The 57,671-nt window shown below is 44.5% G+C and carries 55 protein-coding genes and 1 pseudogene (1 of these 56 running past the window's edge); 43 read left to right on the top strand and 13 right to left on the bottom strand.

Annotated features, from left to right (window positions below):
* Nucleotides 1-163: the beginning of a signal peptidase I gene (gene lepB / locus CHX35_RS00280; RefSeq protein WP_281252040.1), read on the bottom strand. Its footprint begins 179 nt before the window's first position; 163 of the gene's 342 nt are visible here — the first part of the coding sequence; the start codon lies at nt 161-163; its stop codon lies beyond the left edge, outside the window.
* A 252-nt stretch (nt 164-415) separates the two neighbouring features.
* On the opposite strand from lepB (CHX35_RS00280), the gene CHX35_RS00270 reads away from it, so the two are divergent.
* On the top strand, nt 416-1,636 hold the full coding sequence (locus tag CHX35_RS00270) for an SMI1/KNR4 family protein (protein ID WP_091832108.1): 1,221 nt from the start codon (nt 416-418) through the stop codon (nt 1,634-1,636).
* A 451-nt stretch (nt 1,637-2,087) separates the two neighbouring features.
* Here CHX35_RS00270 and CHX35_RS00265 read toward each other — a convergent pair whose 3' ends face one another.
* On the bottom strand, nt 2,088-2,585 hold the full coding sequence (locus CHX35_RS00265; RefSeq protein WP_091832105.1) for a hypothetical protein: 498 nt from the start codon (nt 2,583-2,585) through the stop codon (nt 2,088-2,090).
* A gap of 98 nt (nt 2,586-2,683) precedes the next feature.
* Here CHX35_RS00265 and CHX35_RS00260 point away from each other — a divergent pair, with 98 nt between their 5' ends.
* The 10 genes from CHX35_RS00260 (at nt 2,684) to CHX35_RS00215 (ending at nt 14,520) form a co-directional block, all read left to right on the top strand.
* The gene (locus CHX35_RS00260; protein WP_091832102.1) at nt 2,684-3,613 is read left to right on the top strand and encodes a diacylglycerol kinase; all 930 of its coding nucleotides are present in this window, start codon (nt 2,684-2,686) and stop codon (nt 3,611-3,613) included.
* Between the two features lie 133 nt (nt 3,614-3,746).
* Nucleotides 3,747-5,135 carry a 23S rRNA (uracil(1939)-C(5))-methyltransferase RlmD gene (gene rlmD / locus CHX35_RS00255; RefSeq protein WP_091832099.1) on the top strand — a complete coding sequence of 463 codons (1,389 nt, stop codon included), beginning with the start codon at nt 3,747-3,749 and terminating at the stop codon, nt 5,133-5,135.
* Nucleotides 5,136-5,360: 225 nt separating this feature from the next.
* Nucleotides 5,361-6,842 carry an NAD-dependent succinate-semialdehyde dehydrogenase gene (locus CHX35_RS00250; protein ID WP_245838567.1) on the top strand — a complete coding sequence of 494 codons (1,482 nt, stop codon included), beginning with the start codon at nt 5,361-5,363 and terminating at the stop codon, nt 6,840-6,842.
* Nucleotides 6,843-6,848: 6 nt separating this feature from the next.
* The gene (locus tag CHX35_RS00245; RefSeq protein ID WP_091832096.1) at nt 6,849-8,252 is read left to right on the top strand and encodes a glutamine synthetase family protein; all 1,404 of its coding nucleotides are present in this window, start codon (nt 6,849-6,851) and stop codon (nt 8,250-8,252) included.
* Between the two features lie 27 nt (nt 8,253-8,279).
* On the top strand, nt 8,280-9,047 hold the full coding sequence (locus tag CHX35_RS00240; protein ID WP_091832094.1) for an SDR family NAD(P)-dependent oxidoreductase: 768 nt from the start codon (nt 8,280-8,282) through the stop codon (nt 9,045-9,047).
* 237 nt (nt 9,048-9,284) lie between these two features.
* On the top strand, nt 9,285-9,938 hold the full coding sequence (locus CHX35_RS00235; RefSeq protein WP_091832091.1) for a potassium channel family protein: 654 nt from the start codon (nt 9,285-9,287) through the stop codon (nt 9,936-9,938).
* A 30-nt stretch (nt 9,939-9,968) separates the two neighbouring features.
* Nucleotides 9,969-11,321, top strand: coding sequence for a TrkH family potassium uptake protein (locus CHX35_RS00230; protein ID WP_091832088.1), 1,353 nt, complete (start codon nt 9,969-9,971; stop codon nt 11,319-11,321).
* A 159-nt stretch (nt 11,322-11,480) separates the two neighbouring features.
* Nucleotides 11,481-13,100, top strand: coding sequence for an ABC-F family ATP-binding cassette domain-containing protein (locus tag CHX35_RS00225; protein WP_091832086.1), 1,620 nt, complete (start codon nt 11,481-11,483; stop codon nt 13,098-13,100).
* Nucleotides 13,101-13,167: 67 nt separating this feature from the next.
* Nucleotides 13,168-13,362: a YwbE family protein gene (locus tag CHX35_RS00220; RefSeq protein ID WP_091832083.1), complete on the top strand. Its 195-nt coding sequence runs from the start codon at nt 13,168-13,170 to the stop codon at nt 13,360-13,362.
* A 93-nt stretch (nt 13,363-13,455) separates the two neighbouring features.
* Entirely contained in the window at nt 13,456-14,520 is a 1,065-nt protein-coding gene (locus CHX35_RS00215; protein WP_091832081.1) for an acyltransferase family protein, read from the top strand.
* Between the two features lie 16 nt (nt 14,521-14,536).
* Here CHX35_RS00215 and CHX35_RS00210 read toward each other — a convergent pair whose 3' ends face one another.
* The 3 genes from CHX35_RS00210 to CHX35_RS00200 form a co-directional block, all read right to left on the bottom strand.
* Nucleotides 14,537-14,974, bottom strand: a complete 438-nt coding sequence (locus CHX35_RS00210) for an RrF2 family transcriptional regulator (protein ID WP_091832078.1) — start codon at nt 14,972-14,974, stop codon at nt 14,537-14,539.
* 81 nt (nt 14,975-15,055) lie between these two features.
* A complete protein-coding gene (locus CHX35_RS00205) occupies nt 15,056-15,397 on the bottom strand; it encodes an IDEAL domain-containing protein (protein WP_176391795.1) in 342 nt (113 codons plus the stop codon).
* Between the two features lie 247 nt (nt 15,398-15,644).
* Entirely contained in the window at nt 15,645-16,844 is a 1,200-nt protein-coding gene (locus CHX35_RS00200) for a helix-turn-helix transcriptional regulator (RefSeq protein ID WP_176391794.1), read from the bottom strand.
* Nucleotides 16,845-17,079: 235 nt separating this feature from the next.
* Between CHX35_RS00200 and CHX35_RS00195 the strand changes: the two genes are divergently transcribed.
* The 3 genes from CHX35_RS00195 to CHX35_RS17715 are packed head-to-tail and all read left to right on the top strand — an operon-like array spanning nt 17,080 to nt 19,188.
* Nucleotides 17,080-17,622 carry a DUF6230 family protein gene (locus CHX35_RS00195; protein WP_091832069.1) on the top strand — a complete coding sequence of 181 codons (543 nt, stop codon included), beginning with the start codon at nt 17,080-17,082 and terminating at the stop codon, nt 17,620-17,622.
* Between the two features lie 17 nt (nt 17,623-17,639).
* Nucleotides 17,640-18,053: a DUF6114 domain-containing protein gene (locus tag CHX35_RS00190; protein ID WP_091832066.1), complete on the top strand. Its 414-nt coding sequence runs from the start codon at nt 17,640-17,642 to the stop codon at nt 18,051-18,053.
* Between the two features lie 58 nt (nt 18,054-18,111).
* Complete coding sequence (locus CHX35_RS17715; protein ID WP_091832063.1) at nt 18,112-19,188, top strand: HPr family phosphocarrier protein; 1,077 nt, start codon at nt 18,112-18,114, stop codon at nt 19,186-19,188.
* Between the two features lie 88 nt (nt 19,189-19,276).
* Here CHX35_RS17715 and CHX35_RS00180 read toward each other — a convergent pair whose 3' ends face one another.
* The 4 genes from CHX35_RS00180 to CHX35_RS00165 form a co-directional block, all read right to left on the bottom strand.
* Nucleotides 19,277-20,062 (bottom strand): IucA/IucC family C-terminal-domain containing protein, encoded by a 786-nt coding sequence (locus CHX35_RS00180; RefSeq protein ID WP_091832060.1) that lies wholly within the window; start codon nt 20,060-20,062, stop codon nt 19,277-19,279.
* Nucleotides 20,063-20,066: 4 nt separating this feature from the next.
* Nucleotides 20,067-20,891, bottom strand: coding sequence for an ABC transporter ATP-binding protein (locus CHX35_RS00175; protein ID WP_281252036.1), 825 nt, complete (start codon nt 20,889-20,891; stop codon nt 20,067-20,069).
* Nucleotides 20,892-20,936: 45 nt separating this feature from the next.
* Complete coding sequence (locus CHX35_RS00170) at nt 20,937-21,869, bottom strand: FecCD family ABC transporter permease (protein ID WP_425435287.1); 933 nt, start codon at nt 21,867-21,869, stop codon at nt 20,937-20,939.
* Nucleotides 21,870-21,976: 107 nt separating this feature from the next.
* Nucleotides 21,977-23,026, bottom strand: a complete 1,050-nt coding sequence (locus tag CHX35_RS00165) for a FecCD family ABC transporter permease (protein ID WP_091832055.1) — start codon at nt 23,024-23,026, stop codon at nt 21,977-21,979.
* Between the two features lie 269 nt (nt 23,027-23,295).
* Between CHX35_RS00165 and CHX35_RS00160 the strand changes: the two genes are divergently transcribed.
* The 5 genes from CHX35_RS00160 to CHX35_RS17360 all read left to right on the top strand — a co-directional run bounded on the left by CHX35_RS00160 (nt 23,296) and on the right by CHX35_RS17360 (nt 27,865).
* Nucleotides 23,296-24,468: an MGDG synthase family glycosyltransferase gene (locus tag CHX35_RS00160; protein WP_176391790.1), complete on the top strand. Its 1,173-nt coding sequence runs from the start codon at nt 23,296-23,298 to the stop codon at nt 24,466-24,468.
* Nucleotides 24,469-24,584: 116 nt separating this feature from the next.
* On the top strand, nt 24,585-25,787 hold the full coding sequence (locus CHX35_RS00155; RefSeq protein WP_091832049.1) for an O-antigen ligase family protein: 1,203 nt from the start codon (nt 24,585-24,587) through the stop codon (nt 25,785-25,787).
* A 200-nt stretch (nt 25,788-25,987) separates the two neighbouring features.
* The gene (locus tag CHX35_RS00150; protein WP_091832046.1) at nt 25,988-26,623 is read left to right on the top strand and encodes a 3D domain-containing protein; all 636 of its coding nucleotides are present in this window, start codon (nt 25,988-25,990) and stop codon (nt 26,621-26,623) included.
* 134 nt (nt 26,624-26,757) lie between these two features.
* Complete coding sequence (locus CHX35_RS00145) at nt 26,758-27,642, top strand: DNA-3-methyladenine glycosylase family protein (protein ID WP_245838578.1); 885 nt, start codon at nt 26,758-26,760, stop codon at nt 27,640-27,642.
* Nucleotides 27,643-27,712: 70 nt separating this feature from the next.
* Nucleotides 27,713-27,865: a hypothetical protein gene (locus CHX35_RS17360; RefSeq protein WP_176391789.1), complete on the top strand. Its 153-nt coding sequence runs from the start codon at nt 27,713-27,715 to the stop codon at nt 27,863-27,865.
* Between the two features lie 64 nt (nt 27,866-27,929).
* On the opposite strand, the gene CHX35_RS00140 is transcribed toward CHX35_RS17360, so the two are convergent.
* Nucleotides 27,930-28,988: a mechanosensitive ion channel family protein gene (locus tag CHX35_RS00140; protein WP_091832040.1), complete on the bottom strand. Its 1,059-nt coding sequence runs from the start codon at nt 28,986-28,988 to the stop codon at nt 27,930-27,932.
* A 364-nt stretch (nt 28,989-29,352) separates the two neighbouring features.
* Here CHX35_RS00140 and CHX35_RS00135 point away from each other — a divergent pair, with 364 nt between their 5' ends.
* The 3 genes from CHX35_RS00135 to CHX35_RS00125 all read left to right on the top strand — a co-directional run bounded on the left by CHX35_RS00135 (nt 29,353) and on the right by CHX35_RS00125 (nt 33,181).
* Nucleotides 29,353-30,702, top strand: coding sequence for a TolB-like translocation protein (locus CHX35_RS00135; protein ID WP_091832037.1), 1,350 nt, complete (start codon nt 29,353-29,355; stop codon nt 30,700-30,702).
* A gap of 35 nt (nt 30,703-30,737) precedes the next feature.
* Nucleotides 30,738-31,874, top strand: a complete 1,137-nt coding sequence (gene mutY, locus CHX35_RS00130; RefSeq protein ID WP_091832034.1) for an A/G-specific adenine glycosylase — start codon at nt 30,738-30,740, stop codon at nt 31,872-31,874.
* A gap of 116 nt (nt 31,875-31,990) precedes the next feature.
* The gene (locus CHX35_RS00125) at nt 31,991-33,181 is read left to right on the top strand and encodes a VanW family protein (RefSeq protein WP_091832031.1); all 1,191 of its coding nucleotides are present in this window, start codon (nt 31,991-31,993) and stop codon (nt 33,179-33,181) included.
* A 98-nt stretch (nt 33,182-33,279) separates the two neighbouring features.
* Here CHX35_RS00125 and CHX35_RS00120 read toward each other — a convergent pair whose 3' ends face one another.
* Complete coding sequence (locus tag CHX35_RS00120) at nt 33,280-34,191, bottom strand: sporulation protein (protein WP_091832027.1); 912 nt, start codon at nt 34,189-34,191, stop codon at nt 33,280-33,282.
* A 21-nt stretch (nt 34,192-34,212) separates the two neighbouring features.
* Complete coding sequence (locus tag CHX35_RS00115) at nt 34,213-35,436, bottom strand: transporter associated domain-containing protein (RefSeq protein ID WP_245838577.1); 1,224 nt, start codon at nt 35,434-35,436, stop codon at nt 34,213-34,215.
* A gap of 317 nt (nt 35,437-35,753) precedes the next feature.
* Here CHX35_RS00115 and CHX35_RS00110 point away from each other — a divergent pair, with 317 nt between their 5' ends.
* The 3 genes from CHX35_RS00110 (at nt 35,754) to CHX35_RS00100 (ending at nt 38,495) form a co-directional block, all read left to right on the top strand.
* Complete coding sequence (locus CHX35_RS00110; RefSeq protein ID WP_140413503.1) at nt 35,754-36,431, top strand: hypothetical protein; 678 nt, start codon at nt 35,754-35,756, stop codon at nt 36,429-36,431.
* Between the two features lie 154 nt (nt 36,432-36,585).
* Nucleotides 36,586-37,035: a GNAT family N-acetyltransferase gene (locus CHX35_RS00105; protein WP_091832018.1), complete on the top strand. Its 450-nt coding sequence runs from the start codon at nt 36,586-36,588 to the stop codon at nt 37,033-37,035.
* Between the two features lie 161 nt (nt 37,036-37,196).
* On the top strand, nt 37,197-38,495 hold the full coding sequence (locus CHX35_RS00100) for a S8 family peptidase (RefSeq protein ID WP_091832015.1): 1,299 nt from the start codon (nt 37,197-37,199) through the stop codon (nt 38,493-38,495).
* A gap of 59 nt (nt 38,496-38,554) precedes the next feature.
* On the opposite strand, the gene proC is transcribed toward CHX35_RS00100, so the two are convergent.
* The gene (gene proC, locus CHX35_RS00095; protein ID WP_091832012.1) at nt 38,555-39,394 is read right to left on the bottom strand and encodes a pyrroline-5-carboxylate reductase; all 840 of its coding nucleotides are present in this window, start codon (nt 39,392-39,394) and stop codon (nt 38,555-38,557) included.
* 527 nt (nt 39,395-39,921) lie between these two features.
* Between proC and CHX35_RS00090 the strand changes: the two genes are divergently transcribed.
* The 18 genes and pseudogenes from CHX35_RS00090 to CHX35_RS17155 form a co-directional block, all read left to right on the top strand.
* A complete protein-coding gene (locus CHX35_RS00090; protein WP_176391787.1) occupies nt 39,922-40,458 on the top strand; it encodes a DUF402 domain-containing protein in 537 nt (178 codons plus the stop codon).
* 11 nt (nt 40,459-40,469) lie between these two features.
* Nucleotides 40,470-40,997, top strand: coding sequence for a signal peptidase I (gene lepB / locus CHX35_RS00085; protein ID WP_091832006.1), 528 nt, complete (start codon nt 40,470-40,472; stop codon nt 40,995-40,997).
* A 217-nt stretch (nt 40,998-41,214) separates the two neighbouring features.
* The gene (gene codY, locus CHX35_RS00080; protein ID WP_091832003.1) at nt 41,215-41,994 is read left to right on the top strand and encodes a GTP-sensing pleiotropic transcriptional regulator CodY; all 780 of its coding nucleotides are present in this window, start codon (nt 41,215-41,217) and stop codon (nt 41,992-41,994) included.
* Between the two features lie 228 nt (nt 41,995-42,222).
* The gene (locus tag CHX35_RS00075; RefSeq protein ID WP_091832000.1) at nt 42,223-42,555 is read left to right on the top strand and encodes an NIPSNAP family protein; all 333 of its coding nucleotides are present in this window, start codon (nt 42,223-42,225) and stop codon (nt 42,553-42,555) included.
* 176 nt (nt 42,556-42,731) lie between these two features.
* Complete coding sequence (locus CHX35_RS00070; protein ID WP_281252034.1) at nt 42,732-44,507, top strand: ABC transporter ATP-binding protein; 1,776 nt, start codon at nt 42,732-42,734, stop codon at nt 44,505-44,507.
* Nucleotides 44,508-44,531: 24 nt separating this feature from the next.
* Entirely contained in the window at nt 44,532-44,951 is a 420-nt protein-coding gene (locus CHX35_RS00065; protein WP_176391786.1) for an anti-sigma regulatory factor, read from the top strand.
* 368 nt (nt 44,952-45,319) lie between these two features.
* Nucleotides 45,320-46,255, top strand: a complete 936-nt coding sequence (cyoE, locus tag CHX35_RS00060; protein WP_245838566.1) for a heme o synthase — start codon at nt 45,320-45,322, stop codon at nt 46,253-46,255.
* Nucleotides 46,256-46,380: 125 nt separating this feature from the next.
* Nucleotides 46,381-47,406: a cytochrome c oxidase subunit II gene (gene coxB / locus CHX35_RS00055; protein WP_091831993.1), complete on the top strand. Its 1,026-nt coding sequence runs from the start codon at nt 46,381-46,383 to the stop codon at nt 47,404-47,406.
* Nucleotides 47,407-47,547: 141 nt separating this feature from the next.
* Nucleotides 47,548-49,389 (top strand): cytochrome c oxidase subunit I, encoded by a 1,842-nt coding sequence (gene ctaD / locus CHX35_RS00050; protein ID WP_091833368.1) that lies wholly within the window; start codon nt 47,548-47,550, stop codon nt 49,387-49,389.
* 6 nt (nt 49,390-49,395) lie between these two features.
* Nucleotides 49,396-50,028 (top strand): cytochrome (ubi)quinol oxidase subunit III, encoded by a 633-nt coding sequence (locus CHX35_RS00045; RefSeq protein ID WP_091831990.1) that lies wholly within the window; start codon nt 49,396-49,398, stop codon nt 50,026-50,028.
* Nucleotides 50,029-50,031: 3 nt separating this feature from the next.
* The gene (locus CHX35_RS00040) at nt 50,032-50,337 is read left to right on the top strand and encodes a cytochrome C oxidase subunit IV family protein (protein WP_091831988.1); all 306 of its coding nucleotides are present in this window, start codon (nt 50,032-50,034) and stop codon (nt 50,335-50,337) included.
* 78 nt (nt 50,338-50,415) lie between these two features.
* Nucleotides 50,416-51,330: a cytochrome c oxidase assembly protein gene (locus CHX35_RS00035; RefSeq protein WP_091831985.1), complete on the top strand. Its 915-nt coding sequence runs from the start codon at nt 50,416-50,418 to the stop codon at nt 51,328-51,330.
* Nucleotides 51,331-51,688: 358 nt separating this feature from the next.
* Complete coding sequence (cyoE, locus tag CHX35_RS00030) at nt 51,689-52,627, top strand: heme o synthase (protein ID WP_140413502.1); 939 nt, start codon at nt 51,689-51,691, stop codon at nt 52,625-52,627.
* A 32-nt stretch (nt 52,628-52,659) separates the two neighbouring features.
* Entirely contained in the window at nt 52,660-53,685 is a 1,026-nt protein-coding gene (gene coxB / locus CHX35_RS00025; protein WP_091831979.1) for a cytochrome c oxidase subunit II, read from the top strand.
* A 105-nt stretch (nt 53,686-53,790) separates the two neighbouring features.
* Nucleotides 53,791-55,614 (top strand): cytochrome c oxidase subunit I, encoded by a 1,824-nt coding sequence (ctaD, locus tag CHX35_RS00020; protein WP_245838576.1) that lies wholly within the window; start codon nt 53,791-53,793, stop codon nt 55,612-55,614.
* Nucleotides 55,614-56,237 carry a cytochrome (ubi)quinol oxidase subunit III gene (locus CHX35_RS00015; RefSeq protein WP_091831972.1) on the top strand — a complete coding sequence of 208 codons (624 nt, stop codon included), beginning with the start codon at nt 55,614-55,616 and terminating at the stop codon, nt 56,235-56,237. Before ctaD (CHX35_RS00020) ends, CHX35_RS00015 begins: the two co-directional genes overlap by 1 nt.
* A gap of 24 nt (nt 56,238-56,261) precedes the next feature.
* Nucleotides 56,262-57,158: a cytochrome c oxidase assembly protein gene (locus CHX35_RS00010; RefSeq protein WP_091831969.1), complete on the top strand. Its 897-nt coding sequence runs from the start codon at nt 56,262-56,264 to the stop codon at nt 57,156-57,158.
* A 215-nt stretch (nt 57,159-57,373) separates the two neighbouring features.
* Nucleotides 57,374-57,499: pseudogene (locus tag CHX35_RS17155) on the top strand (PH domain-containing protein); the annotation flags it as partial.
* Nucleotides 57,500-57,671 lie beyond the last annotated feature (172 nt).

Below are 57,671 nucleotides of genomic sequence, written 5' to 3'. Positions count from 1 at the left end.
TGGAGAATGAGGGTAAGGGAGATGGATGATGGTTGATATCTAAGCGATGATGCCTAGCACGGATGCGATCACCTGCAAGGCCAACGATTCGTTTAGTAAAGAGTTGAGTAGAGCCAGGAGGCTGAAAGAGGATAATGTCTCCTCGAGATAATTTGAGCGAAATGTGTGGAAAAATGGTATTGAGACGAATACAGACGGTAAGGGAGTTCGTTATAAGATTGCGAAGTACAAGAGACCTATTGGGGCATCAGAGGGAAAAGAGTCGAGGTATGTTCGAATGGAACTTTTACCAGATGGAACAATGCATGGTCATCCGATCGCAGAATGGCAGTTCAGACCATATTGGAAGAAAAGAGTGAATAAGAGTATAGACGATATTCCGGAAATAGATAATTAATTAAAATGAGGTGTAATAATGCTTGATGGAATTAATTTTGGGGATGGGGAAATTTTTCACAATATATTGCAGTACTTTGATTTAGATGTTTCCTTGGAAAAGCAAGATAGCCTTTTGGGTGAGGATCTCCTTTCTGTGTTGTATATGGAAGGGAAATTTATAATTGATGTAGGGTGGTATGGTTCTGAGAATGGCCGGTTTATTGTTACTGTAGGGGAGGACTCTGCAGAAGAAAGCCATGACCTTTACACGTTAAAGGAATCAATTATTCGCGCAGTGGATAGGGTTCATGTGCTGATGAAGGAACCAGAACCTAAAATAGATTATCGAATGGTTTTTTCGACGCCAGAGAGGGCACCGGATAAATTAGATCATTTGTTGGGGGAAGTGATGGTGGAGTGGGAGAGAGAAGAGTCTCAGGTAACGGTGCGTATGTTAGAAGAGGCAGAACGAACATGGAATTTACGATTACCCAATGAGCTGAGAAACATTGTATTGAATTGCAATGGGGGCATTCCTATCCCTTGCTTCTATAAGAATGGGAGAGGGAGTGGGTCTCATATAGAAAGTTTACTTAGTTTCAATGTTTCAGACGAGGATAATGTTCACAAGAAACTTTCGACGTATAGTTTTCCTGAGAGAATGATTCCTATTGAAAATTCGGGCAGACGGATGCTCTGTTTGGATTATCGAGAGAATGAAGCAGAACCAGGAGTTGTTTTGGTGACTTTTTCGGATCGTTCATCTAACGCACAAATTGAGGAAGAAGAGAAGATTGCTCCCTCATTTCTCGATTTTCTGGCCCGAATGTATTTCCATGTGAACTGGTCGGAGGAAGTATCGAAAGGGGATTACCCTTGGCTTATTCAGCAATTAGAAGAAGTGGAGAAAGAATGGGGGATCATTCTCCCTCTTCATTACAAAAAGTTGGTGATCCGAAGTAATGGTGGGGAACCGGAATATAGAAGATTTTTTCATGAAATAGGAGGGGATATGGTCGAATCTCTGTTAAGGGTGGGGAAGGAAAAGGATGAGAAGAGTGTGATTGAAGTGTATGAAAAACACTTTAAGGACACGTTATACTACCCCTTTGCATTGTGTGAAAGTGGACGCATTTTGTGTCTGGATTATCATGAGCGCAAGGAGCATCCGCCTGTCGTTTTGTGGGATGGAGAGAGCGATCGATTTTACGAAGTGAAGGATACCTTTAGCCATTGGTTGGATTATTTACAATCCTGATGCATGATAATAGTTTTCCGTTGACGATCAACTAGTATGATGACAGAAAGAAGATCCTTGCGAGGGTCTTCTTTCTCTTTAGTACGGATTGAAGTGATATTATTATCTTAATTAATAGTTTGTTATATATAATGCAGTAAAGTACAATCATAAAGTATTTAATTGAAACGTGATGCGATAGTGATCAAAAATATCGATTTTGGAGATGCGGAGAGCAAGGAAGAACGCTATCACCCTGTAAACAGTAGCTTTACGCGCTTTTTGCAATACCTTCGTTATCAATAAAAAGCATAAAATGAATGATACCGCTTGTGGAGGGAGCCCCTCTTCAAGCGGCTTTTTATTTCGTATGGGCTCCTGTTAGGGTCACCCATTTTCTCAACCGCGTTTGCCAATGTCTAAAAAGGGCATACAATAGGAAGAAGTGAAAAAGGCCATGAGGAAGGACCTTTTACAATGGATCGGATGTGAACTGATGCCACTGTCGATAACCGATCAATTGTTGCGTTTGCACCATCGTTTCTTGAAGGTAGCCTTCTGCATTGTCGAGCCATTGTATCCAGTTCTCTATGGTTGCTTTGGTAGGGGGAGGCGCGACACGTTTCGTTTCCAACATGTAACCTCGTCGGATCCGGTCATGGTTACGGGCGGTATAGAGGCTTTGAATACAAGCGATGATCACCGTTTCGTGCCAATCTTGAGTGACCAATCGCTGGATGCAACCCTTCGCCGTTAAACGATGGTAGCTGGTGAAGGTATTTTCCTTCAGTACCTCCGCGATCCCAGGCAATTCCTTTATATTAGGGAGGCGCGTTAACTGCGCGCTGATTGAACATACCATTGATTCGGCATCGATGCTTTTTGTCATCGTGTTTTGGATGGTGTCGATCTGGTCGAGAGCGGGACCCGCAGGGTCCGTAACAGGAAGCTCCGTCTGATGATTGGACATACACCCTCCTCCTTTTTTGTTCGGGGGTCTTATCACCTATTTATGCAAAGAGATTGGATTGCAGTCGTTAGTGAAAGGAAAGAGAGGGGGACTCTATATTGAAGCGTGCTCGGATCATATATAACCGGACTGCAGGAAAAGAATGCATTGAACGTGAGCTCCCTGGGATATTAGAACGCCTGGAATCCTACGAGCTGGAAACCTCTTGTCATGCGACGCGATGCGAGGGAGATGCCTTAGAGGCGGCCCGTCAATCCATGGAGCGAGGCTTTGATATTGTGATTGCCGCTGGGGGAGATGGTACCATCCATGAAGTGGTAAACGGACTGGCTTTAGGAGATAAACGGCCACGCCTTGGTATTCTCCCATGTGGAACGAGCAATGACTTTGCTCGTTCATTAAAATTGCCGAAAGACTTGATTCAAGCGTGTGATGTCATCGGACAAGGTCAGTTTCGACCGATGGATGTCGGGCGGTTGGGTGAGCGTTTTTTTATAAATGTAGCAGCAGCGGGATGGCTAACCGAGGTTTCCTATGAGGCGCCGAGTCGATTAAAGGCGGCTATTGGTCCATTAGCTTACTATGCAAAGGGATTGGAGAAGATTGGTTCATTACTCCGTCCCTTTACGGTACAATTAGAAACTTCGGAAGGTCGTTTTTCTGAAGAAATTATGTTGTTTATGGTAGCGAATAGCTCCTCTATCGGTGGATTTGAAAAGCTTGCGCCACAGGCTGACATATCGGATGGCAAGATGGATGTATTGGTTGTGAAAAAAGGAAATCTTGCCGATTTGATTCAACTGCTGGGTTTGGTTCGTAAAGGGGAACACATTCATGATGATCGGATTCTTTATTTCCAGACGGATCGGTTGCAGGTCATCTCGGAAAAACCGATGCAGCTGAATCTCGATGGAGAGTGGGGCGGCGAGTTATCTGGAAAGATTGAAATACTGGGAGGGTACCTTGACGTATGCAGTCCGATGAGAATTAAGCAGCGGGTAAATCTCCGTTCAAAGGCATCTGGTTGAATGAAACCGCTTTACTTACAAAGCGGTTTTTTTGTGATTCCTTTTACCCATTGGTTTCACGCTGACAGGCTGTGCTACAATGAGACCCTGAGAGTCTCGTCGGTTGTTGACGAAATGAAGGAGTTCATGAATCATGCCTAAGTTAATCCCCCCGGTGAAATCCGGAGAGAGTATAGAATTGATGATTACCGGATTAAGTCATACAGGGGATGGTGTTGGAAAAACTGAAGAAGGATTTACGGTTTTTATTCCCCTTGCTTTACCTGGAGAGCGTGTGCGGGTGAAGATAGCCCAAGTCAAAAAGACCTATGCCCATGCACGTTTGGAGGAAATCATTGCATCGAGTGATGAACGGGTGGATGCGCCTTGTCCTGTATTTGAGACCTGTGGGGGGTGTCAAATTCAACATTTAACCTATGCCGCTCAATTAACAATGAAGCAGCAGCAAGTAATAGATGCTTTTCGCCGCATTGGCGGGTTGGAACATACCAAGGTATTGCCCCCTATTGGAATGGATAACCCATGGAATTATCGGAATAAAGCACAGGTCCCCTTTGGGCAGCGAAATGGGAAGACAGTGGCAGGATTCTATGCAGCAGGGTCCCATCAGATTGTTGAATTTAGTCATTGTATGATCCAGCAACCAGAAAATGATCGTACGATACAATGGGTAAAAAACCGAGTGAAAGAGCTTCAGATCCCCTCCTATAACGAAAAAAACCATCGAGGGATTTTACGACATGTCATGGTGAGAACAGGGATCCATACCAACGATGTGATGGTGGTGTTGGTTACCAACGGGGAACATCTTCCACGTAAAAAAGAGCTCCTGTCTTCCTTGATTGAGAAGATCCCAGGTCTTACATCTGTTGTGCAAAATATCAACAAAAGACGCTCCAACGTCGTATTAGGGAATGAAAATCGGCTTCTGTGGGGTGACCCAGTGATCCATGATTATATCGGCGACGTACGGTTTGCCATCTCCCCCCATTCCTTTTTTCAAGTAAACCCACTGCAAACGGAGAGACTGTATCGCGAAGTGAAAAACTTCGCTTCTCTCTCAGGGAAAGAGACGGTGCTCGATGTCTATTGTGGTACGGGAACCATTGGTCTGTATCTAGCTAAGGACGCCAAACGAGTCTTGGGCATTGAGTCGATTGCCCAAGCGGTTGACAATGCACGTGAAAATGCGATGGCTAACGACATTCATCATGCAAGCTTTACCTGTGGGAAGGCAGAAGAAGTCTTGCCTCGTTGGGAACAGGAAGGAATTCGTGCACAAGTGATCGTAGTGGATCCACCTCGGAAGGGGTGTGAAGAAAGGCTTTTGGATGCTTGTGTGGAGATGAATCCAGAAAGAATCGTCTATGTTTCGTGTAATCCAGCAACGCTTGCCCGTGATGCCTCTCGATTGGAAGAAAGGGGTTTTCAAATGCGAGGGGTACAACCAGTGGATATGTTTCCTCATACCAATCATATTGAATGTGTGACGGTTTTTGATAGAATGGAAGATAAAGGATAGTCTTTGTGAATCGTTATACAGGATGAGCGATTGATAACAGAAGGGTTCTTGGGTATGGAGAAGATGACAGAGCGCTATCCATACCCATTCAGGTATAAATAATTTTCTTATTATTTTATCAATTCAGTTGTTTGTGTCTTCTCTATTTGATACAATATTTTTTAATCTTAGGGGATAAAAGGGGAAGTTTTCCACTTGTGATCGGGTGATTCAAGGAGGGAAAGTATGCGAGTACATTCTTGGATGTCTGAAGGTTCCTGTTGGATCAATGGGAGAAAAGACACCAGCTCCCATCGCAGAGAGGTAATTAATCCAGCCACAGGTGAATCAATTGGAGAGATGCCGTGGGGGAATGAAGAAATGGCAACCCGCGCAGTGGACGCAGCTTGGACTGCTTTTCCAAGTTGGTCGAAGAAACTTCCCCATGAACGGGGAGAAGTGCTTAAAAAATGGGCGAATGCCATCCGTTGTCATCGTGATTCATTAGCCGAGCTCCTCTCATGTGAACAGGGAAAGCCCATCGCCGAAGCCACTGGGGAGTTAGGGGTCGCTGCAGACTTTGTTGAATGGTATGGAGAAGAGGCGAAGCGAGTCGGTGGGGAGATTCTCGCGCCGAGCCGGCACGGCCAACAAATTACGGTGCTTTATCGGCCGGTGGGAGTGGCCGCGTTGATTACGCCGTGGAATTATCCGGCGGCCATGGTGACACGTAAGATGGCGCCTGCATTAGCTGCGGGGTGTACCGTGGTCATTAAACCTGCCAGTGATACTCCATTAATCGCTTCCGCCTTACTTTCCTTATTGATAGAGGAGGGTCTGCCTCCTGGCGTTGCGAATCTAGTGACCGGAGAGGCGGCGATGGTTGGGAGGACCTGGCTTAAAGATGATCGGGTACGAAAGATTTCCTTTACCGGATCCACCGATGTGGGGAAAGAGCTAATGCGCCAAAGCGCTGATCATATGAAAAGAATCTCCCTGGAATTAGGGGGCAATGCTCCAGCGATCGTTTTTGATGATGCGGATTTGGATCGTGTGGCGGATGCGATTGTGGATAATAAATTTGAAAACTGTGGACAAATGTGTAATGGGATCAACTTAATTTATGTGCAAGAGCCCATTAGAGAAGAATTAGAGAGGAGGATTCATCGCCGAGTTTCTCGTATTGTGGTAGGGCAAAAAATAGAAGGAAGACCTCAGATTGGACCACTGATTCATCGGAAAGCGCAGGAAAAAGTCGCAACCTTCGTTCAAGAAGCGATTGATCAAGGAGCACGTCTACTCTGTGGAGGCAAAAAATTAACCGATGGAATGTATGAGAAGGGGTACTATTACGAACCGACCGTGCTAGTGGATGTCAACGATGGAATGGCTTTGACTAAGAAGGAGGTATTTGGACCTGTTGCACCCATTCTTTCTTTTCAATCGGAGGCGGAAGTTGTTGAGCGATCCAACCGTACACCCTATGGATTAGCAGCCTATCTCTTTACTCAGGATGTGCACAGGATTAATCGGGTAAGTGAAGCATTAGACTTTGGAATGGTGGGTGTGAATGGGACATCATTAAGTTTTCCCCAAGCTCCTTTTGGAGGCGTGAAGGAAAGTGGAGTGGGCCGTGAGGGAGGTCGTGTTGGTTTAGAGGAGTTTTTAGAGCTGAAAACGTTGATTACGATGCTCACTGAAGAAAATGACATCGGTTCTAAGGAGTGATGGCAGATGGATCAAACGGTGCAAATCTCTCGCAACCGAGGACGAATTTCTAAAGAAGAGCTAATCTCCACTGTTCGAAATGGTCAAATCGACACGGTAATTCTTGCGATCTGCGATATGCAAGGTCGGTTGATGGGAAAACGATTAACCGGTGAATTTTTTCTGCAACAAGGGTTAAAACATGGCGCGCATTTTTGTAACTATCTTTTAGGTACCGATATGGAAATGAATACGCCAAGTGGTTATCAAAAGGTGAATTGGAGTGACGGATACGGCGATTGGTTAGCACAGCCCGATTGGAACACGGTGAGGGTAATCTCCTGGCTAGAACGAACGGCATTAATTTTGTGTGATGCGGTGGATGAATCCACAGGAGAGCTGATCGATATATCGCCACGCAGTATTTTAAAGCGACAGGTAGATCGGGCGCGGAAGAAGGGCATTGTTTTTTCAATGGCGAGTGAGTTAGAGTTCTTCCTAATGAAGGATACCTATGAGGAAGCTTATCAAAAAGGGTATGAACATTTGCAGTTAGCGGGTCACTATAACGAGGATTACAATTTATTACAAGGGACGCGCAATGAACCCTTTTATCGCAAATTGCGGCAATGGATGGCCGCTACAGATATTCCGATTGAGTCATCAAAAGGAGAGGCATCGATTGGACAACACGAAGTTAACATAGGGTATAGTGATGCACTCATCGCAGCGGATCGTCATGCCTTATTTAAGCATGGGGCCAAAGAGATCGGAATCAAAGAAGGTGTTGCCCTCACCTTTATGGCAAAACCGGATCACCGCTGGACGGGTTCGAGTGGTCATATTCATATGAGTGCGCAAGACCTTCATACAGGGAAAAGTCTTTTTTATGATGCGGGGACAAATTCTGATGGTATGTCTTCAACCATGCAATGCATTCTCGCAGGCGTGTTGGCATATACCAGAGACTTTGCCCTTTGTTTTGCGCCGAATATTAACTCTTATAAACGGTTTGCAATCGAGAGCTGGGCACCTGTACATATTGTATGGAGCCGTGATAATCGTTCGTCAGGGTATCGCATTGTAGGCTCGGAGAGTAGTTTGCGAATGGAAAATCGTATTACGGGGGCAGATATTAATCCGTATTTGGCATATGCTGCGATGATCGGAGCCGGATTACAGGGATTAGAAGAAGAACTTACACTGGCAACAGAGCATCAAGGGAACGCTTATGAAGGGAAGGAGGGAGCTTTGGCAATTCCACGTTCCCTATACGAAGCCGTTGATTGTTGGGAGAGGAGCGAGGTGGTAAAGAAGGTGTTAGGAGAGGAGGTTGCCTACCATTATGGACATGCAGCACGCTTGGAGCAACAAGCCTTCGATATGTTTGTGACCAATTGGGAGCGCAGACGTTATTTTGAGCAAGGCTAACATCAACAGAGAGTGGGGAAGCTTGGGATGCGACTTCACAATAAGGTTTGTTGGATTACAGGTGGAGGGAGTGGGATGGGGCGCACAGCGGCTCGCATGTTTGCTGCTGAGGGAGCTACCGTAGGGATATTGGAAATTGATGAAGGGTCTGGTCAACAAACGGTATCGACGATTCAGCAAGAGGGCGGTCGGGCGAAACTCATAGTTTGTGACGTGGGCGATGAGGAGAGTGTGAAAAACGCTGTCCAGATGGCGGTACAACAATATGGTCCACCAGATGTCCTCTATAACAATGCTGGAATTATGCCAGCTGAGGATCACTCCGTAATTGATACAGAAGAGGCTGTTTGGGATCGGGTTTTTCAAATCAACGTGAAGGGAATCTATTTCATGTGTAAACATACCATCCCACACATGCTGTCCAAAGGAAGCGGCTCGATTATCAATATAGCCTCCTTTGTCGCATCGATGGGATGCAGTGTTCCACAGGATGCCTACACAGCCTCCAAAGGCGCAGTGATGGCTATGACAAAATCCCTAGCGATTCAATTTCGGCCACAAGGAATCCGTTGTAACGCTATTTGTCCAGGGCCAATTGAAACGCCATTGCTTACGGAATGGTTATTAAAGGATGAAGCAGCTCGTCAAATTCGTCTTCGTCGTCAACCAAGTGGTCGATTTGGTAAAGCGGAGGATATTGTTCACTGCGCGATCTATTTAGCTTCGGATGAGTCGGATTGGACCAATGGATCGATTATTCCCATTGATGGAGGGATTACCAGTAACTATTTTTGAGAAGGTAAGGTTCATCCTTACATCGGTGGATTAATGCAAATCGAGATGAGTGATGATAATCGAACACGATTCATTAAGATACCCTTAAACGTAAACACAGAGAACCCATCTGTGCAGAAGCGATAGAGGGTATTTTTTATCATGGATAGGGTATCCCTGATAGTAGTTCAATTCTATGTATTGTCCCATAAAAGGACATGGTATATAATGAGTCCACTTGTGGGCGGAGGGATCGGAATGACGGAAAATTTTGCGGTAATCGGTTTGGGTCGTTTTGGAGCCAGTGTGGCAAAAGCTTTGTATGAAATGGGATATGAAGTCATGGCTGTTGATAAAGATCCTTATCGAGTACAAGACTTCTCGCAGATAGTAACCCATGTCGTAGAAGCGGACTCTACTGACGAAAATGCGCTACGAGCGCTAGGCATCAATAATTTTGATATTGTTGTGGTTGCCATTGGTGAAGATATCCAATCCAGCATTATGACGACCCTTATTTTGCAAGAGATTGGTGTAAAAAGAGTGGTCGTTAAAGCAAAAAATGATCTTCATGGGAAAGTGCTCTATAAGATTGGGGCAGAGAAGGTCGTTTATCCCGAACGGGATATGGGTTTGCGAGTTGTACACAATCTCATTTCCCCGAACATCTTAGACTACATTGAGCTAGCGGAAGATTATAGTATCATCGAGATTAGTGCAGGGGATTATTTTGATGGGAAATCCCTTGAACAATTGGATGTGCGCTCTCTTTTTGGCTGTAATGTGATGGCCATTAAATCAGGCAAACGCATTAATATTGCTCCTATGGCGAATGATGTGATCCATAAAGGAGACGTTTTGGTTGTGATCGGACACAACGATGACTTATTGCGATTGGAAAAACGTAATTAAGGGTGAAGGCACTCTAAAGGTGTGGAAAATATGGCGAAGCGAATTATTCATAGTTTATCTCCACTGAAAATACTTGTGCTAGGCTTTGCTGTTGTCATCTTAGCAGGGGCGGTTTTGCTTTCATTGCCGATTGCGACAGAGAGTGGGGAATCGATTAGTTTTTTAGATGCGTTATTTACAGCGACTTCAGCCGTTTGTGTAACAGGATTGGTCGTAGTGGATACAGCAACAACATTTAGTACCTTTGGAGAAGGAGTCATCCTTCTTCTTATTCAATTGGGTGGCCTTGGATTTATGACCTTTGGTGTGTTGTTTGCGATCTTCTTGGGGAAAAGAATTGGTGTAAAATCGCGACGGGTTCTACAAGAATCCTTTCAGCAACGCCATTTGCAAGGGATTGTACGTCTGACTCAGCTGGTCTTGACAATTACGTTGGTGGTAGAGGCAGTGGGGGTCTTCTTGCTTTCGATCCGCTGGGTTCCCGAATGGGGTTGGAGCAAAGGGCTTTACTATGCACTATTTCACTCGGTGTCTGCCTTTAATAATGCTGGATTTGATTTATTTGGTGATGAGAAACCCTTTAGTAGCTTATCAAAGTACGTGGGTGATCCCTTAATTACGCTTACCATCGCTGGGTTGTTTATTATAGGCGGTTTAGGTTTTGTTGTGATGACTGACCTGATTCAATGTTACAAGACTCGGAATCGAAGGTTGAGCTTACATACGAAGCTTGTACTGACAGGAACTGGGATTTTAATCATGATGGGTACCTTATCCATCTTATTAGTGGAGTGGGCGAACCCTAGAACCCTGGCTCATTTGTCCTGGTCGGATAAATTGCTCGCTTCCTTCTTTCAAGGAGTAACGCCGCGTACAGCAGGATTTAACACCTTGGACATCGCTCATATGTATCCTGCCAGTCAGTTTATTATCATGATGTTGATGTTTGTAGGTGCAGCACCGAGTTCGACGGGTGGCGGTATTAAAGTGACGACATTTGTGATCGTGCTTTTAGCTGCCTGGTCGATGATTCGGGGGCAAAGTGATGTTGTCACCTATCGGCGGCGCATCCCTTATCAGCTCGTTTATCGAGCGTTGACGGTGTTTGTTGTTTCTCTTACCCTCATCGTGACGGTAACGATCTTACTGACGATTACCGAACATACTGGGTTAACGAGGGCCTTATTTGAAGTGGTTTCTGCCTCTGGTACGGTAGGGATGTCATTAAATTTAACGCCAGAATTAACACCACTTGGGAAAGTCTTAATCACCTTTACTATGTTTGCAGGTCGACTGGGACCACTCACCTTGGCTTATGCCCTTGCAAAACGAGATAAGCAAGTGCTGATCCGGTATCCTGAGGAATCACCCTTAACCGGTTAACGTAGGTAAAGAAGTGAATGGATTTGATTCCAAATAGCGTAATGGGTATTGGATGAAGCTTCTTAGACGAAAATGAAGTTATTGTAAATCGTAGCACGCATGACTTTACCTCCGTGTTACAATAGGGGAAGTTTATGTAGTTTGGAGGACGGTTTTCTTATGATCAGTGTACAAGGAATTGGCCTACGGTATGGTGGGCGAAAGTTATTTGAAGACGTCAATATTAAATTTACTCCGGGGAACTGCTATGGGCTGATCGGTGCCAATGGTGCAGGAAAATCAACTTTCCTAAAAATCCTCTCGGGTGAAGTGGAAGCCAATAAAGGGGAAATACACATTACCCCAGGAGAGCGTCTGGGCGTTCTGAAACAGGATCATTTTCAGTATGAAGAACAAGAAGTATTGCAAACGGTTATCATGGGGCATGAGCGGCTCTATGCCATCATGCAGGAGAAAGATGCGCTCTATGCAAAACCTGATTTCTCAGACGAAGATGGGGTTAGGGCTGCGGAATTAGAAGGGGAGTTTGCTGAGTTAAATGGTTGGGAAGCGGAACCCGAAGCGGCACAACTTCTTTCTGGCTTGGGTGTTCTCGAAGAACTTCATAGTAAGAAGATGAAGGACTTAGAGGGCAACGACAAGGTGAAGGTATTGTTGGCACAGGCCTTATTTGGTGAGCCGGATATCTTGATTTTAGATGAGCCGACCAACCATTTGGACATTGAAGCGATTCGGTGGTTGGAAGATTTTCTTCTTAACTTTGAAAATACCGTGATTGTGGTCTCCCATGACCGTCATTTCTTAAACACCGTATGTACTCATATGGCGGATATCGATTATGGAGAGATTAAGCTCTATGTTGGAAACTATGATTTCTGGTATGAATCCAGTCAGTTGGCCCTTGCTTTAGCGAAAGAGAAGAATAAAAAGGTGGATGAGAAACGGAAGCAATTGGAAACCTTTATTGCGCGCTTTAGTGCTCATAAATCAAAAGCACGACAAGCGACTTCTCGTAAAAAAATGTTGGATAAATTGACTCCAGATGATATTCAGCCGTCTTCGCGGAGATATCCTTTTATCCATTTTGAACCGGAACGGGAAGCGGGGAATGACCTACTTGGCGTTGAAGGTTTATCAAAGACCGTTGAAGGAGAGAAAGTACTGGATCATCTTTCTTTTCGGATTAATAAAGGGGATAAAGTCGCCCTAGTTGGTCCAGATGGTTTGGCGAAAACGACCTTAATGCAGGTTCTTGTTGAGGAGCTTGTACCCGATGCAGGGGAATTTCAATGGGGGGTTACGACAAGCCGGGCATATTTCCCCAAGGATCATAATGCCTATTTTGAGGGTGCGGATCAAAGTTTGATCGATTGGCTTCGTCAATACTCGCTCAATGATCAATCAGAGACCTTTATTCGTGGCTTCCTTGGTCGGATGCTCTTTTCTGGAGAGGAAGTGTTAAAACAAGCGCAGGTTCTCTCTGGAGGAGAAAAGGTTCGCTGTATGTTGTCACGGATGATGTTATCCGGTGCAAACGTCTTGATCCTTGATGAACCGACCAACCACTTGGACATGGAGGCGATTACTGCTTTGACCAAGGGATTGGAAGAATTCCCAGGGACGATTATCTTTACGACGCATGACCATCAAATGATTCAATCCGTGGCCAATCGAGTGATGGAGATCACTCCTCAAGGGCTGGTCGATAAAATGACGACCTATGATGAATATCTAGAGGATCAAGCATTACAGCAAAAAGTGAAAAGCATGTACGAGTGATGAAGAAAAAGCGGCTCACCACATGGTGGGAAGCTTTTTTTATCGAGAGTAAAGGAGGAGACATAAGATGGATGGCAAGATTCGAAAAGATATTCAACCGGGGTTAACGGTGGACATTGTGTTAAAAGCAGACCAACGAACAGGAAAATTGACCCGAGGGGTCGTGAAGGATATTTTAACTTCCTCATCCCATCACCCCCATGGTATAAAAGTTCGACTAATCGATGGCCAAGTGGGACGGGTAAAGGCGATTCACACCTAATTCTTCATAAAAAAGACGGGTCTTCCCCATTGCATGGACAGTGACTCCTTGCCATAATAAAAAAGGAACCTTTTTCCGGAGGAACTCGCACCTATGAATAAGAAGTGGAATCTGATTCATGCTTCCCGTGGTTTTTTTAGCCTGTTGATGATTCTCTTTACAGCTCATCAGCTTGGAATTCGTTACTGGAAAGCGGGATTGTTTGATTGGGACAGCACGGTCCGTTCGGGGACAATGGACTATTTTATGCTGGTCAGTGGTTTTGTCCTCTTTTATACTTATAAAGACCGTTTTGGAAATGGAAAAGTAGCGCTTCGGTATATGAAAAAACGACTTTTGCGTATTTATCCGACCTATTGGTATATTTTAATTCCGATGAGTGCCTTTGCTCCCTTCTTCATCGGTGAGAAACCTTCGATTAAACAAGTGGTTCATGCCTTTTTTCTCTTTCCACAAGAGCAGGCAATTAACCCTCCAACCATTATTTTAAGTGGCTATCTGATCTACTACCTTCTATTTGGCATCGCGATTTTGGTAGGGAAAGGGAGGGGGACTGTCTTACTATCTCTTTGGTTTATGGGTGTATTTATCCAGTATACCAATGACATATGGTCAGGCAATCCATGGATCGATGTCCTCTTATCCAAGTACCATCTCTACTTTTTGGCCGGTGGATTTATTGCGAACTTAGTCACAAAAGTAGACATCCCTTATCCCCACTTATTAGTAACCGGTGGGTTTGCAGGATTGGTCTTAGCATGGGTCAATGGACAGCATCATTGGGTGCCACTTGATGATTTATATGCCTATGGAATTCCAGCAGCGACGATTTTAATGGGATTGGCTCTTCTCGAACAAAAGCGGGAGTGGTGGATTCCACGTGGGCTTTATTTTTTGGGAAGTGCATCCTATACACTTTTCCTTACCCATTTTCCTTTACTCGTCCTTCTTCAACAGGGTTTAAGTGAGTGGGGGATCGATGACAGTTTGGGACCCAAAGCGACGCTAGTCCTTATGGCATTACTCACAGTGATGATCGGTTCACTCTTATACATGGTTGTAGAGCGACCGTTATTATCCTTTATGCGATTCACTAAAAAAGTTCCAGTTGCAACCACAAACCCTTCCTCAAATGGATGGATCAATCAAAAGAGCTGACCCCGTTAGATTGGAGTCAGCTCTTTTGTATAGAGGCTTCTTCACGTCTTTGTTGGAGAAGATTTACAACATCACTAACGGACCATTGGCGAAGGTAGTCAGTGAGTACTTGTTCTCCATCGGATAATATTTCAGCTAAAACAGTGGGCAATGTTGAGCCGACTGGACATTGACAATTGGTTTGGGTGGTTTTTGGATGTAAGGTACTTGGACAGGTAAGGTAATAAAGACGGTCCAGTGTAATTTCGTCGGGATTGCAAGAGAGAGTAAATCCCCCACCAGCTCCTTCCTTGGAGCGGATATATCCATTCTTTTTCAAAAGGCTAAGGCTCCGTCGCATCCGTACGGGGTGAACACCCGTACTCACTGCAAGTTCATCACTTGTTCTTTTTTTCTCAGGTTCAAGGGCAAATAAACCAAGGCTATGAATGACAAGACTAAAATCGCTATTCATTACGGCCACCTCCTTCTCTGATGAGTCCGTCACAACAAAAAGGGAAGGGAACACTCCCTATCCCAAAAAGAATCCGTATAATTAAGCGGCGTTAGTCGCTTTAGTATCTAGATCTAACTGATGAAGCATACCAGTAAGTTCAATAAACCATTCCTTATCACGTGTTGCAAGAGCTAAGTCAATTAAATTCATGAGATAACCTTCTTGATCGAGTGTTCCTTGATTCAGGCGTCGAATTCGATCCAAGGGACTACTAAACAACTTCCCGAGGACCTCAGTATTGTCGGATTGTATGACACGTACGTGGGTGACTCCTCTTTCGGTGTCGATGCTTTCCACGTATCCTTGAAACAACTCATCGTTCTCCGTTTTACCTTGAACCCAGTCCCCGGTATTCAGTGAAGGATTTAATAGCTTTTCCATGGTACGCACCGCCTTCCTTATTGAGGTGTGTCGGGCGGACAACTGGAACTTTTTTTGTTTCATTTAAGTGGTATGTTGATAAGGATGAATGATACCATCCGCGTTTTAACTATTATAAAAGCCCTGATTTCAGGCGTCAACCAATAACCATGTCCGACCTTATGGTATCTCTTACCTGTAACTCTAGTATTAATGATACCCGATTTTATAAGATTTAATCCTAATAGGATCATAGCGCCTCCATTTGCTAGTGAATCAAACCCAAGCGTAGCCCTTTTGCAACCGCTTCTGAGCGGTTTTTTGAATTAAGCTTCTTTAATATTCCTTGAGCATGTTCTGCGACAGTATGCTCACTGATATGCAAGGTTTCCCCAATATGACGTGTAGAGTAGCCATAGGCAATCATCTGCAAAATTTCTTGTTCCCTGTGGGTGAGGACAGGTGAAGCCGGGGGATGAGCAGAGAGAGTAGGATATTCGTAGAGCTTAGGTCGTAGGGCAACGGAAACGCGTGATGTCAACTTTTCAAGTAGATTCAACTCTTCCGTAGAGGGAGCAAAGGGTTTTCCACCCTGATCAATGAGTAGAAAACCAACCGGTTGATGTTGATCGACTTGCAGGGTGGCTACCAACAACGATTGCAGATGGAAATGCTTAATAAAATGATCCGGAATGTAGAGACAAGCATCTTGGATATAGAGAGGACGATTTTGTCGAATCATCCAGGTCATTCCTGGGATGTTGGCTTCAAAGGAGCGTATACGACGTAAATCCGTGATATCGACGTGATAAGCATGAGTACCTTCTACGGTTCGGGTAATGGGGGAATACCAGAAAAGTGCGCTACGCTTGTAACCAATCGCCTCAACGATACGATGAACGGTTAAGCGCATGACATCTTCTAAGGAATGGGCGCCTAAAAGTAGCGTATCAAATTGAACAATTTTATCCATAAAAGAATCTGAAGGAGTGATCTCAGTTGTGGTGAAGGAAGCGGACTCCTTTGTCACATCAGGTGAACGATCCTCAGTGGTTATTGATGAATTCGAATAGGAGATTAATAGCGAGAATACTAGGGAATGAATCCAGCGAAAGCCGATCCAATCCCCGGTGGAAGTTCGTGGGAATAATCCGATGAGAATTTCTTCAAAGATGCCCAGCGTAAAGGAGATTAAAGACGGATGGAGAGTGGGTTGACTCTTTTTGACCAACCGTAAAAATTTATCATGGTATTCCTTGGATTGATTCGGAAAAAGACGTAAATTATGAATGAGCCTTAAAAAAATATCGTTAAGAGACTTTCTCTGCTTGTCATCTAATGTGATGGTCGATAATTTAATATTCCAATGGATTAAAATATCGGAGTATCCCTGTGAGATCGTATCAATAATTGTCTGTATTTCCTTCCGCGGAAGCATCGGGATATCAAAATATACAGCGGGTTGCATAAGGATAGCTCCTTTTTGTGTCCAGTGGTTGATTGCGTTATTCTTTATAGTATATACCATTTCACAAGAGCATGAAGAAAAATCCCCCCATTAAAGGGGGGGAAGTACCTGTATTCTTAGGGTTGGTGTGCTCCTAGGATGAGGCTATAATTTCTTTATGTCGGTGGAATAGGTTCATTCTATAACACCACGGCATTCATGTAAGCGCTTGCATTTAACGACGGGGGGTTATTCGATGAAGTATCGTGGTAAATTTTTCTGGATTAGCTTTACGACATCACTTACTGTATTGGCATTAATTGTTACCGGTCTTTTTGCTGGTGGTGTCGCTGCTGCAGTGCCCATTGCTGGTGTAGGGGGCTTCATGGTAGAAGCCGATAAGATTGTTGCAACAAACTTCAAATTATTGCCGAAATTTGGACCGACCAGTACAAAGAAAGTAACACCTCAAGCGGCTTTGCAGATGGATGCAGAGATTACTGGCATGAAATTGTACAAAGACTTTGATGTTCCAAACATGGGGACGATCCGAGTACTCGTCACCAGCTCTGGTGTTGCAAAATCAACCGGTATGGTGATGGATGCCTCCAAAGTTGAGGGGAACCATTCTTTCAAAAAGTTCACAACGAAAGAAAATTATTCATCCGATTTGCTGAAAACCTTTGATATGTCTGCAGATCATCTTGTACTGACCAATGCGAAGTTGAGAGGGCACTACCTCTTCAATAACACGATTTCGATCCCTGGAATGAAGTTGGAGTTTCAGAAATTAAACTAAGCGAAGGAGGATGACTGATGGAAGAGAGGAAAACGGGAACGCGCCGGGCGAGGAAAGAGTCGATTCGACCAAGAGCCGGTTTGATTTTGCTAATGTTTGCTGGCCTTTTAACATTATATGTACCCATTCAATTATACTGGTTAACCTTTGTGCCAGGAAACTTCGCGTTCACGGGCATTCTCTTCGGGGGTCTTCTCCTCTCCTGCGGAGTAATTGGTTGGGTAATGCCTCGCTATGTTCGCCTACTTGGAGTCTTTGGGATTGTCCTTTCGATTCTCTCTTTGATCGGTGCATTAGGCGGATTGTTGATTGGAATGGTACTTGGAATAATTGGTGGAAGCCTTTGCATTGCCTGGGACGCAAAACCTGAAATTGGGAAGAAGGAACTAAGTAACGATTCAGGTGAGGAAGTAGTCGCAGCTATTTCTTAGGTTGTTCCCGATGGACGGCTGAAGTAAACGTCACTGGATGCAGAAAGGGGGAGTATCCATGAAAAAAACGATTGCCATCATCATTGGATGGAGCCTGATTCTGTCCCTTGTGATGCTCCCGGCAATGCCCGTTTGGGGGGCGCCAAAAGCGCCTTCTGAAGCCTTAGTCATCCGTGCAGACCGTATCGAGTCCAAGGGATTATTGATGGGAATCGGTAAGGGAAATCATGGCTTGGTTATGAAATTGTCGATCAAACAAGCGAAGATCTCAGGGATGAAAATGGGGGCACTCTACAGTACGGGAAATGGGGGCAACTGGACGTTAGGGATCGAGGATCCAGGACCTGTTTCCATTCAAGGGCTGTCAGTCAGCGCAAGTGCTGTTGGCTTCAAAATCGACCCGAAGGACCTCATTCGCTTTGATCGACCTTTGAAGCTGGGTAATCTAATGCCAAATATTGTTCTGCACGATGTCTACATGCGTGTTGAAAACATGGATGCAGCAGCTGCACAAATGCCTAATCTCGATCTGGAAGCTGGGAAATCCGTATCGATCGATCCACCGAAAGGTGGAATTTTGATCGACTTACGTAAACTGCCCTCTTTTGGTCAAAAAGATGGAGAAGACAAGGTAAATCAGATGCTTCAACCGGGTAAATCTGGGGATAAGAAGGATGATGGCGAGGAACCAGGAGATAAAGACGGCTCAAAGCCGGATGACTCTAAAGGAGGAGACACTCCTGATTCCGGCGATCCAAGTGAGGATCCTGGTACACCGTCAGACCCCAATACTCCGGATGATCCTGAAATGCCAAGTGATCCAGGTGTACCGACAGATCCAGGTGCTCCGACGGATCCAGGTACCCCAAGTGATCCAGGCACTCCATCGGATCAAGTCGATCCATTGAAGGAGAAGGTAAAATTACGGCGGTATTTTACAGCGTTAGAAATCGTGAATAAAGCTAAAAAATACGATGCTTCGGTCACCTTAAAACGTGGAGATAAGGATTACAATGCGAAGAAGTGGTCAAAAGTAACCTTAATGAAACGGTTTAAAGGTACGGAAGTAACTGTTACAGCTGAGGGCACCGATGCCGAAAAGGCAGTACGCGAATTAGCCGAATGGCTGAAGTGATTGGGAAATAGGTAGGAACATAAAAGCAGACTCAGGGATCCTCTATCAAGGAGATCACTGAGTCTGCTTTTGGTTAGATGGAAGAGTCTTACGATTCGAGAAGAGACTTGCCACTTTCGCAATTCGGTTTTTGTAAACGGGGGCAGGTAGAACAAGGATTGGTGCCAGGTATGCGATGATACAGACAGCAAGTTTGACGGACAGGTAGCAATTCGCCCTCTTGAGTGGGGTGGGGAATTGTACGAAAACCACCATAAAATGGGTTGGTAGATAGTTCATCATCAAAAAGATAGGTCGATGATGTGATGGCATTGAAATCCTCGGAAATTCTTTCGTGATCGATGGAATCTGCATTTTCATTCATCCACACACGGTAGTAGTAATAAAGATATCCTTTGGCACTTTCCCAAATGATTGAAGCGGGAATGTGTACTGCTAGGCTCTTAAATACAGGGACCAAGTTGTTGACGAATAGTTGTTGAAGAAAAGAGGCCCGCCATTCTTCTCGTCTTTGGTTCAGGGGAGGGTATTGTTGATGATTGATAGGAGTGACCGCTACTTCCCAACCAGCACGAAAATGGAGGCGGATGTTATCAAGAGACCAGTCCACAGAGGTATTTAAAATAGAGAGTTGGTACAATGCCTGATGAATGATTTGGGAGGCATACCGTTTGGCGAACATGGAAGCCGCTACAGGGTGCTCTGTTGTCCCAATTTGGTGTGACCAAATGTGAAGCAGGTTATTGAGACGATTCAAATCTAACAGTTCACGTGCATCCATCATCAACGATGATTCTGTTGACTGAAGTGGATGTAGGTTTCTTTGTGAGCTCATGGCTTTTTGAGTGGGAGTCTCTTTCTTTGTATAAATCATGTCCTCATCCTCCTATCGCCGCGAACGACTGCCGTTGAATATGACGACCTTTTCCGTGAGGGATACACATGGGTGTACCAAATAAGGGATCTGGGATCACTTTGCAATCGAGATGAAATACATCTTGAACCAGCTGTTCATTAACAATATCCTCTGGGCATCCCTGGTTATAGATTTGCCCCTTCTTTATTGCGATAATTTCATGGGCATAACGTGACGCCAGATTAAGATCGTGTAAAACCATAACAATGGTACGTCCTTCTTGTTCATTGAGATCATAAAGAAGGTCGAGTACTTCGATTTGATGGGTTAGATCCAGGTATGTAGTTGGTTCATCGAGGAGCAAGGTATCCGTATCCTGAGCCAATGTCATAGCAATCCATGCTCGTTGACGCTGACCACCGGATAATGAGTCGACAGGGCGATCCTTAAAGGGAAGCATTCCAGTCATTTGAAGTGCCCACTCCACTTGCTTTTCATCCTCTACAGACCACTGGGAAAGCCAAGTTTGATAGGGGTAACGCCCTTGTTTCGTCAATTGGTAGACCGTGAGACCTTCTGGAGCAACTGGACCCTGGGGTAAAATAGCCATTTGGTGAGCAGTTTTACGAGTGGATTGTTTTGCAATATCCTTTCCGTTTAAAAGGACCGCCCCACTTCGTGGTTTAAGAAGGCGAGCAAGTGCACGTAATAAAGTGGATTTACCACATCCGTTCGCTCCTACAAGAGTTGTAATTTTTCCCTTGGGGATGACAAGATCCAAATTGGCAATGATGGGTGTAGCACCATAGGATAAGGTAAGTTGGTCAGTTGTCAGAATTGGCTTCAAGGGCGAACCCTCCCGTTTTCCCTCTTGAGGTTTTTTTGAGGGGAGTTAAGTTTTGCTTCCACTGCGGTAGAGGAGAAAGATAAGAAATGGGGCGCCTAGTACTGCCGTGAATAAACCAGCTGGTAAATCCAAGGGGCTAAATGCAGTGCGAGCAATTAAATCAGCACACATTACGATGAGTGCGCCGATCAGGCTAGCAATAGGCAACAATCTGCCAAAGGACGGGCCGGTAATCATACGAGCAATATGAGGTGCCATCAGACCCACAAAGGCAATCGGCCCGGAAAATGCAACGGCTGAACTTGCCAACCCAATGCTAACGAGAATGGTGATGAGGCGATACCATTGAACCGATTGTCCGATCCCAGTCGCAATCTCATCTCCCATTTGTTGCGCGTTTAGGTGACGACTGAAAAAATAAGACAATGCGAGTAGCGACAGTGCCCAAGGAAGAAACGTTAGTACGGAATTCCAAGAGCTACTATAGACACTTCCAGTTAACCAGACCATGGCTTCATTGGCAGAGTAGAGTGGACTGAGAATCAATAGGAGTGTGGTTAGTCCATTAGCTGCTGCGTTGAGTCCCACTCCGATTAATAGAATGCGGAGTGGAGATGCCCCTTTTTTCCATGCAAGGCTGTAGATAAGAAGAGCGGTTATACTTCCTCCTACAAAGGATGCAATGGGTAGCCATGAAGTAGCTACTTGAGGGAGAAAAGCAATAAAAAAAATGGTGACAACAGAGGCTCCTCCTGTAATCCCAATGATGTCAGGGGATGAGAGGGGATTTCTCATCACCCCTTGAAGAATGGCACCAGAGGCGGCTAACGAAGCACCCACAAGTAGGGCCATTAAAAGTCGAGGAAGCCGTAAAGTATAGATAATCACCTCATCCGAGGGGTTGCCCATCCCCAAAAGGGCTAGACCTGCCTGTAGAGGTGGGATTTTCATCTCTCCTAAACCGACACTCACAATCATGATTCCACCACAGAGGAAAAATAGAGTTAGAAAGATGAGGAAGGTTGGAGGGTGAAATTGACCAAATAAAGAACGATTGCGGAGTCGTGATCGAGTATTCTTCATAGTTAATCAGAGATGCTCCTTCGGGCAATCGTGATGAAGAATGGGACCCCGATGAGGGCTGTGATAACACCTACGGGTACTTCATCCGAAGTTGTTCGTGCTCCAGCTTCCACTAAAAGCTCTGTAAGAGGTCCGCCTGGCATAATTAAATAGCGACCACCAATATCAGCAAGCAGTAAAAAGGTTGCTCCAAGAAAAGCGCAATAGGGGAGAAGCCATCGGTAGTCTGATCCAACCAGAAATCGTGCGATATGGGGGATGATAAGGCCCACGAGTCCGATCGGACCAGCAATTGCGACACTCCCTCCTGCAAGAAGGATGATGCACAAAGCAGCGATCGCCTTTACCCAACCGGTTTTTTGCCCTAATCCTTTAGCGACATTTTCACCGATGGTTAAGGTGGTCATTGCACGACCAAGAAATAGTGTGCAGATCCAGGATATAGCAAAAAAAGGTAGAAGATAAAGGAGAGCATCTAGATCTCTGCCTACTATGGATCCAGCTAACCAAAAAAGGATTTGATCCAGTGTTCCTTCATCGGAGACGAGGATGCCTTGGGTTAAGGTTGTAAAAAAAGCAGTTAAGGCAGCCCCTGCTAGAGTGAGCTTTAAGGGAGTTAATCCTTCTTTCCCAAAGGAACTGAGAAGGTAGACAAGGCCTCCACTAATGGCAGCACCAAGAAAGGCAATCCAAGTAAAGGTTACATAGGAGTGGACTGAAAAAATCGAAGATGCTACAACAACAAACAACGCAGCCCCTGCATTGATTCCAAAAATCCCAGGAGAAGCAAGGGGATTCCGGGTTAGACCTTGCATAAGTGCACCAGCCATTCCGAGGCTTACTCCCACACAGGTAGCGATGAGTGCACGAGGGATACGGGTATTTTGGACAATCAGTTCTTCTTTGTTAGGATGGTTTGACTGCCAAGCGTCGATCAAAGTATCCCAGTTGATATGGGTAAGCCCGAATTTAAGGCTCGCTATAAAACTGATGCCGAGTGCGACCATGGTTAGGAGCAGGCCGATGATGCGATAATGGTTAGAGAGGGGCATGGACGCATCTCCTAAAATGTCGAAGTTAAAACGATGTACAAAAAAGACCTTCTCTTCTTGTTATGATAATCATTATCAATGGATGCGTCAATAAATTTGATAATCATTCTCAACCCTATTCTTTACATAAAAGCAACCGGATCTTTGCGCATGTCCGTGGGAAAGTGCGTGTATGGTATAATAAGGGACAATTGAAACCGTACGGAGTCCGATGACGTTGCATGATATGAGGCAACTTGCTTGGCAGATTAGTGAGGTGGAAGTAGATGATGAACCATATAATTTCCTCGGTGCCTCCGGCGGTGAGAGAAAACGATATTTTATTTGTGTCGGAAAATTTCGGTACAGGACATACACGTGCTGCTGAGGCATTAGTACAAGGAATTGGTGAATTCGCTCCTTCTGTTCAAGTAGAGCTAGTGGAGCTTGGCCGTGAGTTACGTCCGCAAATCAACCAAGCCCTTCTTTCTTCGTATCTAGGTATGATTCGACGTGCACCGGGTTTGTGGAGAAAAGTGTACGGACGTCATCATTCTCGTTCCTTTCCCCGTTGGATTGAGTGGTGCTTAAACCAAATCTTGTACTCACGTCTTTCTGAATATATAGCGAATCGACCCCCACGCGTTGTGGTATCGACTCATCCCTTTGCCAGTGCGGCCATTGCACGCTTAAAACGTAATGGTATTCCCTTGCGTCTATGTACGGTAATTACTGACTTTGCAGCACATGGATCGTGGATTCACCCTTTAACAGATCTTTACCTAGTCCCTCATGATGGGGTTAAACAACAGATGCTGACCATGGGAGTCATCCCTGAGCGGGTGATTGTAACGGGTATCCCCTCGGATAGACAATTTTGGAAAAAGGGAAATCACAAGGAGATTCGCAAGCGTTTAGGATTGAAACCCATGCCAACGGTGCTGGTCTTGGGTGGCGGCCTCGGATTGGGCCCCACAGAAAAGCTAGTCCGTGTGGCAACAAAGTGGAAGGAAGATATCCAGTTTGTTATTTGTACTGGACACAACCATCGTTTGCGAAACACATTATCCCAATGCTCGGAGTTTGATCATCCCCATATACGGATCACAGGATATACAGAGGAAATGCCTGATTGGATGGATGTAGCTGATGTCATTCTGTCTAAAGCAGGAGGACTTACTTGTACAGAGGCGATTGCCAAAGGGACCCCGTTGCTTCTCTTTAGCTCGATTCCTGGACAGGAAGAGAAAAATAGTCGATTCATGATTGAACAAGGGCTGGCTGCTCGAGTAACCGATGAAGACGATTTGAATATGTGGCTTCACCGACTAACTCGAGGGGATCATCATTATGAACAGTTGAAACAACAAATGCTTGCATGGAGATGGAAAATACATCCATCTCAAAGTATTCGTGCCGTTCTTAGTTTGCTCGAGGTATCAGTGGACGAGGGCGGATGTTAGTCCCATCGACGCCCTTTGTTTCTATCACTGTACTTTAGTGCATATATTGTTCTTTAGTACCCCCACGGATATAATGCTATAGTACTAACATTTTGTTGTTAAGGGAGCTTGTGATTTTGGTTATTGACCCGCGACGGAAAGATATCAAAGAACGCGCTATTCAAATTTTATATGTATCGATTCTATTCTCTCCGGTGATTCCTGTTGGAGTGTTATTGATTATGGGACTCCTATCGCCTGTAATATTAAAAGGCAGTTGGCGACCATTTGGTTGGCCGGAGAAGATATTCCTAGGCTTCGTCGCGATCAGCACGATTAGTTGGATTTTTAATCCCTATCTTCTTTTTGGTTGGTTACCAGTGGCGATGGTTCCCATCTTATTTTTTGGGTTATATGGAGTATTGGCTGTATGGATGAAACGGCTACATTGGACATGGCGAGATTATGAAAAGCTATATGCGACTTTTTGGATCGCTGGTTTGTATTCTGCAACCGTTACGATCTTGCAACGAGTGGCTTGGATGCCCATGGATAACAAGATGTCGATGAATATATTATGGGGATTTTATCGGATGCAGTCTGAGGGGCCAAGAAGTATTGGCCCTTCCTTTAACTCTAATTTGGCGGCAGCACTATTGATGTGTTTGGCATTACTCAGTATTTATGCCTCCTCCTTGGCCCGTAACCGCTTTGAAAAAGCAGCTGCTTTTACGGTTTTTTTCTATTATTGTGTAGCGATTTGGTGTACTGGATCTCGAGGGGCTTGGGTGGGGTTGGTTATTGGCTTGTTGGTTCAAGTCTGGATGACAGGGAAACGGAAGCGAACCGTGGCGCTATTTGTAGTGCTTGTATCCATCGGTTTAGTGTTAATTACCAATATGAGCTTAATTCCTCGTGATGACTCACTGATGCTAACCATTATTGGTCGTTTGAAAGTATGGGAAGACTCCTTTACAATTTTTTTGGATCACTGGGTGGTCGGTGTTTTGCCCATCCATTTTGGCTATTTAATTGAAGAAATTTCGGGTACGTATTTGTTCCACGCCCACAATGTGATTTTAGGGATGGCAGTCGAGTATGGTGTGATGGGTCTAATGTTATTTCTTAGTTTAATTGTAGTGACAACGGCGCGAGCAAGACGTTGGCGGAAAACTGCCCGTGAGCGGAAGGAAAAAAGGTTAGCGGGTGTGCTCATATCCATCGTATTTGCTCTATTAGGGCATGGAATGTACGATTATCCTATAATCAATCCTCAAATTGGATTAATATTTATGGGGGCGATCATTGTTATTCACGCTCAGTATGAACAGCGCTGTTAAGCATAGTGATGTAGCAATAAAAAGGGGAGCCGAGCTCGGCTCCCCTTTTTATTGCTGTTATGAAAAAAGCGTCATCGCATTATTTGTATATTAGTGTCTATTTCAATGTTTCCTATTGTTCAGTCTAATGTATGAATCAACCGTTGAAAGGTGATCATGGATAGCAGAGAATCTATTAATTACTCTATGAGGTGATCATCATGGATAGAAGGCGCTGGATCGGTATGCTTTTCGGCGTGATCGGTATTATTGCCTTTGCTACTGCCCAGGGGGGATTTCTTGGAGGAATCGAACGTGCGGATGCGCGCGAAGGAGCCAGAACCATTCGAGTAGAAAAAGGGGACACGGTTTTCCAAATTGCTCGTGAGCACGGAACCAATGTTGCGACATTAGCTCGAATCAATCAATTAAAAGATCCATCTCTGATTCAAGTTGGGCAAGAACTTGTGCTTCCCCGTAACCAGAATACAAGGGTTGCGAAAAGGAATTCGACTGAGGGAAAGGCAGCTCCTACCATGGTTCGTGGGAAGGCACTTGGGGACTTCACATTGACGGCCTATACAGCTGGACCTGAATCGACAGGGAAAGTACCACAAGATGCGAGTTACGGTGTAACCTCCAGCGGTACGAAAGTGGCAGATGGGATTACAATTGCAGTCGATCCCAATGTGATACCGATTGGATCTCGGGTTTATATTGAAGGAATTGGATATCGCGTTGCCCAGGATACAGGAAGTGCTATAAAAAATCAGCGAATCGATGTATTTATGAGTGATCTAGATAAAGCTCGGCAATTTGGAGTAAAGAAAAATATCCGTGTTGAATTGGTAGAGTAGTCGTCATGAAAAGATCGAGTCGCAAACAGACTCGATCTTTTGTACATGATAAACCTTTTCTGGGATGAAGGCCAAGTCAAGTGTACATGGTATAATGGGAAGAAGAGTCGGAGGGGGATGAGGGGTTGGCACATATGAAGCTGATGCCTTCGGGAATATATTCCTTTGAACATACTTCCCGTCGGTTAGCTGCACTTGAAAAATCAGCCTATCAGGTAAGAGATGATCGTTTCATTCGTACCTTACGTTTAGGAGAGCGCCTGATTGCGGTAGAGCTGTGGTGGATGGGGGATGGTTTAGCGGTTGAAGTGAGCGAAGAATTATCTTCCCAGCAATTAGAAGAGCTATCCCAACGATTGCGTCGTATGTTTTCTTTGGATGTGGATTTATCATCTTTTTACCAAAGGCTCGAAGGCGATCCGAACCTCGGAAATTTAATTCGGGAACGCCGTGGTTTGCATGTCGTGTTGGATGCGTCGTTATACGAGTGCCTGATCAGGACAATTATTAGTCAACAACTTAACCTTTCTTTTGCAGGGACATTAATACAACGGTTGATCGAGCGGGCAGGCGATACCATTGTTCATCGCGGAGAAACGTTATGGGTGTTTCCGACTCCAGAGCAGGTAGCGAACCTTTCCTACGAAGACCTACAGGAACTTCAGTTTAACCGTCGGAAGGCCGAGTATGTGATTGACCTCTCCAGGAAAGTGGTCGATGGTTTTGACCTTGATCAATTGTACACGCTTTCTGATGACGACGTCGTTAAAAAGTTGCTTCCCATACGGGGAATTGGACGTTGGACAGTAGAGTGTTTGCTTTTGTTTGGAATGGGTCGCACCGATTTACTTCCAGCTGCTGATATTGGGGTACGCAATGCACTGCGTCACGTATTTGAAACCACGGAACAGCCATCGGAAGAAGAGGTGCGTCGATTAGGTGAAGCATGGTCACCTTGGCGTAGTTATGCGGTTTTTTATCTATGGGATTATTTGGGTTCGACAAAAAACAGTCAATAAAATAATCTCAACAGGGCATGGATCGTATTGGGGAAAAATGAGTGGATCGTAATTTAGGAGGGACTTTTCGATGGCGAAAAAACGACAGAATAAAAAAGTGAAGCAATTAGTGGATCCGGTAAAAGTTCTAAATAGCGATTTGAAACGTGTCGGTATCTGGTGTGGTATTGCACTAGGGATTACGTTTGTCGTTGCTTTTGTGGTTAATTCGATGGTTTTATGATGTGCGAAAAAGAACAAGCCCAGTATCGACGATCGTCGATACTGGGCTTGTTTATAGACTAGACTCAGGTAGCATCTCCACCACCATCGCCGTCTCCATCTCCATCTCCATCTTCATCTTTGCGGGGGCCTCCACGATCTTTGCGTGGAGAAATGTGTTCTCCTACCGTTGCAGCGACTTCGCGTAACGGTTCTCTACTCTGCCTCTTTGCCATTAGAGAATGAAGGTCGTCAGCGGCGGTGAGCACTTGGCGTGGATAAGCAATTTCAATGGATTTTTCGATGAATTTCGTGACGATGGCTTTTCGCATTTCTCGTTCGATCATCCAATATTCTTCTGGAGTGCTTACAGATGTTAAGGTATATTCCACTCCATCCGATTTAATGTTGGTGATTCCAAAAATGGAAAAGGGCTCGATGATGTATGGAGAGAAGCGTCGACTTAAGTCTTCGCAAATTTCGTCTAGGATCGACTGAACATAGGCTTGATCTTCTTCATAGGGTACGGTAACAGGAATTAATGGGCGCATCCGGTCTCTGTTATAATTCGTTACACGGGTAATTTCACCGTTGGAGAAATAATGAACGCGTTCGTTGAATTCTCGAATTTTGGTTATTCGTAGTCCGATCTCTTCTACCGTTCCTTGAATATTATCGTTGATCTGTACAAAGTCACCAATCTCCATTTGTTGATCAAAAATGATAAAGAATCCAGTAATGACATCCCGAACGAGGTTTTGCGCACCAAAACCGACAGCGAGACCGATCACCCCAGCACCTGCGAGAATAGGTGTTACATCAATATTCACCTGTTTTAGAATGGTAATGGCTGAAATGAAATAGATGCCATAACGTGAGGTGGATTTAAGTAATCGAGCCAATGTAGCGCCCCGCTTTTGTTGAAAACGACTAATGTTTAGTAGTCGATCCACCACTTGACCGACATAACGAAGTGCTATGTAAGTAATGCCAATTATAATTGCAATTTGGAAAAGAGGGATTAAAATATCGTTAAATAAAGGATCCCATAAATTTTTCGTTGGATCTTGTGCGATTTCTTCTGCTTTTTTTTGTACATCCTTTACACCATTGTCGATGCTAGCAGCAAGTATGATCCATGGCATCTGTTTTTCACCCTTTGCAAATGGAGGGATAAGTGAACCCCTCTCGATAATTAATTGCCATTATAACATAGCAGGTACAACCCAGTGAGGTTGGTAACATTTATTTACCTAAAAAGAAAATGGGCAAATACGTCTTATGGGGGGATTAAAGCCGGCTTATTTTTTTGATAAACTGGTAAACAGGGGTTTTTTTCCATTGGATGTTAGGAATCCCTCTTTTATAAATTTAGCGTTTTAATTAGTATGAAGGGAGAAGAGGTAAGTCATTCATCGTTAGATCACACGGTTGGGTGACCATAAGTGCTGAAGCGAAGCGTCTACTCACGGGACTTCGTTGTTTCATACAGGAAAGGGGACTTACAGCATGGAAGAGAAACAGGGTTTGATCGCGGAATCCAAAAAATGGGTCAGACGAATGATCCAGCCTCCTCTTCCAAGTTGGATATCTGCTCGGTGGAAAATGATGTTGGTAATCGCAGTTTTATTAGTAACTTTTGGAAGTTTTTTATTGGTTCATCGCTTAGGTAGTACGAACGTGTTAAAGGAGGCTCAGTTTACTTCGATAAAACCGATTCGCTTCGTGGAGAATCAATTAATTTTTAAAGGGATCTCCTCCTCAAAAGGAGAAGGGATTTATGTTTTTGATATAGAAAAAAATAAATTATCCAAAGAAAGTCAGGCGCAAAAAAATTGGAATGAAGATCAAGCGCAGCCATTGGTTAATGGCTGGTTTCTAGAGGTGAATACGCATCATCAAACCATCATGGTAAGTAATCAGAACCATGAGCATCAAATAGTGGATGGATTAGCGAAAAAAAAAGCCTTGTGTGTATCCCCTGGGAAGGATGCGTTCACGTACGTGAAAAGGGTCCAGAATGGGCGGTATGGAGTTTATCTATACCGAGTGGATACGAAGCGTTCCTATCCATTGAGAACCGCTATAGGAAAAGAGCAAGCGGAAAAAAGTGTTGTGAATTGGTCGAGTGATGGTGAGTATCTATTGTTGGATGGAAAGCATGTTTATCGCAGCATCGATGGCAAACGGTTACGTACCTTACCCGGAGTACAGGGAGTATGGTCTCCCCAAAAAAACCAGTTGGTCTATATCAACTCGACAGGGAGTAATATTCGGCGTTGGGATGTTCGTGTCGATGACGAAACAATCCTTTATCAAGCCAATAATTTGTCTTCCTATGTGTTATCCAAGGTAAATTGGGATCCATCCGGTCGATACATTGCTTTTCCTATTGGTACATCAACAAGGGATAAGGTAAAGGTGAGTGGAGTTATTGTCACCGATGGAAAGATGTTTCGGTACACAGAAGGTGAGCAAAATCTTAAACCGACTCAACTTCATCATATCCAGTTAAGTAACGAGGGCAGAGTTCTATCCTATACCATCCGTGATATTCTAAAGGTAGTGCACTTGGATACGCAGGAAACTAGAGCGTACCAGGGGGTATCACAAGGGATTAGCAATTGGCAATCAGAAGTGAGGCAGGATCCAGGAGGGATTTGGTTAAGGCAGCGCCATCGTATTCTCTTCCTTAGCAAGGGAATGGAGGAGAAGAGGGTATACTCCACAACTGCGATTGTGAAGGGATTTTATCTCTCTGATCAAAGGGATCGTCTCTTGATATGGGAGAAGACAAATGAGGGTGAGCGGCTACGCTTAGTAAAACTTACCGATCCGATCGATTGGAAAACCGCCTAGATCAAGAAGTAGATACAACTGGGAGGCGGCTATTTGTGGGTAGGAAAAAAGAAATTATCGTATCCTTACCTGATCAAGCATGGACGGATCATGTACGAGAAGGTCTACTAGCATGGTACGATCAAAATAAAAGGGAACTTCCTTGGCGTAAAAATAAGGATCCTTATCGTATTTGGGTATCTGAAATTATGCTTCAGCAAACCCGTGTGGATACTGTTATTCCTTTTTTTGAACGATTTATGGATAAATTTCCTGATCTTGTTGCATTGGCAAATGCGGATGAAGAAGAAGTGCTGAAGGCTTGGGAAGGTCTTGGTTATTATTCGAGGGTACGTAACCTTCATTCTGCAGTAAAAGAAGTGGTTGCTACATATGAGGGGAAAGTTCCATCAACCCCAGATGCAGTGACACAATTAAAAGGAGTCGGCGATTATACGGCTGGAGCGATTTTATCAATTGCCTTCGATCAACCGACTCCAGCTGTGGATGGGAATGTCATGCGTGTCTTTTCCCGATGGTTTGCTCTCTGGGATGATATTGCAAAATTGTCCACTCGACGAAAAATGGAAGTATTGGGTGCTCACCTTGTTCCAGCGAGTCGAGCGGGGGATTTTAATCAAGCAGTCATGGAACTCGGTGCACTGGTCTGTACCCCTGTGAATCCAAAGTGTATAAGTTGTCCTGTACAAGCAACTTGTGCTGCGTTTGATCAAGGAGTCCAGGCAGAATTACCACAAAAGAAAAAAGCAAAGCCACCTCGTCCGGTGCATGTGAGTATCGCTTGGATACGAAGAGGAGAACAGATCCTACTCCAACGACGATCAAGTGAGGGCTTGCTTGCAGGGATGTGGGGGCTACCTACTATGGAGAATGTGCAAGATGAGGTGGTTCCAGGTGACTCCATTACCCCCCTTTTCACTGAATTAGGGCTGTTTGTAGAATGGGGAGAGGTATTAGGAGAGTATGAACACATATTTAGTCACCGGCGCTGGCACATTCGTTTAGTAGAAGGTTTGATACGTGATGAGAAAAAGGACCTTCCTGGGGAATGGCGTTGGATCAATGAGAACGAACGTACACAGCTTGCGTTTCCAAATGTGTATCGTAAGGCATTTTCGCTTGCAGAAAAGCGAAGAAAAGGGCTATCAGGGATCCAAGGACGCCTTTTGTAGATAGGGAACGTACTCATTTTTTATCCATACGATTAATATGGAGGAACATTAAACGGGGGGCTAGGTGGATCACTCTTAATAGATGATCGCATCTGGTTGGAGGGGAGAGAAGTCCCGTGGAAGAGAACAATAAACATTCTTCGGGGAAAGAAGAATCAGCAAAGCAAGCGCATACGGAAGAGTCTCACGCACATGGGGAAAATAAAGAAGTTTCAGCGGAACCCATTCCATCACCGAACGAGGAGAATGCAAAAGCAGGTGTTTCCCAATCAAAGGAAACTAAAACAACCTCTCGTTTTTTTCATCCGTGGAGTAAGCGATCAAAAATTATGGGTATGGTGACCGGGGTTGTATTGTTGATCGCAATTATTTTCGTTGGCATGATTGATGGTTGGCCAATCAATAGTAACGCCGATTCTTCCATAACAACACCTAAAGTGGAGAAGAAGCAAAAGGAATTGACCATTACATTGATTAATGGCAAAAAGGAATGGAAAGTAAACTTACGAGAGATGGGTTACACAGGTAAAGACGGATCAAAAGTCAATGCTAAGCAGTGGACAAAGTGGATTGATTCCATTAAAAAAGAAGTGGATCAACCTGCGAAAGATGCGCATGCGACTCGTTATGGAGAGGAAATTAAACCAGAGAGAATGGGTTGGAAGTTGGATACCAAAGAGTTATTAAATTGGCCACAGCATATCAAAGGAAAAGTAAACGGGATTCATCCAGTTCCATTGATCTCGGATGCCCCTCAAGTGACTACAGAGGATATTAAACATGTCAACGGGGAACGGATTGGACATTATGTGACTTACTTTAATTCAGGGAATGTCAATCGGACGGTCAATGTAAGGCTATCCGCACAAGCAATTAACCATCACATTGTAAATCCAGGTGAAGTATTTTCCTACAATAAAACAGTAGGGGAACGTACTGCTGCGCGTGGATATAAGGAATCCATTATCATTGTGAAGGGCGCTTATGAAAAAGGATTAGGTGGAGGAGTCTGTCAGACGTCTTCGACCTTATACAATAGTGTAGATAGTGCAGGCCTACCTTCAGTCGCCCGTTTCTCACATAGTAAAGAGGTAAGTTATGTACCAAAAGGGCGGGATGCAACGGTGGCCTGGTATGGCCCGGACTATCGTTTTCGTAACAACCTTGATAAACCAGTGATGATTCGTACAAGAATGATGGGAGGCTCACTGACTGTGGACATCTACACGGTACCAGGCACCTACCATCACCCTCGAGGTGTTCAATCGGCTCCAACAAAAGTGCATGATATTCAACCCCCTCAGTAACCAAATCGATAAAAGCGGCTGCTTGTGGACTAACTAATAACGGCATTCTCCCGCGGGAGAATGCCGTTATTAGTTAGTCAGCGTATCAATTGATCTTATTAATCATCTCCGAAAAAGAAATCACCTACATCATCAAAACTATCTTCAATCGTATCCCCGATATCATCCATGTCTTCCATCCATTCTGAGAGTGCCAACGCACCAAGTGCTCCCGTGGCAAATCCACCCACGGTTCCTCCCCATTTGGAAAGGCCGCTATGCTTATGGAATCCGTGCTTCGTGGGTTTTCGATAGGAAGAGGGTTGATTGGTCATATCCGTGAGGATATTGCGAAGGGTGTTTGTCAGTGAGTGATGGTTTTCCCAGTCGCTTTTTTCTAGGGTACATTCATGGCGAACTTCGCGTTCGCCTGTCCAAGTGTAGATATCCACCTCAAGCAGAAGGTGAATGCGGTCTTCTTCAATACCTGCGACAAATTCCACTTCTTCAACTTGACCTTTTAGGAAGGAAGAAGGGAAAAAAGCGAATTCTTGGGTATATCCATTGAAGGATCGTGAATCATGTTTCTCTCGTAAACCCAGATCGGTAAAGGCATCAAGAACCTTTTGCAAAGGTAGTAGGGGATGAACTTTGATGTAGTCATGGTCCGAGTGATCCACCGCTTGGGCAATATCTAAATGGGTAACAAAGAAAAAAGCAACCTGGTTCCCTGAAACGGGAAGGTCTTTGGGAAGTTGGGTGGAGAACGGAAAGGATTTTTCCTCACCAGGATGAATGATGAAGGTGTGGTGAAAAGGAAATCGTTCCAGTGTATGGTTAAGTTCTCGTTTTCCAGAATGGAGATACATGATGAGTTCCACATCGATTTTATTAATTTCTTGCTCAATGGCCCCTCCTTGAATAACCAAATTGCCTTGAACATCATCTCCTGGTAGGTAGTCTTGTTTTTCGAGGATGAGGTCGACTTTCGCGCCGCCTTTCCCTAACTTGGCCATCATTTTTCTAAACATAGATATCCCCCTGTCCTTGATTTAAGAAAGTGATGTGTCAATATAAGGTTCTGCTGAGAGTGATTGAGTGGAGCTTTTGGAAGGAGTGAAGTTGGATCGCAAAGGTTCTTTAGGAGAGGGACGTGCCACCAATCGATCGATCCATCGGTCATGTGCCTTATCAACAATAAATTCCCATCCAGCATAGGAGATGGTGTCTCCTTTTTGCGGGATTTTCTCCAACTGTGAAAAGAGCCACCCACCAATCGTATCATTATCGGGATCATTGATGGCAATATGAAAAAATTCATTTACCTCGGTAATTAATGCGCGTGGATGGATAAAAACGTCCCCCTTCATTTCAGAAAAGAGGAGAGAAGAAAGCTCGAATTTATCTTGTAAGTCACTAAACATCTCCCGTGTGATATCCTCCAGTGTGACCATTCCTGATGTCCCCCCAAATTCATCCACAACGACAGCGATTTGCGCTTGCTTTTCTTCTAATGTTCGTAACGTATGGATTATATCCATTGTTTCAGGAATGACCACTTCAGGTTGAGCCATAATCATTAAATCGGGTGGAGACGCCTGAGAGAGTAAGGCATCAAACACATCCTGAATGTGGATCACTCCAAGGACTTGGTCTTTATCCCGATCACAGAGAAGATAATGGAGTTGTCGATTACGCCGGATGACGGCTAGATTATGTGCAAGATCATTGTCCATATAAAGACAATTCATATCCACGCGGGGAATCATCACTTCACGAATCAGCCGGTGTTGAAATTGCATAACTTTTTCTGTAAGAGCCGGCTCAACCCCCTTGTTTGAATCTTCTGATCGATCCCTATGTAACTGCACTCCGAAGAAAGACAAAAAAGAAGTTACCCACTGTTCTACATATCCTGACAGCCGATGAGGGGGTGTTTGATTGATCGTCTTCTCCCACCACCACTGGCTTGATAATAAAAGGGACAGCAATAAACATAGAGTCATTGGCAAACTGAATGGTTTAGTTAAAGAAAAACCAAGGCGATTGATTATATATAGGCTGCCTCCAATCCAAGCGACCGCAGTAATGGTAAACCCTGAACGTGTAATCCGCCTAAGCGACTCATGACTCTTTTTTTCTGGAAGAGAAGAATCCATGCCTGCGTTTCGCATGTGTTTATCAATCAGTGTTTCAATCGTGAGCAATAATCCATGGAGGAATGTGATGAAAATCCATGCGCCTGTGTAGATCAAGAAGATAAGGTCGTCGTCCACGTCCAACTCTTCATGACCTCCCATTCTGTTTATGGTGATAATTCTAGTCTGGATCGTAAGTGAAACCGATCAGAAAGACTAGCATGACTATTAATATTGTAACGAACTATGGGGCAAAAAAGTAGGGGTGCTAGAGGAGAATCCTTCTGCAGAATGGATGGTAAACCATCCTTGTTCATAAACTTGTAATGTAAAAGCTGTAGGGTACCCGTATTCAATGCCGTCAATTTGGAAAAAATACGATTATGGAGGAATGAGGTGGATTAATAGAATCATAGGCTAATGGTAAGCGTAGAGGAGAGAGGGTGAAGGGATTGATGCGTTTATGGAAGGAAAAAGGAGTGCTTTGGTCACCCTGGGTTGTTCGATCGGCCGCCTTGAGTAATCTTATTGCTGCAATGATGTCCCTTATCTTACTTAGCCTAGGAGGCAGTGGCTCTCTTGGAGAACGGATGTACTCCATCGAAGTGAATGAATGGGTGTATCGTTGGTCTTGGGGGATTGGTATCGTATCAGTGGTTGGAATGACAAGTGTTTTCTTTATTCTATTATGCATGATGGATGCGCAGTATCGTGGAATCCTTCAAATGGCCTTTATGATATGGATCGTGGGCGCTTGTGGATGGGTGCTAACGGATTTGATCCAAATTCGTTTGATGCCCGTTCTTTCTGAACTATTTATGAAGACACCTACAGCTGATTTGGTGGAACACATCATAAAATGGGAACATCTTTTGTTTCGATTAACGGGGATATTCGGTCTCAGTTGTTATGCGATCAGTGGATTAATCTATACTGCTGTGATGTTTCGAACAAAGGGCATGCCTATGGTAATGTCTCGTTACTTTTTTATGATTTGGTGTTTTGTACTGTTCATATCGATTGCTGCCCAGTGGTTAGTTACTTGGTTGCCATGGTTAGTCGTTTGTACGTTATTAATGTTAGTTCCTTGGTTTTGGAAGTTAGGAAGGCTCCTTCCCAATCAATTTACTTGATAAAGGATACAAGATGGTCCGAAACTTGACGAAAAATGGCGGACGAGCAAACTCACAGGGTGGTAAAGCGTTTTCTTCACACTTTTATCACAATTGCACAGGAAACCATGCATCTTGTAAAATGGGGATACCATCGGATGGGGAGGCCTTATAGATGAAGCTGAGATCTTTTCAATTGTCCGACGTACATGCTGTCCAAGCGATCTGGAAGCAAACTGCATCGCGTGAAAGAGAAGAAGAGACGCTAAAAGTGTTATCTCGTCAAGTGGCTGATGACCGGGATTTGGTGCTGGTTGCTGAGATCGAAGGGCAGGTGGTTGGAGCAATCGTCGGTACAATGGAAAAAAATGTAGGCTTCTTATATTGCCTAGCTGTCAATCCATTGTTTCAAGGACGAGGAGTAGGACGTCGACTTACCACCATGTTAGAAGACCGTTTTCGTAATAAAGGGGTCACACGTACACAAGCCGTTATCGATGAAGGAACAGAAAAACTATATCCATTTTATACGCATTTGGGATATCAAGGCGTTCCTTCTTCGTTTCTCGTAGAGAAAAATTGGTTATTTAATGTGCAAGAAAACTTAAAGCCGATTTCTTACTAATCGAACACGGTTTTTTCTTTCCTATAGCAGTGTTCTTCTCTAAAACCTTTTGCCAAATAGGCACAGGGGTTTTTTAATTTAATTAATTTTTTGATTATTAAAAATAAAGAGAGGGGTTCCCTTTTTACACAACGAATCCTTCAGTTGGAGGTGATCTGCTCATGGGCAAAAAAGATCGAGTTTGGTTTGAGCAAGCCGCTGGATTCCTTAACCCTGGGTTGGTTCAAGAACTGAAGGATCACCGTGAACTGGAAGCTGATAAATCTGAGAAAACCCTGCCGGTGATCATTCGCTTTAATCGTGAAGTCGAAGAGCATCGTCATGATGATGCGCTTCATCTTTGCAATGATGGTGAATGTAATTACATGGAGGGGAAATTTGATTTTATCAATGGTGCATTTGGTTGTCTTAGCCCTGAAAAGATCCGTAGTCTGGTCGATCATGATGGGGTAGACAAAGTATATTATGATTACAAAGTGCAGGCCTTGTTGGATGTGGCAACCAAGTCGATGGGGGCCATTGAAGTACAAACCCAATCGGGATTGACAGGCGAAGGGGTTACGATTGCAATTATTGACACGGGTATTCACCCCCATGATGATGTAATGAAGCCGACACCACGTATTAAAGCCTTTGTCGATATGGTGAATAAGCAAAAAGAGCCTTATGATGATCAAGGGCATGGTACACATTGTGCAGGGGATGCTGTCGGCAATGGTCACCTTTCAGAAGGGCTATATATCGGTCCTGCTCCAAAAGCAGATCTGATCGGAATAAAAGTGTTGGATGCCAAGGGAAGTGGTCAACTATCGACGGTGATCCGTGGTGTGGAATGGTGCATTAAAAATAAAAAGAAACATGGAATTCGTGTGATATCCCTGTCTCTAGGGGCCCCTGCGATGGAATCGTATATGGAGGACCTGTTATGTCAAGCAGTTGAAAAGGCATGGCATCACGGGATTGTCGTTTGTGCTGCGGCAGGGAATGAAGGCCCTTATCCGATGACGATTAGTACGCCAGGGATTGATCCTTTAATCCTTACCGTAGGTTCTGCTGATGATAAAAACACCTCGGAATGGAAGGACGATGTAAAAGCATCCTATTCGAGCCGTGGCCCAACGCGTGATTTCTTGGTGAAACCCGATATTTATGCACCGGGGACCAATATTATTTCCCTATTGGCACCAGGGTCAGCGTTAGAGAAGCAGTTGCCTGAAAATCTTGTTGGTGAACATTATCTGAGTTTGTCTGGAACATCGATGGCAACGCCGATGTCTGCTGGAGTTGTGGCGCTGTTGCTGGAAGCCAATCCTCATTTAAGTCCCAATGACGTGAAGGCAATTCTAATGGATACTGCTCGTTTGTTTAAAGGCGATCAAGCGGGTTACATCGATGTTGTGGCGGCAGTAAAGCTTGCGAAACAATATGCTGAGTTTCAGGGAGCTACTGTTGAGGTGTAAAGTCAAAAAAAAAACGCACCAGGCAAATCTGCCAGGGTGTGTTTTTTTTGTAGCAATCGCTATTTTGTTATAGAGGGGGAGAACGTGGCTCCTAATTCCTCCGATCGTTTACGAGCGTGGTGGATAGCATTAGTTATTGCCATGTGAAATTGATGTTCCTTTAAGGTTTCTATTCCCGCCATGGTTGTTCCACCTGGAGAGGTAACTTTTTGACGAAGCACCGCAGGATCTTCTCCAGTCTCCTGAAGCATATGGGATGCCCCTAATAACGTTTGTGTGGTAAGCTGACGCGAAACGCTTGGGGACAATCCTTCGTTTACGCCTGCTTGTACAAGTGCTTCAACGAGATAATAAATATAGGCTGGACCGCTGCCTGATAGTGCGGTGACAGCATCCATATCCTTCTCATCGACGAGCACTGTCGTACCAATGGCATTGAAATCCTCCTGGGTGGCTTTTAAGTCGGATTCCTTAGTAAAACGTCCACCACATATTGCTGTTGCAGAGCGACCGATAACACTCGAAGTATTGGGCATGGTACGAATGACAGAAACACCCTGTGGGATTTGTTCTTCAATGTAGGGTGTAGCAATTCCAGCAATCACTGAAACGACTCGTTGATGAGGACGTAAAAACTCTCCCCACTGCTTTAGGGCTTCGGTTAGGTCTTTGGGTTTAACTGCGAGAATAATGACCTCTGCCATGCTCAGTGCCTTTTGTTGAGATTCCCTATATTGAATGCCATATCGATTATGGAGATAGATAAGTCGCTCACGGTCCTGGCGATTGATTACGTGAATCATTGCAGGTTCCGTGCGACAGCTGGCGATCATACCACTGATAATGGCTTCTGCCATCGAACCTGCGCCAATAAAGCAATATCGTTCGCTGTGTCTCATGAGAGACCCTCCTTATTTTAGTGTATAGACAAAGAGACCCTCTTTCGTCCGAAGGACGAAAGAGGGTCTCTTCCGCGGTACCACCTTGATTGGCACAATTGTGCCCTGCTTGTGAACGGCACATGCCGTTCCTTCTCGATAAGGGGAGAGGACCCGTTCGATTCATCATCGTCCGCATCAGGGATGGGTTTGGGGAGATCGTTTCGGTGGTGTTTTTCAGCCGATGAACACCACTCTCTAGTTCCACATGGTCTCCTTACTGGTCCCGTCAAGGCGTTTAATCTTTCATCCGATTTTAGTTTTATATATTATGCAGGGTGGAGTAAAAGGATGTCAAGGACTTTAGCACTTTTCTTCTGTGAAGAAGGAGAAAGCGGTTTTTGGGCGCAGGCTTCCAGGGTATGTAAGAAGATACATAGTCATTGGATAGATAAAAGCCTTTTCATAATTAATTCAGAAAATATGTTTTATAAATCGGTAAAATTGGAAATAGATGTGAATGCATGAGAGAGGGTGGCGATGGGATAGTGAAAGTAGGTGAATTCCTTCGTATTGATAGCTTCAAGCACGATGGTGGTTTTCATCGAAGTTGGAACCGATCCTTGGTACTTGACGCTGGAGAGCCACTTTTGCTAGCCAATCATAATGTCCATGTGACAGAAGAGGATGGGAGTATGTGGATTTCTAAAGGCCTAGCGATCTGTCAGTTTCATAGAACGCGTTGGTTTAATACCATAGTAATATTTAATGGCGATAATAAAAATCCACAGTACTATTGCAACATTGCCTCTCCCTGTCACCTTGAAGGCAAGCGTCTTGTCTACGTTGATTATGATCTCGATCTCATGGTCGATGGAACAGGATGTGCTCGTTGGTTGGATCAGGGGGAATATGAGGTTAATCGCCATAAGATGAATTACCCAGAGGAGGTTGTCTGTCAAGTGGAAAACGCACAAGCTGAATTGCAAACGTTATTTTCAGAAGGCAGAGATCCCTTCAATTCAACGTTTGTACAGGCTGGGATTCATCGCTATCTTCCTTTTGAAAAAGTATTGATGGGGTGAAGTGATGAGACATGAGGAAAGGTAAATTTCGATACGTTTCCTGGCTGAGAACTGTTCTGCTTGCTGTTTCCGTCGCGTTGGTTATCAACCAATTTGGTATTGCCTTATCGGTAGTGAATGGAACTTCGATGCGACCGACCTTAGAAGATGGGGATCGACTGTTGATTAATAAGTTTCACTTCATGTTTAATCAGCCGCATCGCGGGGAAGTAGTCACGTTTAAAGATCCTTCAAAAGAAGGACGATATCTGGTAAAACGAGTGGTAGGAACACCGGGTGATAAGATCGCGATCAAACAGGGAATTCTTTACCGAAATGATAAAGTGGTAAAAGAGCCCTATATTGATACAGAAATAGAAGATGGAGATTATGGACCCGTTGTGGTGAAAGAGCACTGTATTTTCGTCATGGGGGATAATCGACATCGGTTTGCGAGCAGAGATAGCCGTTACGATAGCGTTGGGCAAGTTTCTGATTCACTGTTAGAAGGAAGAGTCGAGTGGATTGTTTGGCGCCCATCGTTGGAGGATTATTTCTGATCAGATGGGGAAATCAATTCCAAATAATAAAAAGGTTCAAAAACTGTTCACAAAAACCTTTTGCGTGAATTTAGTCACGGGCGCATAATAGTTAAGGGATTGGGGAGGTCCAATTCTACCGTATGATAACGCCTCGTGCAAGAACAGTTGTTAGTCAAGAAAACTGTTAGAGCGCGGTTTTGTGAATAGAAAGACAAACCCAGGGGGGACCTGATTCATGGATCTGTTAAACAAAACACGACGCATTTCGCGTATTTTGCAAAAAAATGTGGGTCATCATCTAGTTGATTTTGATCAAGTGGCGGAAGCTCTTAGTGATGTTATCGGCGCAAACATTTATGTAGTAAGCCCAGAAGGCTTAATTTTGGGACTGGCTACCAATCACGAGATTGAAAATGAGCGTATGCAAAAATACTTGAAAGATCGCCAATTCCCAGAAGAGTACGCTACTTTGCTCATGGGCGTAGAAAAAACTACCTACAATGTGAGTGTAGATAGCCCCTATACAGCGTATCCTGTAGAAATGAAGGACATGTTTAAGCACGGCTACACCACTTTGGTACCTGTTGTGGGTGGTGGGGATCACTTAGGTACGTTGGTGCTTTCCCGGATCAATGATGAGTTTGTAGACGATGATTTGGTACTTGCGGAATATGGTGCGACGGTAGTAGGTATGGAGATTCTTCGTGAACGTGCTGGTAAAATTGAAGAAGAGGCACGGAGTCGTGCGGTGGTTCAACTGGCGATAAATTCCCTCTCATTTAGTGAGTTAGAAGCAGCTGAACACATCTTCAATGAACTAGAAGGACATGAAGGGCTCCTTGTCGCAAGTAAAATTGCGGATCGTGTAGGAATTACTCGCTCTGTGATTGTAAACGCCCTTCGTAAACTTGAAAGTGCTGGGGTCGTTGAATCCCGTTCACTTGGAATGAAGGGTACCTATATCAAAATCCTAAACAAAAAATTACTGCCTGCCTTAGAAAAGGCTCGTAGTTAAAGGGAGTAGTTGCCGATGATTCGGCAACTACTTTTTTTGTGGTTAAATCCATATACTAGGTACATGGAGACATGGAAGGGCAAGTGTGTTTCACTTTCTTGGAATGGTGGAAAAATACAGTAACCTATCCCTTGGTTATGGTTTTAAAATGGCTTGACAGGTTTTGAAGTTTATTGGATGAATGAAGGATAGATAACCGTGCAAGATGTTGATGAAAGGAGGAGCCCCATGATCTTTCGCAAACGGGTATATCGGATTCAAGGGAGAGAAGCAGAGAACTTTCAACGTTTTTTTAACCAGTACGTCTATCCGATCCAAGCAAAATATGGTGCGAAGTTGACGGGGTATTGGCTGGATGAATCAGAAAAGGAAGTGACAGCGATTTGGCAATATGCAAGCCTCTCTCATTATAAAGAGATTGAACGCCATGTCTCTGCGGATCCTTTAACTAAACGAGCTAAAGAAGAAGGGATACGACAAGGTCTCGATTTGGATGATCTCTCGATTGAGGAAGAGTTTATCGCACAACATCATCATGAGGAGGCGCAGTCTGAAGTATAAACATGGATGGAGAATCTTGAAACAAGTAACGAGAAAAAACGTTGTTAGAGGTAATAAGCAATCCATCGAATTTCTCGACCCCATACTATGGTAAAATAATGGTTTACCGAGGTTTACCCCCACATGAGGATAAAGGTGCTGGGGTCGATTTTTTTGTATTAACGGAGGATGGAGCATTGGGGAGTATTCGAAGATATCTTGCTTTTACACAGCCATATCGAAAACAAATTGTAATCACCATGGCTGTAGGTGTGTTAAAATTTGGCATCCCTCTTTTGTTACCGCTCATCTTAAAGTTTGTTGTGGATGATGTATTGTTGTCCAATCAAACGAATGGAGAGAAGTATAACCAACTATTTTGGCTATTAGCAGGGGCATTATTTGTATTTACCGTATTGCGATGGCCAATTGAATATTACCGACAGTATTTTGCGCAGTGGACTGCGAGTAACGTTCTCTTTGATGTTCGTAACCGTCTGTATGACCATTTGCAAAAGTTATCCCTTCGCTTTTATAACAATCAGCGCGTCGGGCAAATTATTTCGCGGATCATCAACGATGTAGAACAAACGAAAGAGTTTGTTGTTACAGGGATGATGAATATCTGGTTAGATTTAACCACATTGTTGATCGCTGTTGGGATTATGATTTCAATGGACGTCAAGATGACCATTGTGTCGTTAGCGGTTTTCCCTTTCTATGGGATTGCTGTGAAGGTGTTTTATCAACGGCTGCGTGGACTGACGAGAGAACGATCTCAAGCCTTGGCGGAGATGCAAGGACACCTTCATGAACGAATTCAAGGAATATCGGCGATTCGTGCCTTTGGTTTGGAGGATCACGAGACGAAACAGTTTCATGAGCGGAATCGCCATTTCCTTGAACGTGCATTAGCCCATTCAAGATGGAATGGGAAGACATTTGCTGTGATTAATACGATTACCGATGTAGCCCCTATCCTGCTAATTGGTTTTGCTGCATGGCAAGTGATTAAGGGTGAGGTTACGATTGGTGAAATGACTGCATTTTATGGGTATATTGGATTGATCTACGCACCAATTCGTCGCTTAGTCAACGCATCCACGACGTTGACACAATCCTTGGCTTCGATGGATCGCGTTTTTGAGCTTTTGGATGAAACCTATGATATTGTTGATCGTCCGGATGCAAAACAACTTGTTGATGCGCGTGGGGAAATTTCATTTCAACATGTACGCTTTGCCTATGAGGAAAAAGGAGAAGCGGTTTTGGATGATATTGACCTACGAATCAAGCCAGGTCAAACGATTGCTCTCGTCGGCATGAGTGGGGGCGGAAAGTCATCGCTTGTGTCACTGGTACCCCGTTTTTATGATGTACAAGACGGAGCAGTGTTGGTTGATGGAAGAGATGTAAGGGATTGGACGCAGGCGAGTTTACGTTCCCAAATCGGTATGGTTCTCCAAGATAATATTTTGTTTAGTGGAAGTGTGTTGGATAATATACGCATGGGAAAACCAGATGCTTCCCTAGAAGAAGTGATACACGCAGCCAAAGCAGCCAATGCTCATGGGTTTATTCAAGAACTTCCCCAGGGGTATGACACCGAGATTGGTGAACGTGGTGTGAAATTATCAGGGGGACAGAAACAGCGGGTGGCGATTGCAAGGGTCTTTTTAAAGGATCCAGCCATTTTAATTTTGGATGAGGCAACTTCTGCTTTGGATTTGAAATCAGAACAATTGATTCAAGAATCCCTACATCGCCTCGCTGAAAATCGAACGACATTAATTGTCGCCCATCGTTTATCGACAATTACCCATGCGGATCGCATTTGCTTGATCGAAGACGGACGTATCGTTGAAAGTGGAACACACCGTCAGTTGATGAATCGCGAAGAGAAGTATGCCAGTTTGTTTAATGTGCAGGATTTAGAGAGTGGAAAAGAAAAAGTGGGCATGCTTCATGAATAACTATGGAAAATGGGGGAAACTGGGGTGAAACAAAGCTTCCCGATTAAATACGAGTGGGATATTGTAACGATCCGCAAAGAAGTGAGGAAGCTTGCTAAAGAGCATGGTTTCAGCGAGTTAAATCAGGCACGTATTGTGCAATCCGTTTCGGAGCTTGCGAGCAATGTGGTTCACCATGCTGAGGAAGGTAGAGTGCAAGTCGAATTGATCGAAGAAGAGAATCGTTCTGGTATCCGAATCATTGTTCGAGATTTTGGGCCTGGTATTGATGATTTGGATCAAATTCTAAGACTCTCAGAGTCCCCAGCATCTGTGGAAGGCTATGGATTAAAACAAGTTCGTGAGCTTATGGATGATTTTTCCATTCGAGCGGTAGAAGGCAAAGGAACGTATGTATCCGTCTCGAAGTGGAAAGACGAATCAGATCATTTGAAATGTGAATAAAATTTTTATTGGCCCCTTTACCACAAGCGAAACCGCCTTTACAAAGGCGGTTTTTTCATAATGATTAAGGGTTTGAGGATCTTTTTTCAGAGGTGGATGGTTGTAGCCATATTATGAACCTTTACTCGGTGTACTTGACGCTTGTCGAAGGAACCAACTAAAATGGTATCTGAAAGTAATAAGCCTATGGTAAGTTCGTTATATAATCTTTTTGAACAGCAAGACGATATGCTGTTGGTATTAGGTAGGTAGATACGTTGGAATCTCACTTTGCGAAGTGACTTCCAACGCCGTTTTTTGTCGAAATCCGCCGTTTTTGTCGGCAGCATCCATTTTTATGGAGTGGTTCATAGAAAGGAGGGGTACCTGTGGAACAACCAATGACCCATCAGTCCTCTGGTAACCTTCTCGCTGAACCCCAAACCAGCGTTGCAGAAAAAGCAACTTTACGTGATTTTTGGATCTTAACGAAACCAGGAATTAATGCTTCCAACTTGATGGCAGCTTTTACTGGTTTTTGGCTAGCTGGGCATGAGTCTTTCAACTTCGGATTATTGTTAGCGACGCTTTTAGGAACAGCACTTGTCATTGCTGGAGGTTGTGCAGTCAATAACTACATCGATCGGGATATTGATCCTATGATGGACCGAACAAAAGATCGTGCGATTCCTGCTGGACGGATTCAACCACAAACGGCATTATGGTTTGGGATTTTGCTAGGGTTATTTGGAGTAGCTGTATTGGTGACTCTGGTCAACCCGGTTGCGGCTCTCCTAGCGGCCATCGGCTATGTTGTTTATGTGATTTTTTATTCTGCTTGGACAAAGCGGACGACAACATGGAATACGGTGGTCGGCAGTATTTCTGGAGCAGTACCACCAATGATTGGTTGGGCTGCTGTGACTGGCTCGTTGGAATGGCCGGCATGGATTTTATTTTTGTTTATGTTTTTCTGGCAGCCTGCTCACTTTTTCGCATTAGCGATCATGAAAACGGAGGATTATCGAGCCGCTGGGATTCCGATGCTTCCGGTAGTGAAGGGATTTGCCAAAACGAAAAGACAGACCCTTTTCTTTGTGCTGTTTACGATACCGATATCGATTCTGTTATTTACATCTGGAGTCGTGGGGTGGATTTATTTAGGGGTAGCCATTGCTTTAGGAATTGGCTTTCTCTGGTTGACGTTAGATGGATACCGATCAAAGGCAGATGAAGCATGGGCGCGGAGGCTCTTTCTCTACTCCCTGTTCTACCTGACACTGATGCAGGTTGCTATGTTTCTGGATCCTGCCTTATTGAGCTGACAAATAATTGCTGAGCGGCAAATCTTAGCCGCTCGGCTTTATTTGCCCTTGCTTGAAGGCGTTTTCATATAGAAAATAGTGATAGGCATGATCGATCTGATGAGAGAAAGTGGGGTTAAAGAGGTATGAGCCGAGGAAAACCTATTGGGCGACTGTTTTTAGTTTTCGCTATGTTCGCCCTTTTCATGGCAGGGTGTGAAAAGCCCATGTCCAACGTGTTGGATCCCCAAGGGAAGACGGGGAAAGAGCAGTTACATCTCATTAACTTAAGTGTTTACATTATGATTTTGGTGTGTGTGGTTGTATTTGCGATTTTCTTTTATGTATTGTTGCGTTTCCGACGAAAGCCAGGGGATAATTCGATCCCTAAACAGGTCGAAGGTAGCTTGACCCTCGAAATCCTTTGGATTGTGATACCGGTTATTTTGTTGGTGATTCTAGCAATCCCGACGGTGGCTGTCACTTTTTCACAAGCGAAAGCAGCACCGAAGCAACAATCGGATGATTTTATCCGTGTGAAGGCAATTGGTCATCAATTCTGGTGGGAGTTTCAATATCCTGACCATAACATTCGTACCGCTCAGGAGCTACATATCCCTGTAGGTAAAAAAGTATATGTGGAAGTTACTTCTGATGATGTCGTTCATGCATTTTGGGTACCTGGACTTGCTGGGAAAGTAGATGCAAGCCCTGGCCGGATCAACCGCGTACCGATTGATGCAGAAAAGCCCGGCGTTTACAAAGGGCGTTGTGCTGAGTTATGTGGTGCTTCCCATGCGCTCATGAATTTTCAAGTCGTTGCAGAGAAATCGAGTGATTTTGATAAATGGGTGAAGAAACGTCAATCACCTAATTCGGATCCGCAAACGGCAGAGCAAAAAGATGGGAAGAAAGTGTTTGCCCAAAACTGTATGAGCTGTCATGCGATTGATGGTACTCAGTTGAAAATGAGAGGGAATAAAGCCCCGAATCTCACTGGATTTAGTAGCCGTAATAAAATAGCGGGTCTCTTAGATAACAATGAAAAAAATCTTGACCGCTGGTTACACAATCCGGAAGAAGTGAAACCAGGGACCTATATGCCAGGCTTTTCTCATTTGGATAAAAAAGATATGACCTCGTTAAAAGCGTATCTGCAGAGCCTAGAATAAGGACGGACTGATTGAGGCAGATGGTAGTAAGCCCGATTAGGTTCGATCGGAACGGAGGGAAACCCATTGGCTACACTGGTTGTTTTACTCGTCTTCGCTCTGTTTATCGGTGCGATTTTGACGGGCGGTTACAACAAGCAGATGATTGAGCGTTTTCGCTCTCACTGGTTGTGGGAATGGCTCACAACGGTTGACCACAAAAAGATTGGTGTTCTTTACGCATTAGGTGGCGGTTTCTTCTTTATATTTGGCGGGATCGAAGCGCTATTAATGCGTATTCAACTCTTTTTTCCTGATAATCACTTCATTGTAGGGCGTGACTTTAACGAGTTATTGTCCATGCACGGTACGACCATGATTTTCTTTGTGGCAATGCCGCTTTTGTTTGCATTAATGAATGTGGCAATTCCCTTGCAGATTGGTGCTCGGGATGTTGCATTTCCTTTCTTGAATGCCCTTGGATTTTGGTTGTTCTTTGCAGGAGCTCTGCTAATGAACTTGAGCTGGCTTTTTGGCGGGGCGCCTGATTCGGGATGGACCAACTATGTGCCCATTGCATTGAACGAATATAGTCCTGGGACAGGGATTGATTATTATGTGCTGGGCCTACAGATAGCAGGGTTTGGGACAACAATGGGTGGACTTAACTTCCTTGCTACAATTATCAATATGCGAGCTCCTGGGATGAGCTTTTTGCGGATGCCATTGTTTACATGGACGAGTTTTGTGGCCTCTGCACTGGTTCTCTTTGGATTTCCACCCTTGACTGCTGGATTGTTCTTAGTGATGTTTGACCGCTTGTTCGGTGCCCAATTTTTTGAAGTGGCCTTAGGTGGGAATCCTGTGATTTGGCAACACCTATTCTGGATCTTTGGTCACCCTGAGGTGTATATTGTTATTTTGCCGGCATTTGGGGTCATGTCCGATGTGATTTCTAACTTTGCCCGCAAGCGCCTCTTCGGTTATACATCGATGGTTTTTGCAACGTTGCTCATTGGTTTCTTAGGATTTATGGTTTGGGCTCACCACATGTTTACAGTGGGAATGGGACCGATGGTTAACTCGATTTTTGCGATTGCCACGATGGCCATTGCGGTTCCGACAGGAATTAAGGTCTTTAACTGGTTGTTCACCTTGTGGGGCGGGAAAATTACATTTACAACAGCCATGTTGTATGCGGTTGGTTTTATCCCCACGTTTGTAATGGGTGGCGTCACCGGGATTATGCTTTCAGTACCCCCTGCTGATTTTCAATATCACGACACCTATTTTGTTGTGGCTCACTTTCACTATGTTCTTATCGGTGGGACGGTATTTGGAATCTTGTCCGGTCTTTATTATTGGTGGCCGAAAATGTTTGGCTATACCTTGAATGAAACCTTAGGAAAGTGGAATTTCTGGATCTTTTTCATCGGGTTTCATCTCACTTTCTTAATTCAACATGTTATTGGACTATACGGAATGCCTCGTCGATATTTCACTTATCAAGCAGAAGATGGGATTACCCTCTTTAACCAAATTAGTACGGTTGGTGCTGTGATGATGGCAGTGGGGGCAATCCTTCTTGTACTCAATATCTTTGTCAGTTATCGTCAACGGGAATCACTGGTGGCAGGCGGGGACCCATGGGATGGTCGTACCCTGGAATGGGCGATACCATCACCCCCACCGGTCTATAATTTTGCTCAGTTGCCCCAGGTGCGTGCGTTGGATTGCTGGTGGCATGAAAAAATGGAAGGCAATAAAGAGATGGAACCAGCAGAGCCTCTGGAATCCATTCACATGCCTAACGATACTCCGCTTCCACTCATTATGTCGATTGGGTTTTTTATAGCAGGTCTAGGATTGGTTTTCCGGGCCTTTGAGGTAGGGATTGTCGGTCTATTGGTAGTCATTGTGGCTATGTTTATGCGTTCCTTCAAACCCGACCATGGATATCACATTGAAGTGGAAGAAATAAAAGCCACAGAGAAAGGGGCGTAGGTATCGATGAGTTCAGCAGAATTACATCATCATGCGCAAACCTCGGCTCCCTTGCCCCCTCACCCGGAAAAAGCAACCTTAGAGGGGCGCAATAAGATCTTAGGGATCTGGCTCCTCATTGGTGCAGAAACGGTCTTATTCGCTTGCTTGTTTGGTACTTACTTAGCCTTGCGTGGTTCCAATATGAATGGACCCACTACGGAAGAGCTGTTTCAAATCCCAATGGTTGCTGCGGCAACGTTGATTCTTTTAACCAGTAGCTTAACTAGTGTATTGGGTGTCGTAGGGATGCACCAAAACAATGTGAAAAAAGTTCAGCTGTGGTTTGGGATTACGGTCCTCCTTGGGGCGGCTTTCTTGGGACTGGAAATCTATGAGTTTATTGAGTATGTACACGAAGGTCATACATTTACTGGGAGCGCATTTGGGTCAGCGTTCTATACGCTGATTGGAACCCATGGTTCCCACGTACTGTTTGGTATCACTTGGATCAGCAGCTTGATGATTCAAGTGGCACGGCGAGGACTCACCCTAGAAACGACACCGAAATTGTTTGTGGCAAGTTTATACTGGCATTTCGTTGACGTAGTATGGGTGTTCATCTTCACCGTTGTTTACCTCATGGGGAAGGTGGGTTAAACCATGGAAACCAATGTTCAACACCAACCTAACCAATCCGTTTCAGAGGATCGTAGCATGAAATATGTACTTTCCTTTGTCTGGATGCTTTTATTGACAGGGGCTTCCTTTGCCATTGTGACGATGCATCTGGTTCCAGAAAACATGGTGATTCCAGCGCTGCTCATTCTGGCGATGTTACAAGTACTGCTCCAGTTTTTTACCTTCATGCACTTGGATTTTAAGAAGAGCCGATTGACTGCGGTGTTTACTTTTAGTGGGATTGCTATTGGGTTTATCTGTGCAATCGCTCTATGGTTGATTTCATAATGGGTATCAAAAACCTCCCTCCCGTTTGGGAGGGAGGTTTTCTATGATAAAGGTTAAGGGAAAGAGGGGGGATCAATAATGGATAATATGGACCATATGGAACACATGAAACATATGAATCATGGTGAAGCATCCTTCCCTGGATTTTGGGAGATGGTGAACCCAGGAACATTGCTCCTTACCGTTTTATTCATCATACTCTATTTTGTAGCAGTCCATCGTTGGAGCAAGAGGGAAGGTAGTGGAGAAGAGACGATGTCTGTTCTGAAAAAAGGGGCCTTTGTGAGTGGGGCGTTGATCTATTATGCCGCTACGGGACCGATTGGCGCTTTTAGTCACTTCTTCTTCAGTGCACACATGACGGAGATGTCCTTGGTCTATTTGGTAGTTCCTCCATTATTGTTGGTCGGTGCTCCCCCTACCCTATTACGTAAGTTATGGAACGATTCGCGTAGAAAAGGGATCCTCCGATTTGTCACGCATCCGGTGATTACGCTTCTCACCTTTAATGGCTTGATTTCTCTTTATCACTTGCCCGTGGTATTTGATACGATTATGAGCAGAATGTGGTGGATGGAACTTTCCCATGTGATTCTTATGATGTGTGCCTTTATGATGTGGTGGCCGCTTGTATGTCCATTACCTGAAGAGGATCGTCTTAGTCCATTACAGAAGTTGGGCTATATTTTTGCCGATGGTGTATTGCTCACCCCCGCATGTGCTTTTCTCGCATTTTCAAGTGCTCTCCTCTATGACAGCTTTCAAGGAGGGGCGTTGACAACCGCAATCATGCCACCCTTGGAGGATCAAAAATTAGGAGGCGTGGTGATGAAAATCATCCAAGAGCTTGCTTATGGGAGTGTCCTCGCTTATACCTTTTTTGGTTGGGTGCGTAAGCAGCGACAGCAAGATGAGGAGGAATTGGTAGCGCGTCGGCAAAAGTCGATTCATCAGCAGGAAAATGATAAAATTTTACCCTCCTTTAATCACTAAGGGATAAATACGTCCGAATACCCCAAGGTAACTCACCTTGGGGTATTTGTTACGGATCAAGTTGGTGATCATTCAACTTCTGGATAAGTTGAAAAATGGGAAAGGAGAGAAACGTCGATTCCTTTCCCGGGAAATAAAAAAAATAGGATCTTTTGTGGAAGAATCGGTGCGCCTGATTGCAAAAGCGTATCCGTATTTTTGCAATGAGTGGCAACCCAATAACCGGGTTGCCACTTTTTTTTGGTGGGAGTTTGTGTTCTTTACACCATTCATTACATATTTACTTCCCACATTTGGAATCGTAATCCAAGATGAGACTGTTTTCGCTAACTGGAATGGTAGCGAGGGAGGGGCATTCATGAATGAAGTGTTTACAAGGGAAGGATCCAATGAAAAATGGATCGGGCTGTCTTCCAAGACATCGATAGACAAGCGGTGGCTGGATTGGCTAGAGGTGAGTAAACCACGAATTATGTTATCCAATGTATTGGCCTGCGCTGTCGGCTTTTGGGCGGCAGGAGGAAGTACAGTGCAACAGTTTCCTGTATTTGTGGCTACCATGATCGGGATGCTGATGGTGATCAGTGGGAGTTGCATGATTAACAACTGGATTGATCAAGATATCGATCCATTGATGAAAAGAACCCAATCACGTGCACTTGTTACGGGACGATTGCATCCACGAAAGGTTATGGCAATTGGAACCCTCCTCATCATGCTTGGGATTGGGACACTCATCCTATTCGTCAATGGATGGAGTGCTGGCTTGGGAGCATTAGGATCTTTCTTATACATTGTGATTTACAGTCTCTGGCTAAAGAGGGTCTCTACATGGAACACCGTGGTGGGGGGATTTTCTGGGGCATTACCACCACTAATCGGTTGGATTGCAGCAACAGGTACTCCGGATATGGGGGGGTGGGTGATATTTTTAATTTTATTTTTATGGCAACCCGCTCATTTCTTTGCTTTAGCGATGGTTCATGTTGAAGATTACGCTCAAGCCAAAATACCCATGTTGCCGGCTATGCGTGGAAGCACTGAGACGAAAATCCAGATTCTTTTCTTCGTCGCATTTTTATTACTTGCTTCACTTTTACTCAACATCGTTGGTGCAATGAATGGAATCTATGTAGGGATCAGCCTGTTCTTGGGAAGTGTGTATCTCTTATTAGCAATCGCTGGCTTTTTCACACGATCAGAGGAAAAATGGAGCCGATTGTTATTCCGATACTCTCTGATCTACCTTGTGGGCATGTTTATTGCATTTATCACTTGTACCCAAGGAGCAAGTTAGCGTAAGGGTCGTGGAAGAAAGGGGGCTTTCGTGTGAAGTTTGTAAAAGCAAAGTTGTTGATGGTGATAGGAATGCTGACATGGTTTTTCACAGGGTGCTCTAATCCTGCGCTATCTGTGGTCAAACCATCTGGCGAAGTAGGTAAAATGCAATTAAATCTGATCTATCTTTCGACAGCGATCATGACCTTGGTGACAGTGGTTGTTGCTGTGATTTACATCTATGTGGTAATCCGTTTTCGTGAAAGGCCAGGTGATACGCATATTCCCAAGCAGGTGGAAGGAAGTACAGTCCTTGAGATCGTGTGGACCGTCATTCCAATTATCTTGCTTATCATTCTGGCGGTTCCTACCGTATCCACTACCTTTCAAATCGAAAAGCGTCCAGCACCCTCACAACATCCTGTTCAAATCAATGTGACCGGTTATCAATATTGGTGGAAGTTCAACTATCCACAGGCGGGGATTACCACTGCCAATGAGGTTCATATTCCTGCAGGGAGGCCGATCGAGTTTGTCATGCAATCTCATGACGTCATTCATGCCTTCTGGGTACCTAGCCTTGGTGGAAAACGAGACTTGGAGCCGGGGAGAATGAACCGATTAATTTTAAAAGCAGATAAACCCGGTACGTATGAAGGCAAATGTACTGAACTATGTGGTGCCTCCCATGCGTTGATGAATTTTCGGGTAATTGCGCATCAAACCGCGGAATATGACGCGTGGATCCGTTCCATGCAAAAAGTTAATTCTCAAGCCAAAAGCGTCTTAGCAAAGGAAGGGCAACGGTTGGTTGGGCAAAACTGTATTGGTTGCCATGCCATTCGAAATGGGGGTTACAAGGTGTTAGGTGGGAAAGGGCCAGAGTTAACCGCCTTTGGTCAACGTACACGGATTGCGGGAGTGTTGGATAACAATCCACAAAATTTAAGGGCATGGTTACAAAATCCGCAAAATGTGAAACCCGGTAGTCGGATGCCATCCTTTGCCCATTTGGAGAAAAAACAAATCGACGCCTTGGTTGAGTATCTTGAAAGTCTAAAAGGAAGTTCACAGTAACAGAAAGGAGGGTTCTTGATGACAACCATCATTGTTTTGCTGGTTTTTGCAATGTTTTTAGGTGGGATTTTTACTGGGGGATATACCAGCCGGTATGTGAAACGAATGGAAGAATCATCGATATGGGGATGGATTACCACCGTCGATCATAAACGAATTGGCATTTTGTATTTGATCAGTGGTGGATTCTTCTTTGCAGTAGGTGGGTTAGAGGCGTTGTTAATTCGCATCCAATTGATGTTTCCCAATGCCAAGTTCCTCGTGGGGGATGAATACAACCAAATTTTATCCATGCACGGAACCACGATGATCTTTTTGGTGGCAATGCCGCTATTATTTGCTTTGATGAATGCCGTCGTACCGCTTCAAATTGGGGCACGTGATGTCGCATTTCCCTTTTTAAATGCCCTTGGTTTCTGGATGTACTTTGCTGGGGCCTTGCTTTTGAATATATCCTGGCTCTTTGGCGGAGCACCTGATGCAGGCTGGACAAGCTATGCTTCGTTAGCGCTCCCTGATTATAGTCCAGGTCCTGGTGTGAATTATTACGTACTTGGATTGCAAATCTCTGGGATCGGTACATTGATGAGCGGGATTAACTTCCTCGTTACCATTATCAACATGCGGGCGCCTGGAATGAGTTATCTGCGGCTTCCTATGTTTACCTGGGCCACCTTTGTGACTTCCGCCCTGATCCTGTTTGCTTTCCCACCACTGACTGCAGGGCTGTTTATGATGATGTTTGATCGCCTTTTTGGGAGCAATTTCTTTAGCGTGACGGGCGGGGGGAATGTGATTATATGGGAACACATTTTTTGGATATTTGGTCACCCCGAAGTGTACATCCTTGTGTTACCTGCCTTTGGTGTCTTCTCGGATGTGCTGAGCAATTTCTCAAAGAAACGGATTTTTGGTTATCACTCCATGGTATTTGCTCTTGTGTTAATTGGGTTCCTCGGTTTTATGGTGTGGCTCCATCATATGTTTACCGTGGGACTCGGCGATGTAGCGAATTCTGTCTTTGCCATTGCAACGATGGCGATCTCTGTCCCAACAGGGATCAAGGTTTTTAACTGGCTTTTTACCATGTGGGGAGGTCGCCTTCGTTTTACGACAGCGATGCTTTATGCCTCGGGCTTTATCGTCACCTTTGTCATGGGTGGTGTGACTGGAATTATGTTGGCAGTTCCACCCGCTGATTTTCAATTCCATGATAGCTACTTTGTCGTCGCTCATTTCCACTATGTCATCCTGGGTGGAACGGTCTTTGGAATCTTGGCTGGGGTGTACTATTGGTGGCCAAAAATGTTTGGCTCATTGCTCAATGAAAAACTGGGAAAGTGGAACTTCTGGACCTTCTTTTTAGGGATGCATCTCACCTTTTTCCCACAACACTTCTTAGGTTTGTTTGGGATGCCTCGACGCGTGTTTACCTGGTCGCCGGGATATCGTTTGGAGCTGGGTAATTATCTATCCACCATCGGTGCTTTTCTCATGTTGATCGGGGTGATTTTTATGGTGATCAACGTGTTACTGACCTTAACAAAGGGAGCCCCTGCAGAAAGCGATCCCTGGGATGGGCGTACCCTCGAGTGGACCATTTCGTCACCCCCTCCGGAATATAACTTTGCTCAACTTCCTCTCGTACGTGGAGTCGATGCATGGTGGTTAGAAAAGATGGAAGGCAATGAAAAAATGACACCATCTGAACCTCTGGGAGCTATTCACATGCCAAATGCTTCTCACCTTCCCTTCGTGATGGCAGTGGGATTGTTCATTTCCGGGTTCGGTTTTGTCTTTCAAACTTCAGAAGTCGGGGCGATTGGATTAATCGTAGTGATTGCCACACTCTTTATCCGCTCCTTCCAAGAAGATCACGGTCATCATATTGAACCCTTGGAACTGAGCGAGAAAGGAGTGAATCACTGATGCAGATTGAAGAGAAACCGGGAACCGTGGCAGGAATTCCTGCAGAACCTGAGAAAGCAACGCTCGAGGGACAAAATAAAGTGTTAGGGTTTTGGCTTTTCCTCGGTGCGGAGACCACCCTGTTTGCGACCCTATTTGGTGCTTACCTTTCCTTGAAGGGAGCGAATATGGGAGGGCCAACCCAGGCAGAATTGTTTAAGATGCCCCTTGTGGCCACCTCTACATTGATCTTGTTAGTGAGTTCCCTTACCAGTGTGTTAGCGATTACTGCAATGCGAAATAATCAAGTCACGCGGATGTTAGGATGGTTTCTGTTTACGATTTTGTTGGGTGCTGCTTTTCTGGCTTTGGAAATCTATGAGTTTACCGAGTATGTTCACGAAGGTCATACCTTTACAGGAAGTGCATTTGGGTCAAGCTTTTACCTATTGTTAGGGACCCATGGATGCCATGTACTGTTTGGCTTTTTCTGGATACTAAGCCTTATGATCCAAGGGCGGCGAAAGGGCATTACGGTTCATACCGCACCAAAGTTTTACGTGGCCAGCCTCTACTGGCACTTTGTTGATCTTGTGTGGGTATTTATATTCACGGTGGTGTATCTGGCGGGGATGATGACGTAATCCTTTGAAAGGGAGGCATCTTTCATGGAGGCGCTTATCCGTCAATTTTTAATTTTGGATATGTGGAACCTTGGGCTCAATTTTGCTGTGATTTTTCTTGGGATGGTTTACTTGGTGCTAACGAGTGAGTGGGGTATCGAACGGTTTGCCGGTGAGGTTGTATCACCGAGTCAGAAGATGCTTTTCTTACTTGGTCTTTTTATTCTCTATGGGTGCTTGGGAAGTCCCATGGTGATAATCGGTCATGAATTGTTTAGTATCCATATGCTTCAACAATCGTTACTTTATCTTGTCATGCCACCCTTGTTAATTCGGGGTATACCGATATGGATGTGGCGGAGAGCTTTTTCCGAACCATGGTTAAAAACGATCTTTCGACCAGCAAAGCGACCCTTAATCACGTTGTTTTTCTTTAATGGGTTATTCTCTCTATACCACGTTCCTCTTCTATTTGATCAATTGATGAGCAGTGAATTTCTTCATCTTCTATCCCATTTCGTACTCATTCTCTCGGCAACGTTAATGTGGTGGCCGGTGATGAATCCGTTGCAGGAGGAGGGGACCCTTACGCCCATTGGAAAACTTGCGTATATAGCAGGGGCGGGGGTGTTATTAACCCCTGCTTGCGCGCTAATTATTTTTGCCGATCACCTTTTGTTTGCTTCCTATAGTGAAAGTGGACGAATGTTTCCGATCCTATCCCCCTTAGATGATCAACAGCTGGGCGGGGTGATTATGAAGGTGATCCAAGAAATTGTTTATGGCGTGATGTTAGGGGTTGTCTTTTTTCAATGGGTGAGGGAAGAACGTGCCAAAGATGAATCTGAAGCCGTTGTTGCAGCAATTGGACGACCGGTCCCTACATGGCATATACGAGTGTTAGAAGGGGGAAAGGATCGTAAGAATAAGGAGAATACCTAAATGAATCATCCCAAAACCAATCCGTTAATTTGTGGAACAGTTGTATATCGCCATCCCTGACAGCCTCGAACAGGCTGTTTTTTTTGGATGGAATCATCTCTCATCCCTTGGGTGTTACCCTTTAACTAAAAAGGTAGGGAATGATATACTTACTTGTGTATTAAACGATGGGTTGGGCATTACATTGATATAAAATACATGGGAGGATGAGGAATATGTTTGGTAAAGTAGCATCCGATGTACTGGGATTAAGTGATGTAGGAACTGTTATTAAGCCTCAAGACTTTGATAAAGTGGACTCGGATGATTATATATTGCATGAAGACGGGGAGAAAAATTATCTTAATTGCGCCGAGAATACTCCGAACTTCTACAAGTGGGGGACGAATCGGCGCGTTAGACGAGGGAGGGGCGTTTATCCCCTCTCGTAAGTCTAACCATCCCCGTATATAATTAAGTACAAGGGAGGTGAACCCATGCACAAAGCGTTTCAATTTCGTTTGTATCCAACAA

This window comes from Marininema halotolerans, from assembly GCF_900116235.1.
In the GTDB taxonomy this organism is placed as follows: Bacteria; Bacillota; Bacilli; order Thermoactinomycetales; family DSM-45169; genus Marininema; species Marininema halotolerans.
The sequence above is the reverse complement of the archived record's forward strand: the minus strand, read 5'-3'. Positions and strand labels throughout refer to the sequence as shown.

What these genes read in the sequence shown, in the direction of transcription:
- CHX35_RS00270 (WP_091832108.1), top strand. Translation starts at nt 416, where the DNA reads ATGCTTGATGGAATTAATTTTGGGGATGGGGAAATTTTTCACAATATA.
- CHX35_RS00265 (WP_091832105.1), bottom strand. Translation starts at nt 2,585, where the DNA reads ATGTCCAATCATCAGACGGAGCTTCCTGTTACGGACCCTGCGGGTCCC.
- rlmD (WP_091832099.1), top strand. Translation starts at nt 3,747, where the DNA reads ATGCCTAAGTTAATCCCCCCGGTGAAATCCGGAGAGAGTATAGAATTG.
- CHX35_RS00250 (WP_245838567.1), top strand. Translation starts at nt 5,361, where the DNA reads ATGCGAGTACATTCTTGGATGTCTGAAGGTTCCTGTTGGATCAATGGG.
- CHX35_RS00245 (WP_091832096.1), top strand. Translation starts at nt 6,849, where the DNA reads ATGGATCAAACGGTGCAAATCTCTCGCAACCGAGGACGAATTTCTAAA.
- CHX35_RS00240 (WP_091832094.1), top strand. Translation starts at nt 8,280, where the DNA reads ATGCGACTTCACAATAAGGTTTGTTGGATTACAGGTGGAGGGAGTGGG.
- CHX35_RS00235 (WP_091832091.1), top strand. Translation starts at nt 9,285, where the DNA reads ATGACGGAAAATTTTGCGGTAATCGGTTTGGGTCGTTTTGGAGCCAGT.
- CHX35_RS00230 (WP_091832088.1), top strand. Translation starts at nt 9,969, where the DNA reads ATGGCGAAGCGAATTATTCATAGTTTATCTCCACTGAAAATACTTGTG.
- CHX35_RS00225 (WP_091832086.1), top strand. Translation starts at nt 11,481, where the DNA reads ATGATCAGTGTACAAGGAATTGGCCTACGGTATGGTGGGCGAAAGTTA.
- CHX35_RS00220 (WP_091832083.1), top strand. Translation starts at nt 13,168, where the DNA reads ATGGATGGCAAGATTCGAAAAGATATTCAACCGGGGTTAACGGTGGAC.
- CHX35_RS00215 (WP_091832081.1), top strand. Translation starts at nt 13,456, where the DNA reads ATGAATAAGAAGTGGAATCTGATTCATGCTTCCCGTGGTTTTTTTAGC.
- CHX35_RS00210 (WP_091832078.1), bottom strand. Translation starts at nt 14,974, where the DNA reads ATGAATAGCGATTTTAGTCTTGTCATTCATAGCCTTGGTTTATTTGCC.
- CHX35_RS00205 (WP_176391795.1), bottom strand. Translation starts at nt 15,397, where the DNA reads ATGGAAAAGCTATTAAATCCTTCACTGAATACCGGGGACTGGGTTCAA.
- CHX35_RS00200 (WP_176391794.1), bottom strand. Translation starts at nt 16,844, where the DNA reads ATGCAACCCGCTGTATATTTTGATATCCCGATGCTTCCGCGGAAGGAA.
- CHX35_RS00195 (WP_091832069.1), top strand. Translation starts at nt 17,080, where the DNA reads ATGAAGTATCGTGGTAAATTTTTCTGGATTAGCTTTACGACATCACTT.
- CHX35_RS00190 (WP_091832066.1), top strand. Translation starts at nt 17,640, where the DNA reads ATGGAAGAGAGGAAAACGGGAACGCGCCGGGCGAGGAAAGAGTCGATT.
- CHX35_RS17715 (WP_091832063.1), top strand. Translation starts at nt 18,112, where the DNA reads ATGAAAAAAACGATTGCCATCATCATTGGATGGAGCCTGATTCTGTCC.
- CHX35_RS00180 (WP_091832060.1), bottom strand. Translation starts at nt 20,062, where the DNA reads ATGATTTATACAAAGAAAGAGACTCCCACTCAAAAAGCCATGAGCTCA.
- CHX35_RS00170 (WP_425435287.1), bottom strand. Translation starts at nt 21,869, where the DNA reads ATGATTGTGAGTGTCGGTTTAGGAGAGATGAAAATCCCACCTCTACAG.
- CHX35_RS00165 (WP_091832055.1), bottom strand. Translation starts at nt 23,026, where the DNA reads ATGCCCCTCTCTAACCATTATCGCATCATCGGCCTGCTCCTAACCATG.
- CHX35_RS00160 (WP_176391790.1), top strand. Translation starts at nt 23,296, where the DNA reads ATGAACCATATAATTTCCTCGGTGCCTCCGGCGGTGAGAGAAAACGAT.
- CHX35_RS00150 (WP_091832046.1), top strand. Translation starts at nt 25,988, where the DNA reads ATGGATAGAAGGCGCTGGATCGGTATGCTTTTCGGCGTGATCGGTATT.
- CHX35_RS00145 (WP_245838578.1), top strand. Translation starts at nt 26,758, where the DNA reads ATGAAGCTGATGCCTTCGGGAATATATTCCTTTGAACATACTTCCCGT.
- CHX35_RS17360 (WP_176391789.1), top strand. Translation starts at nt 27,713, where the DNA reads ATGGCGAAAAAACGACAGAATAAAAAAGTGAAGCAATTAGTGGATCCG.
- CHX35_RS00140 (WP_091832040.1), bottom strand. Translation starts at nt 28,988, where the DNA reads ATGCCATGGATCATACTTGCTGCTAGCATCGACAATGGTGTAAAGGAT.
- CHX35_RS00135 (WP_091832037.1), top strand. Translation starts at nt 29,353, where the DNA reads ATGGAAGAGAAACAGGGTTTGATCGCGGAATCCAAAAAATGGGTCAGA.
- CHX35_RS00120 (WP_091832027.1), bottom strand. Translation starts at nt 34,191, where the DNA reads ATGTTTAGAAAAATGATGGCCAAGTTAGGGAAAGGCGGCGCGAAAGTC.
- CHX35_RS00110 (WP_140413503.1), top strand. Translation starts at nt 35,754, where the DNA reads ATGCGTTTATGGAAGGAAAAAGGAGTGCTTTGGTCACCCTGGGTTGTT.
- CHX35_RS00105 (WP_091832018.1), top strand. Translation starts at nt 36,586, where the DNA reads ATGAAGCTGAGATCTTTTCAATTGTCCGACGTACATGCTGTCCAAGCG.
- CHX35_RS00100 (WP_091832015.1), top strand. Translation starts at nt 37,197, where the DNA reads ATGGGCAAAAAAGATCGAGTTTGGTTTGAGCAAGCCGCTGGATTCCTT.
- proC (WP_091832012.1), bottom strand. Translation starts at nt 39,394, where the DNA reads ATGAGACACAGCGAACGATATTGCTTTATTGGCGCAGGTTCGATGGCA.
- lepB (WP_091832006.1), top strand. Translation starts at nt 40,470, where the DNA reads ATGAGGAAAGGTAAATTTCGATACGTTTCCTGGCTGAGAACTGTTCTG.
- codY (WP_091832003.1), top strand. Translation starts at nt 41,215, where the DNA reads ATGGATCTGTTAAACAAAACACGACGCATTTCGCGTATTTTGCAAAAA.
- CHX35_RS00075 (WP_091832000.1), top strand. Translation starts at nt 42,223, where the DNA reads ATGATCTTTCGCAAACGGGTATATCGGATTCAAGGGAGAGAAGCAGAG.
- coxB (WP_091831993.1), top strand. Translation starts at nt 46,381, where the DNA reads ATGAGCCGAGGAAAACCTATTGGGCGACTGTTTTTAGTTTTCGCTATG.
- ctaD (WP_091833368.1), top strand. Translation starts at nt 47,548, where the DNA reads ATGATTGAGCGTTTTCGCTCTCACTGGTTGTGGGAATGGCTCACAACG.
- CHX35_RS00045 (WP_091831990.1), top strand. Translation starts at nt 49,396, where the DNA reads ATGAGTTCAGCAGAATTACATCATCATGCGCAAACCTCGGCTCCCTTG.
- CHX35_RS00040 (WP_091831988.1), top strand. Translation starts at nt 50,032, where the DNA reads ATGGAAACCAATGTTCAACACCAACCTAACCAATCCGTTTCAGAGGAT.
- CHX35_RS00035 (WP_091831985.1), top strand. Translation starts at nt 50,416, where the DNA reads ATGGATAATATGGACCATATGGAACACATGAAACATATGAATCATGGT.
- cyoE (WP_140413502.1), top strand. Translation starts at nt 51,689, where the DNA reads ATGAATGAAGTGTTTACAAGGGAAGGATCCAATGAAAAATGGATCGGG.
- ctaD (WP_245838576.1), top strand. Translation starts at nt 53,791, where the DNA reads ATGGAAGAATCATCGATATGGGGATGGATTACCACCGTCGATCATAAA.
- CHX35_RS00015 (WP_091831972.1), top strand. Translation starts at nt 55,614, where the DNA reads ATGCAGATTGAAGAGAAACCGGGAACCGTGGCAGGAATTCCTGCAGAA.
- CHX35_RS00010 (WP_091831969.1), top strand. Translation starts at nt 56,262, where the DNA reads ATGGAGGCGCTTATCCGTCAATTTTTAATTTTGGATATGTGGAACCTT.